The organism is Candidatus Fermentibacter sp., from assembly GCA_030373045.1.
Taxonomy (GTDB): domain Bacteria; phylum Fermentibacterota; class Fermentibacteria; order Fermentibacterales; family Fermentibacteraceae; genus Fermentibacter.
This window is the reverse complement of sequence record JAUCPW010000054.1, coordinates 1-56,854: the sequence shown is the minus strand read 5'-3', so window position 1 is coordinate 56,854 and position 56,854 is coordinate 1. Positions and strand designations below refer to the sequence as shown.

Below are 56,854 nucleotides of genomic sequence, written 5' to 3'. Positions count from 1 at the left end.
GCTTCAGCGCAGTCTCCGGACTGGTTGGCCTGTACGCCTCCTGGGAGCTCGACCTGCCAGCCGGAGCCTGCATCGTGCTCGCCAGCGCGGCGCTGTTCGGGTGCATCTCCGCCGGCCGGGCCCTTTCATCTCGTCAGAACCGCGGGAGCCTGCCGGCCGGGGCTCGTCTGTAGCATTCCGTAACCCCGGGGTACGACAGGATTGACAGCCCGCGGCGATCTTCCCCGTGCGGCGGAACGCCGCACACATCGGAAGGAGTCATGAAATGCGCGGGACAGTGCTTGCAGCGGTGATCGCGATGGCCGTTCCGTCGGTGTTCACGGGTTCCCGGGCCTTCGCACAGCCTCCATCCTCCGGGGGATGCGGAGCCGGAACCTGGGCTCCGGTGCCTGGAGGCGGCCCCGGATGCGGAGGTGCCGGCCCCGGCTCCGGTCCGGGCATGGGCGGCGTCGCGATCGAGGCGCTCATGCCCGTCCTCGGGGGGCTCGACCTCGATGACGCCCAACGCGGGAGCATCGACGCCATCCTGGAGGAGACCCGGGAGGAGATCCGCAGCCTGATGGACGAGGAGGCTCCGGTCGATCCCATGGCGGGCTTCATGGAGGTGTTCGGCTCCCCTGAAATCACGGTCGACGACCTCGAGGCGCTTGCCGAAGAAATGGCCGGGAGGCGCGAGGCTGCAAGGGAGATCGAGCTGGAAGCCATCGTGAGGATCCACGATGTGCTGACCCCCGAGCAGCTGAGCACCATCGGATCGCTGCCCGTCCACGGGGGAGGGGCGGCCCCCTGCGGGAGATCAGGCTCGCACGACCGGGGCTGAGGAACCGGAACAGGCGGACGGAGGGGCTTCCGAAGCCCCTCCCGCCGTCCAGTGGCATTTTTCCGGAACCCCGTTCATAGTATGTGCCCCGGTCGGGAGGTCCTGTCCGGTTGACCCGTCCGGATACGCTGCTGCCAAGGAGGTCTCTGGGATGACTGAACTCGACAGGGCTAGACGTGAGGCCGGACGACTCGCCGATATGAAGGGCGTGAGCTACTGCGTGATCTCGCGGGAGGAATCCGGCAAGAAGGAGTACAGGATCGCCTGCATGGAGGGATTCGGCCTCCCCAGAGGCTGGATGCTCGAGGAGGTCATCAACCCGAGGGTGGAGAGGGTGGAGATCGAGCCCCCCGAGAACATCGAGGACGACTCATTCTGACCCGGGACTTCCCCTCCGATCCCGAGATAGCCGCTGCTGCCGTTCCGCTGTCCATCAGGGAAGTCGCCCGAAGGCTCGGCCTCGCCGACGAGGATCTCGTTCTCTACGGGGACGACAAGGCCAAGGTCCGCCTCGACGCCGTGCGCAAGAGATCGAAGGGACAGGGGCGCCTGATACTCGTCTCCGCCATGACCCCGACACCCGCCGGCGAAGGCAAGACCACCACCTCGATCGGCCTGGCGCAGGGGCTGGCCAGGCTCGGCCTGAAGTCCTGCATCGCCCTGAGGGAGCCCTCGCTCGGCCCGATCTTCGGGATGAAGGGCGGGGCGACCGGGGGAGGCTACTCGCAGCTCCTGCCGGCGGAGGACATCAACCTCCACTTCACCGGCGACCTCCACGCCATCACCTCGGCGCACAACCTGCTCGCGGCGGCCATAGACAACCACATCTACTGGGGCAACCGCTCGGGCCTCGACCCGCGGACCGTGCGCTTCCACAGGGTTCTCGACATGAACGACAGGGCCCTGCGCAACATCATCATCGGGCTCGGCGGCAGGACCCAGGGCGTCCCCCGTGAATCCGGGTTCGACATCACCGCGGCCAGCGAGGTGATGGCGATCCTGGCCCTCACCGAGGGTAGGGAGGATCTCAAGGAGCGCCTCTCGAGGATCTTCGTGGGCCTCACCTACGACGGCGACCAGGTGACCGCGGGCTCCATGGGGGTGTCCGGAGCGATGGGCGTCCTGCTGAAGCACGCCATCAGGCCCAACCTCGTCCAGACCCTCGAGGGCGTGCCGGCCTTCGTCCATGCCGGACCCTTCGCAAACATCGCCCACGGATGCAATTCGATCATCGCCACCAAGATGGCTGTCGGCCTCTCGGACTGGGCCATCACCGAGGCGGGTTTCGGCTTCGACCTGGGGGCCGAGAAGTTCTTCGACATCAAGTGCAGACACGGCGGGCTCGATCCTTCCATCGTGGTCCTGGTGGCGACCTGCCGCGCCCTCAAGATGCACGGGGGCAAGAAGAAGAAGGATCTCGACCCATCCGACCCGGATGCCGTGGCGCGGGGGCTGCCCAATCTCGAGAAGCACCTCGAGAACATCGGGAAGTTCGGCCTGCCGGCGGTCGTCTGCGTGAACAGGTTCCCCTCCGACACGCCCGAGGAGCTCGAGGTGGTCACCCGCAGGTGCGGGCATCTCGGCGTCCCGGCCTCAGTCGGAGAGGGATTCCTGCGCGGCGGGGCGGGCATGACCGACCTCGCCGAGAAGGTGGTCGCATCCGCGACCGCCTCCGTTGCGCACTTCAAGCCCCTCTACGACTGGTCATGGCCCGTCGAGAAGAAGATCCAGACCGTCGCGAAGGAGATCTACGGGGCCGAGTTCGTGGACTACTCGCCCCAGGCCCGGAAGGACCTGGCGACCATACGGAAGTTCGACTACTGCTCCCTGCCGGTCTGCATCGCCAAGACGCAGAACTCCCTCTCCGACAACCCCGAGCTCCTCGGGCGGCCCAAGGACTTCGTGGTGACGGTCAGGGAGATACAGATTGCTGCCGGCGCCGGTTTCGTGATCCCCATCACGGGCGAGATCCTCAGGATGCCTGGTCTCCCGGCCGAACCCGCCGCGCTCAGGATGGACATAGACAGGATGGGTACGATCACCTGGTAGGGCAGCCTGCTACGGGATCCCCCTCCAGGGATCGGGCAGCAGGTCGCCTGGCGGGGGTTCGAGGCATGCCGCGCCCGGGCCGCTCCAGGTGAGCCCCCTGTAGCCTGCGCCGGAGTAGCTGCTTCCGGCGCGGCTGCGCCCCGACAGCCAGAAGGCCGGCCTGCCGTCCAGGGCACCCCGGACGGGCGGCTGCGGGGAATAGAGCACGGGCCTCCGCACCGCCGCGCTCCAGGCCACCAGGGGGAGCCACTCCTCGTCGGTCGCCACGACGTACCCCTCCGGGGCCTGCAGGATCGAAGCCGCCAGTTCCGCGTGCCTCAGCCTGAAGAAGTCCTGGAACATCACCCCCCGGACGGAACCGAACAACGAGAGCGCGACAGTCGCCCCGAGCATCAGCGCGCCGGCCCGCCCGGCGCAGAGGCACGTTCGCACCATGGATGCCGCGATCAGGGCGATCGGCAGCAGGAGGAACCTCGGGCCGAACTGGAACATGCCGTCGGTCGGCGACAGCAGGAGCAGTGCGGCGGCCGACCCCAGGGCCGCCTTTTCGAGCAGCCGGGGGGAGCTCCCGGTTTCGTACCGGCGGAGGAAGGGCGCGAGCACGAGCCCGGGAGCGAGCATGAAGACCGACGCCGTGCCGAGCGACTTCCGCGCGAAATAGTACAGCAGAACGAGGGCCGATGCGGCGGCGGCGATCGAAACGATAGACTTCCTCGCGAAACGCGCCGGCAGGGCCATCACGAGGAGCCATCCGACGGCTGCTGCTACGGCCGGGATGTTGGATGCCGGAACCGTCCACGAAGACAGGATCGAGAGCCTTGCAGCCAGGAATGCCCCGGCCCCCCGGAATGCCGGCAGGTTGCCCGCCACCCTGGCCGGCAGGAGGTCGGGAACCAGCATGGGCACCGCGGAAATGCAGGCGAGGGCGATCCAGCCGATCCAGGCCGCTCTGGCTCCCGGCCCCGGACCGCGCCCCGTCATGAGCGGCAGGGAAGCCCCCGCCGCGGCCGGAAGCAGTTCGGGACGCCAGGCCACCGCAAGGGCGAGCGGCAGTATCCAGAACGGGAGGGGGTCGTCCCGGTGGAGGGCCGCGATGAACATGGAAGCCCAGACAAGGGCCGGGAGCATGGCCGGGCCGTGCTCCCAGAACACGAATGCATAGGGAGCCACGCCGGAGATTGCGAAGGCGGCCATCCCCCCGGCCATGCCTCCGCCGGCCAGCACGGCCATCGGCCAGGCTGCCAGGGCCGTGCAGAGGAGTACGAACACCCTCGCGAGAGCGAGGGAGCCCGCTCCGAATGACGAAGCGGCCGCCGGGAAGCTCGCCGGGTATGACGAAACGACTCCGTCCTGCCTGACGAGAGAGAGAGGAGGAGGATACGACTCCGGCCCGGCTCCGGCTGGCATGGCTCTCGGGAGCGTAGCCCGCCCCTGCAGGCATGCCTCTGTCTGCCAGAGCCTTATCCCGTTGTCGCCCGAGAACGGAGCCTCGACCGGGATGCCGGCCCTGAGGAGGAAGGCCGCTGCCAGCAGGGCCGCGGTCGCGGCCGCAGCCGCGGCTCCTCCGGGAAGCCTCATCTACCAGGCATTCCAGTGTATTCTGGATTCATCCCATCGCTCGGGCATCGCGGGCTTTTCGCCCGGCCAGCCGAATGCCACCAGCGAGAAGGGCTCGATCCCGGACGGCAGCCCGACGAGGTTCCTGAATCCCTCGACCCGGTCCTCCCAGGGGTGGAGCGCCAGCCAGACCGCACCGAGCCCGAGCGACTCGGCCACCAGCAGGATGTTCTGCGTCGCCGCCGCACAGTCCTGTATCCACATGGAACCGTGTGACAGCGAGGTGTCGGCGCAGACGCCCATGCAGCCCGCCGCCTCGGGCACCATGGCGGCGTGCGGGTGGAATCCCGGGACGGCCTCGAGAAGCCTCCTGTCCTCGATCACCACGAACGACCACGGCTGCCTGTTGCTGGCCGAAGGGGCGTACATCGCGCCCTTGAGCATGTCGAGGACCATCTCCCTCGGTACCGGGTCCCTGCGGTACTTCCTGATGCTTCTGCGCCGCATTATCACATCGAGCATCGCGGGCCCCCCTTCGCATATCGGCCACGGGCTTTCGACCCGTATTATGAATATGTTCACTCACGGTTCATGTGTGATGCCCCTGCCCGGGCCGTGGAGCAGTTGCCGCCGGTTCGGCAGGGGTTCCGATATCCATGCCATGGGGGCGGTGATGGGCGAAAGGCGCGGGAGGGCCGGGGGTTTGGCGCTCTGGGTGCGCAGGGCCGTCGCTCTGCTGTGGAAGCTCGTCCTCACCTGCATCGGCACGGGGCTGTTCGCCCTGGCCGTGCGCGGCTTCTACAAGCCCAACTCGCTGATGTCCGGCGGCGTCACGGGGACGTCCCTCCTGATCAACCACCTCTCGGGCTTCCCCGTCGGCCTCGGGGTGCTCCTGTTCAACATCCCCATCTTCCTCCTCGGGATCCGGTACGTAGGCAGGCGGTTCGCCGCTCTCTCCGCCCTCGGCGTGGTCCTCTTCTGGCTCGTCGCCGACTTCATGCCGCTCGAACCCCTGACCCTCGATCCGATGCTCGCCGCGATCTTCGGCGGCGTGCTCGCCGGGCTGGGCACGGCTTCCGCCATAAGGGCCGGGGGGTCGCTGGGCGGGTTCGACATCCTCGCCGTCGTGGTCAACAGGAAGTTCTCGACCGGTGTGGGCGAGGTGCTGATGGTCCTGAACGGGATCCTGGTGCTCGCCGCCGGAGTCCTCGTGTCACCGGAAACGGCCATGTACACCCTGATCGCGATCTTCGCGTCGGGGCGCACCGTCGACCTCGTGCAGACCCCCCGCCCCCGAAAGGCCTTCCTCGTGATGACCCGCCACCCCGGGCGCATCCGCGAGAGGATCGTCTCGGAGATGGGGAGGGGGCTCACGGTCTGGCGGGCCGACGGAGGGTTCAACCGGGGCAACCTGACCGTGCTCCTGTGCGTAGTCACGAAAATGGAGATACGGGAGCTCTCCGAGATCGTGAAGGAGGAGGACGAGCACGCCTTCACCGTCGTACTCGAAGCCAGCGAGGTCTTCGGACGCTTCAGGCACCCCGCCGTCTTCCAGAAGTTGCAGAGGCTCCAGGCATGGAACCGCGACGAGCACTACTCACCGCCGGACTGAAGGCCGGCATCCGCCGGGTGCGGCGGGTCCACCGCGACAGGAGGATACGAGTAATGGGTTCGACCGGCCATCGGCATCCGATGCTCCTGCTCCTGATCCTTCTCCTGTCAATCGCCGGGACGACCCGCGCCGGCACCACCGGGAGCCTGTCCGGAACCGTCGAGGACTCGGACGGCAACCCCCTGGCCGGCGCCAGCGTGATCGTGGAGGGCACCGGCCTCGGCACGATGACCGACGGCGAAGGGACGTTCCACATCTATGCGCTCGATCCCGGGTACTACACCGTCACCGCCCGCATGGTCGGCATGACGGCCGTCTCGAAGGAGGGCGTCAGGATAATCACCGACCAGTCCACCGGGGCCGACTTCGTCCTGGACGTCGAGGCGGCCGGATCCACCGTGATCGAGGTGAGGGACCAGAGGAGCCTGATACTCGAGACCGTGCCCTCGACGATCTACGTCATCGACAGGGCCGAGATGGATCTGATGCCCGTCCCGGACCTGCTGGGGATCATCGACAGGCAGCCCGGCGTGGTCTCCAGCGGCGGCGTCCTCCACGTGCGCGGCGGCAGGGCGGGCGAGGTGGCCTTCCTGCTCGACGGGATCCCGGTCGTTTCCCCCGTCGACAATTCCTTCAGCTCTCTCCTCCCCGTGTCGGCGGTCGCCGAAGCATCGATAGTGACGGGAGGGGCCACCGCAGAATACGGCAATGCCATGTCGGGCGTGGTGAACATGGTCTCGCGGGAGGGCGGGGACACCTGGGAGGGGGACGTCGAGGTCCGCGGCGGCGATCTCAGGGAGTTCGGCTTCGAGTCGCCCGCCCTGAACTATTCGAGTCCATCGGAGAACGACAGCTTCAGGAAGGGCTGCTTCGACGCCGAGGTCTCGCTGGGGGGTCCCGAGCCACTTTCCAGTTATCTGCTCCCGTCGATCGGGATTGAGATACCCTGGGATCTCAGGCTTTTCGGCTCGGCCAGGCTCCTCGAGAGCGGGCGGTCCCTCGAGGACAGCAGGGGATACTGGGAGAACAACTGGCAGAATCTCGCCAGCGGGTCGCTCAAGCTGTCCGGGAAGCCCTCGGCCTCCACCAGGTTCTCGATCCTGGGCTTCTACAACTACAGGCAGTCGGGCTGGGACGAATGGGCATGGTCCCGGATGGACGAGCCGGTGTACATCGAGGGGGAGCCCTATCTCGGAGTCGATCCCGACTACTCCATCCCGGTCCGCTTCCAGGAGATCGGAGGGGCGACGGCGTCACTGACGCAGATGTTCACAGAGGACTCGTTCCTCGAGATGAGGCTGAACCAGAACCGGTTCTGCCACTGGCGCAGGATCGAGAGCCCTGACGGGGGCTGGTTCGGGGAATCGTATTCGCCGTCCGACTGGCTCACCGTGTTCTTCCCGGATCCCAGGCTCGCAGACACGCTGGGCTTCTACCACAGGGGGCTCCATCCAGAGGTATGGCTCGATTCGCGCAGCACAGTCACCAACGGCCGGATCGACTACACCGACAGGCTCTCCGATCTCGTCGAGTTCAAGGCCGGCATCGAGGGCTCCTACTACGACATCTATGACTACAGCGTGTACCTGACGGATGGAGGGGCTGCCAACGTGAGCCTCTGGAGGGCGTATCCCTCGTCGGGGGCGGCCTACGGCCAGGTGGCCCTCCGCTTCGGGGGCGGGATGGTCATGAACGTCGGGTTGAGATATGACCTGTTCATGCCCAACTGCGACAGGTTCGACCTCGCATCCAGCAGCCTTGTGGACGTCGAGGACAAGCACCTGCTCAGCCCGAGGATCGGGATATCCCACCCCGTCACCGACCGCGACGTCTTCTTCGGGACGTACGGCACCTACTTCCAGATGCCCAACATGAACGAGCTCTTCTACGGCACCGACTACAACCTGTCGAGCATCTACTCCATCGTCGGCAACCCGGACCTCGACGCAGAGAAGACATCGGCCTACGAGGCCGGTTTCAGGCACAGGATGGACGAGGAAGCCTCGATCTCCTTCTCGGCCTTCTACAAGGACATCACCGGGCTCGTGCGGACGACCGGGTACGACAGCGAAACCTACGACTACTACTTCATCTACGAGAACGACGACAGCCACGGCACGGTCTGGGGCGGCGAGGCCAAGTTCCTGGACCTGCCCGGCGGCTGGTGGTTCTGCTCCGCGGGTTACTCCTACTCCGTCGCCAGAGGCAGGTATTCCGAATCGTCCGAAGCCTGGGAGTACGGGAGCGAGGGGATCACGATCCCGTACACGAGCGACAGCTACCTCGACTGGGATCAGAGGCACTCGGCCGACGCCAGCGTCGGCTTCACGGTGCCGGAAGGCACCTGGCCCTCGATCGGCGGCTTCGACGTGTTCGGAGGGATGAGCATGATGGCCGACTGGGCTTACGGCAGCGGCTTCCCGTTCTCTCCTCCGTCCTCGGGTCCGGTGCAGACCCAGGCGAACACCGAACGCTACCCCTGGAACATGCAGACCGATCTCAGCCTGTCGAAGGCGTTCGGGATGGGTGGCACCGAGGCCGAGGTGTCCGTCACGGTCTACAACGTGTTCGACCGCAGGAACCTGATCACCATCTTCGACACCGGCCACTACCTGGAGACGGGTGAACCCGGCGGGACCATGGAGAACCCGGGGGCCTGGGCCCCGGCCAGGCATGCTTTCGCAAAGGTGGAATTCTCATGGTGAACGAGACCGGCTGGTTCCGCAGCAGCACCTTCGGCCCGGCCCTCATGCCGCTGGCACTCGTGCTCGCATCCGCAGGCTGCCACGATGTCACCGAGTATTCTTCCGAGGGCCAGGTGGGCGTCGCGGTGGTCGACCGATCGGGCATGACCGTGGAAGGCGTCATCAAGGGCTTCGAGGGAGGCAGGGCGATCTGCTCGGTGGGCGGCGACAACTTCATCGTGTCGAGCAACAGGGGCAGGCTCTACTGGGGCGACGCCGAGGAATTGACGATAGAGAACATGTACACGGTCGGGCTCCCCTTCTCGAGCGGCTACGGGAGCATAGCTCCGGGGGCGAGCTCGGTGTACGTGATCGGCGGCTATGGCAAGATCCTCCAGTTCAGCCTCTACAGCAGGACGGTCATCGACGAGTTCGAGGCGGGCCCCATGCCGGCAATGCTCTGCCGGGCCTGCTTCGCGCCGTACATCTACGTAGCGGATGGACAGGAGCCGGTGGTCAGGGAGGTGTGGATGTCCGACAACACCGTGCACGCGGAACTCGAACTGCCCATCCCCACCACGAGCCTCACGACCTGCATGCCGCTCGACACTCTCGGGCTCCCCGTGGATTCCGTGCTCATAGCCGCCTCGCGGATGGAACCCCTGGTCTACTACCTGAGGCCGTTCTCCGGGATGTCGCCTCTGCCGGAGACCCTCCTTGTGCCCGTGTCCGATGCGGATGCGCTGCAGGATTCGTCCCTGTTCTACCTGGCCCACCGCGACTTCGGAGAAGGCGGGCGGGTGACGAGGCTGTCCCTGTCGGGGGGGATGGCCCCGGGATTCGAAGAGCAGGGGGTCGAACTCGAGGGAAGCGTGAACTGCATCTGCGTCGATGAGACCTTCGGTCTGCTGTACGCCGCCTGCTACGGATCAGGAGTGACGCGGATCTACGAGATCGATGCCCTGGACGACATGCAGGTGCTCAGATCCGTCGATCTGGACGGGTATGCATGGGACATGACCCTGCAGGGGACATTCGGGCAGCGGCTGCTGGTGCTTACTACCGAATAGGGATCTCCCCGGCCCACTCGAGGGCGTGCTCGAGCACCGGGTCGACTCCCGCGGCGAAGTCTGCCTCCGTAGCCTCCACGAAGACGTCCGGCGGCACCCCGGCCTGCCTGACCCATGTCGTCGAATCCGCGCGGATGATGGTGGAATCGGGCATGGAGTAGCCCCCCAGGCCCGGTAGTTCATAGGACCAGACGACGTCTGGCCGGCGCATCGTGGTGTCGCCCATGGTGGTCGCGTTGGGGATCTCCGAAACCATGCAGGCGAACTGCTCGGACACGTGCATGTTGCCTTCTCCTATCAGCACCGCCACCGGCCCGGTGAAGCTGTCCATGCTCCTCGACACGTACCGGGGATGGAGAGGGCAGAAGTCCTCGTGCCCCGGCCCGCTGCGGCTGATCGTGAAGTATCCGACCACCGCCTCCCTGTTGAAAACGCGGCAGATCTCGCCGAGCGGCGCACCAAATGTGTCGCCCTCGCTCATCCTGGCGTCGAAGATCATCTCCTCAATTTCGGGATGGCTCGCTATCACCTCATCCAGTTCGGCGTTGTTGACATAAAGGCTGAGCAGCAGGAAATAGATGGTGTTCCCGAACATGCAGTAGCCCCACGCATCCTGGTGCATCCAGACGAAGCCCTGCGGCTCGAGGTATGTCATGAGGACCACGCTGTCGCAGTTGGGCGTGACCTCGAGGGGATGGGTGGATGAATCCCCGATCGAGATCCCCGGGTCCTCCAGTTCGGCGCACATTTCGAACAGGATGTTCTCGATGTCGGCCTGGCTCATCGCCTGTTCCGCCATGGCCCCGTACTCGGCGTGCAGGGCGTCCCAGTCGGCGTCCGACAGGTGGAAGTTGACGTAGTAGCGGTCGAAGGTGCGCCACACCAGCTCGAACTCGCTCATGAGGTCGTCTTCCGAGCCGAGGTCGACCGGGTCGAAGACATCGCACGACGCCAGCAGCATGGCCGCCGCCAGCACCGTGACGATCGTCGCGCCGGTAGGCCGCATCATCAACGGATCACCGCCAGTCTCTGTGTTTCGATCCGGTCTCCCGAGGAGCACTGCAGCAGGTAGATGCCGGGCGCGTCGGGCGTGAACACGACCTCGAAACGGCCTTCCGGTGCCTCACCCGAGAAGAGCCTGCATGCAAGCCTTCCCGAGGTGTCGTACACGTTCAGCTCGAGAGGGCCGGGGATGTCTCCGGCGGCGCTCACGCGGGCCGATCCGCGGGCAGGGTTGCATTCGACCCTGAAGAGGGGAGCCGGCCCGGATCCGCCCTCTTCGATCCCCGTCCCGCCCCATCCCGCGACGAGGGCCATCATGTACCACCAGGCGCGGCCCTTCTGCGTGCAGCTCCCGGCGGTGGTGTGACCGTATTCGTCTCCGTAGAACTGGGGGTGCTCGGAGGGTATCTGATACGACCCGTATGTGTATGTGTGCTGCTCCCACTGCTGCGACGCGGGGTCGAACCACCAGCAGTCGAGGTCCTCGAAGTCGAACAGCACCTTGTCGTTGGCGGTGCAGTAGTCGCGTATCTGCTGGTTGCGGAGCCACCTGTTGTAGCCGGACGAGCCGGTGGACTGGGCGTTCCCCGTCATGTAGACGAACGTGACGCTGGGGTACTCGCCCTCCAGGAGGGACATCGCATCCAGATAGGCCTGCACCTGATCCTCGGAGTAGCTGTCGCACTGGGTGCACCAGCTCCACATCGAGGTGGAGATCGTCGGGTTGGCGTCGAGCACCGCCCTGGTCATGTCGAGCCCGTCCTCGGTCTCCCAGTACAGGTCCGGGGTGATGTAGCCCTGGCCGATCTGGCCGTCGAAAACGCAGTAGGCGCCCGGAGTAGACGGAAGGTAGCAGTTTCCGATCGAAACGTCGTAGTAGGAGTTCCATTCCTCCACGAACTGCATCCCGTACGTGAGCTGCGATCCGTGGGAGGTGTGGGCGTAGTGGGAGTCCATCGCCCTGACTGCGTCGATCCAGGACAGGGGGACATCCTCCAGGTCCGTGCAGGAGTGGTCGACGATGGTCTGCGCCATGGCCGCGCCCGCGGCGAGCGCGAGCGACAGCGAGATCAGCAGGAGAACCTTCATCTCCGGTCCTTCCGATAGGGATCGGCATCCGGCTGCATCCACCCGGACCGTGCATCGGGCAATTTATGCAGTATCCGGTAAAAGCGCCAATCTGCCGGCGGGTCGGAGGGGGGCCCGGCGAAACGGAGGAGGGGCCCCGGCGTAGCCGGGACCCCTCGGATGCAGGATCGCCCTACTCGGGGAGCTTCTTGAGGCAGAGGAACCAGTCGAGGCACTCGTAGTCGGTGCCCGCGCCGTTCACCCTCTCGTCCGCCTTGTCCGTGGTCGGAGGGGGCGGGATGATCACCTTGTCCCCCGGGCGCCAGTCGGCCGGGGTGGCGACCTTGTACTTGTCGGAGGTCTGCATCGCGATCAGCAGCCTCTTCAGCTCGTCGAAGTTGCGGCCGTTGGAGAGCGGGTAGTAGATCAGGGCGCGGACCTTCGCCTCGGGATCGATGTAGAACACGGCCCTGACGGCCTGGGTGTCGCTGGCGGACGGCTGCACCATGCCGTACTTGTAAGCGACTTCCATCGAGAGGTCGGCTATGACGGGGAACTTCACATCCATCCCCTTCATCCCGTTCCATTCGAGCTTCTCGCGGATCGTGCGCAGCCAGGCGATATGGCTGAAATGGCTGTCGATGGAGAGGCCCAGCAGCTCGCAGTCGAGGGCCCTGAACTCGTCCTGCATCCTCGCGAAGCTCATGAACTCGGTGGTGCACACCGGCGTGAAGTCCGCGGGATGGCTGAAAAGGATGACCCACTTGCCCTTGTAGTCCTCGGGGAAGTTGACGACGCCCTTCGTGGTGACGGCCCTGAAGGCCGGGGCGGGATCGCCGATCAGGGGTATGCTGGCCTCCTCTTCGCAGCAGCACTCGTCCATGTGGTCATCGCACATCAGGTCATCCTCCTTGTCGGTTTCGGTCATGAAGTGTCACTTACCCTTTCTTCCAGGTTCATCCCCGCAAGGCGCTCCACCTCGCCCGGCCCGGGCCCGGGGCGGGTTCAGGTAACGCCGCTTTCAACGCAGCAGGATAGGCACAGCCCCCTCACGTCGAGGCGGGCGCCCCAGACCCTGCCGAGCTTCCATGCCTCGTCCGGGACCTTCAGGCTGTCGAGCTCTTCGCTCTCGAAGTCGAAAGTGCCTCCGCATCGAGCGCAGGTGAAGTGGTGATGCCTCACGAGATCGGCATCGAACCTCGCCTTCTCGCCCGACTTGTTGACCGTGCTTATGAGGCCCAGCTCGGACAGTTTCCAGAGCGTCCGGTAGACGGTGTCCAGAGAGACGGTGGGCAGGCGCCTTCGCACGCATTCATGCACTTCGGCCGCGGAAGGGTGGGAGCGTGAATCCGCCACTGCCCTGTAGACTTCGATGCGCTGCTGGGTAACCCTGCAACCCGCTGTGCCCAGCACTTCTCTGAGCCTGTCCATCAACGGATCGCGCCTTGCCATCCCCGCTCTCCCGATAGTGTACTTTATGATAATAATTCCTGATAAGGCGTATGTCAACTTTTCAACGTTGCTTCCACGTGTGGTGGAAAGAATCCCTCGAAGAAGCGTCAAAATCTCGACAGACCTGGAATCCGGGCTGTTGTGGACGAAAAAGCTGTCCCAGGTGCAGCATTATGTTGTGGGATAGGTGGAAGCCCTGGAGAAATATGCCGGAACCCCATGCTGCGCCGTGACTTATCGGTTGCACGCCACTGGAGACCCTGTCTATATTTTCCCCGATCCGGTCACTCCTGTCAAGAGATTCGGCATGGATGCCGGTCTTCTGTGCCGGAGCTGATGGGTCTGGTAGTTCCACAGACGGCACACCCCCTCGGAAAGGACAGGTATGACGGAGGAAACCACCAGGAAGGCGATGTTCCGGTGGCTTACGGGTTCCGTGATGACCTCCATCAAGCTGCTAGGCAGCAGGCAGATGAAGGTGTTCACCCGGGGCATGAGCATGGTCTTCGTGAACATGCTCAACCGGGAGGCCGGAGAGCCCCTCAGGGACGGCATGGATGTCCATGGCACCCTCGAAGGCTTCAAGAAGCTCGAGGTCAGCATGGATCAGGCCGTCGACGGCGAGGTGTCCATCACCGACAAGGGCGAGACCATCGAAGTCGTCGTCAAGACATGCTCCTATGCCGGCCTCTGCCAGGACCTCCTGCCCGCCCTGACGGGCACCGGCGAGTTCAGCGAGTCCACGATACCCTGCATGCGCTGCAGCAACTACTCCGCTGCGCTTGGTCTCTTCAACAAGACGAAGTGGCCCTACAGGCTTTCACAGTATGCACCGGGAGCCAGGTGCACGGGCGTCCTGAAGAAGCTCTAACCGGACTCTGGAGGCGGAATTGGCCTACGACAGCATAGTCAACCGCTACCTCGGGACGCTCGGTTTCGACGCCGACAGGTCCAGGCTCGCCATAGGCGGAGTCGAGGTGGCTTTCCACTGCGACAAGTTCAACACGAGGATCCTCAAGAACATCGAAGACGTCATGGGCTACGAGGACGGCGGCAGGCTCCTGCGCGAATGGGCCGAGAAGACGACCCACGAGTCCCTGGCGAAGTTCTTCAAGGGCGACTCCGAGTTCGCGGCACTCGCCCCCCGCGGGAGGGTCGAGGCCATCCTCGAGCTCTTCAAGGTGCTCGCCTACGGAGCGGTTTCGATCAAGAGCTTCGGAGACGACGGCGCCGTCTTCAGCTCCCCGTACTCCTACCTCGCCGAAGGCTGGCTGGAGAACAAGAAGGCCTGGGGCTGGACCCTCCGCCAGGGCCCTGCGTGCCACGACATGTGCGGCCATCTGGCCGCCGCGATGTGCATCGCCTTCGGCAAGCCCATCGGAGCCTTCACCGCCGTCGAGACTTCATGCCGCACGATGGACGCACCCGAGTGCGTCTTCGAGATCAAGGGGGCCTAGCCATGGCTGTAAACGCAGAAGTCATAAGGGACGGCGTTCTCGGCATGGGGCTCAGGGGCAACCCCGAGACCGGCCTCCTCCGGGGATTCGGCGTCATCCTCGCGATCAACACCGTCGACTATCTGATCGAGCGCGAGATTGCCTTCCTCAAGGCCTTCCCGACCGCCGAGCCCATGGCCGAGAAGGCCCTCGTCGATGCAGCGCAGTGGTGCGCCAACGCCACCTTCGGCGGCATGATGAAGTCCGCCGAGTGGGCCGGCCTCATAGCCCCGATGGTCAAGACGAAGGTCGACAGCCTCGAGGCTCTCCACGCGGTGCAGAACGTTCTCGGCTGGGGGAAGATCGTCGGCTACGAGCTCGACGAGGCGGCCAAGACCTACACCCTCAGGGTGAAGCACTCCTACTACTGCAAGAACTACATCGACAACCACGGCATCTCCACGAAGCCCAGGTGCTACATGTGGCAGGGTGTCGCCGCGGGCAACATGGATCTCGTCTTCGGCAGCAAGGTCAACGACTTCGAAGCGGTCGAGACCCTGTGCGAGGCCAAGGGCGACGACATCTGCGAGTTCAGGGTGAGGCAGAAGCGCGCCCTGTTCGATCTCCTGTAGCGTATCGAGGGGCGCCCGGCCGCCGGGCGCCCCCTTCCCCCTCGAAGGCACGCGGGAGGCGGGCATGATCAGGAGTCCCTTCGCTCCCTTCTTCCCTTCCCTCCCGGATTCGGGGTCCTATCTCGACAGCGCGGCCAAGACCCTCACCTGCTCGGCCGCCCTCGAGGCCCAGCAGAGCTTCTACCGCGAGTTCGACTGCAACATCGAGCGCGGCATCTATGCCAGGTCCGCGATGGCCTCCGACATGGTCGAGGGGGCGAGGACCGAAGTAGCCGTGCTCCTGGCCTCCTCTCCCGAACGCATCTCGTTCGCTCCCTCCACCACCCACGCCCTGAACTCGATCGCCCTCGGCCTGCCGTGGCGGGCCGGCATGAAGGTGGTCACCACCGTCCTCGAACACCACTCGAACTTCCTGCCCTGGCTCGCCCTGAGGAGGCGCGGTGTGGAGGTAGCGGTGCTCCGGGCGTCACCCGACGGCTTCCTCGATCCGGACGACATGCGGAAGGCCTGCGACGGCGCCTTCCTGGCGGCCTTCACGCACGCATCGAACGTGACGGGCTCCGTCCAGGACCTGGGCGCACTCGCTGCAGCGGCATCCTCCGGAGGGGCGTTCGTCGTCGTCGACGGGGCGCAGGCCCTCTCGCACTCCGAGGTCGACATCAGCGGTCTCTGCGTCGACGCCTATGCCTTCTCGGGGCACAAGTGCTTCGGCCCCACGGGCACCGGAGCCTTGTTCATCTCGCCGGAACTGCGCGAGGCGCTCGACCCGGCGATCCTGGGCGGAGGCTCCGCGTCCGACTCATCCCCCGAGGGATTCGAGGCAGTGAAGGATCCGCCCCACAGCGCTCTCGAACCGGGAACCCAGAACATCGCCGGCATCCTGGGGCTGGGAGCCGCCGCGGCATTCCGGCTCGGGATGGACCATGACCTCCGCCGGCGCCATGCGGACGAGATCACCGCGCGCTGCCTCGAAGGCCTCCGCGGGATCGAGGGGCTCGAGCTCCACGGGCCCAGCGGCATGCGGTCGCGCCTTCCCGTCTTTTCGTTCTCGGTCGAGGGGCTGTCTCCGCACATGCTTGCGATGAGGCTGGATCATGAGTACGGGCTGATGACCAGATCGGGCAACCACTGCGCCCCGACGCTCTGGCGGACCCTGTTCGGCAGGAGCCGGGGCGGGGTCAGGGCGTCATTCCACGACTACAGCTGCATGGCGGACGTCGACCTGCTGATCGCCGCCATGGGAAGGATAGCATCGGATGCCCGGAAATGACCGCATTCTGGATATGGGGGGAGGGCCCGCGGCCTTCGTGGTCCTCACGCTCTGTTCCTACGGAGACAGGGGGGACTACCAGGTGCTTCCGAGGCAGGCGGTATCCCTCGACCTGCATGCCATCCTCGACCGCCTGAAGGCGGCCGGGAGAAGGGCCGCCCTCGACGCCGGGACCAGGCTCCTTGCCGAGATAGGCGAATGCCGCCTGATGCTGTACTCCGAAGGCCGTGCGGTCATGGAGAGCGTCGTACCCGACACATCCGATGCCGCCTGGGAGATCTACTCCTGCATGCTGGCGCCCTGCGCCGATCCTTGACGCGCATGCCCCCGGAACCCTCGTCTACCGCATGTAGACGAGCCGGACGGACTGCGAGCCTCCCGAAGCGGTCCTCAGGCGGGCGAAGTAGACGCCTGCCGCAGCCTGCGAGCCGTCGGAGAGGGCCCCCGTCCAGGTGACCATGTGCGTCCCGGCATCCAGATTCCCGAGGTCGACCGACGCCACGATGCGTCCCGACATGTCGAAGAAGTCGATCGATGCGGAGGACTCGACGGCAGTGCCTACCGAGAGGTGCACCTGACCGAAGGATGGATTGCTCTCGATCCCGATGGTTGCGGTATCGATGCAGCCCCCGGGGATGCCCGTCGCAAGGCCGTACCAGAAGAACGCCCCGTTGCCCCCGAATGCACCCATGTCGTTCCTGACCGTCCCCATGGCCGGCCAGAGAGCAAATCCCGGCTCCGCCGGATCCTCGGGGTCGTAGTAGGCTGGTGCAGGATCACCGGCGTCTATGCAGGGAGAACCCGTTGCGAGATGGTAGGGGCAGTACGAACTGGCCCAGAACATCGGATCCGACTCGATGTTCCCCGCGCCCATGGACACAGGGCCGGAAGTGCCGCCGGGCTGGATGTCGCTGTACAGGACCGTCACCGGGACGCTGCCTGCGTTGACCAGGCTGGGGTACGTCTCCCACAGGATGCAGTTGCGGACCTCGACCTCGGAGTCGTCGCAGTAGATGCTCATCCCGTTTCCGACGAGCTGGCCCGAGAACGTGCAGTTGACGAATCCGGCCACGCTTTCTGTCACGTAGACGGCGCTGCCGTAACCGCTGTATCCGGCCCTGTTCTGCCAGAAGCAGCAGTTCGTGAACTCCAGACCCGACCCTGACGCGAAAACCGCGCCTCCATAGGGGGTCGCAAGGCCGTTCTTGCGGTCATCGATCCTGTTGCTCCTGAAGAAGCAGTTCTCCACATCCACCGAGATGCAGTCCTCTGCGCGGAAGGCGGCGCCTCCGGTCCAGTTGGCATCGACGATCTCGTTGTTCTCGAAGAGACAGCCGCTTATCGCGACCGAGGGGCATGAGTGGAAGTCCGTGGTCGCGGTCATTCCAACGTACCGGTCGGAGAAGGAGCATTCTTCGATCGACATGGATGTCGAGAGCGCTCTCAGGCTCCAGTTGGTCGTGAAAGTGAGACCTTCGAGATAGACGGTCTGGCCGGGCGAACAGACATAGAGCGCCGGCCCGGTGTCCCCCTCGGACTGGAGCGAGGTCGAGAGACAGCCCTCCTCGCCGATGAAGTGGAGGCTCTTCCCCGAAAGGGTGTCGCTTGCTGTGTACGCTCCGGGGGCGATCATCACCGAATCCCCCGGAGAGGCGGCGTCGATGGCGCCCTGGATGGTGGGATATACCTCCGGAACGTGCAGTTGTGAGGCGAAGCAGGCGAGGGGAGGCAGCAGGAAGATCAGCGCAGTCTTCATGGCTCTTCCTCCGTTCGTGCCGTAAATACCACCACGACTCCACGACTCGCATTCCGCGGCTCTCCGGTCGAAGCGCGCCGATCCGTCGTCTGAACTATATCATGTTCAATCAGGGGATCAGAAGTCGAACTCCTCCACGCTCCCGTCCTTCATGTGCCAGATGAAGCCCTTCGCCCCCGAGAGCCGGAATATGGAGAGGGCATCCCAGCCGTACTTCTCGACGACGGGCTTCAGGAAGGCGAACGGCCCCTCGACGATGCTCCGCTTCAGGGGCTCGTCGGCGAGCTTCTGCATGCGGCCGCGCAATCTCATCTGCATGCCTTCCTTCATCCCCCAGTAGCAGAGTTCGGTTGCGGGGTTCGCAGTGAGCTGGAGGCATACCTGCTTGTTCGATCCGGTGCAGAAGGTCAGCCCGTTGTCGTCTATGACCGGGGTCTCCATCGCACGGACCCTGGGCTCGCCGTTCTCGATCGTGGCCATGTAGCTGGTCGGATTCCTCCGGATGAATTCCAGCGCTTCGCTCCTCGTCATGGATACTTCCTCCCGTTATGCCCGGTGACCGTCGTCTCCGCGGCATCGGATGTCGGTTGAACGCCCGGGTTTGTTGCCCTAGCGGATCACTACAACCTGGGCCGACGCCGTCTCTCCCGTCCCGGTCTCCATCCTCAGGATGTAGACCCCCGGTGTCCCGATCACGAAGACGCCTTCGGAGAGGGTCGATTCCCCCACCAGCCGGCCGTCGATCGAGAAGATCGAAACCGTAGCGGGCGCCTGCAGCCCTTCGACGCGGTACTCGACTGTTCCTGTCGAGGGGTTCGGGCCGGCGACGAGCGCGACCGGCATGCCGGTTCCGCCTCCGCCGATGCCGGTGCCGAACAGGTCGCTCATCTTCACCATGTGGGAGTTCAGGACCTCGTCATCCACGGGGCTCTGGACGAACGTGGTGAGGTAGAGCTGGTCCCAGTCCCATTCCGGCGGGATCTCGTAGATGATCTGGATATCCTGGGACTCCGGAGCCGTGCCGAACGAGACCGGCATCCCGGTGGTCGAGCAGAGGTTCGCGCGCAGGCCGAAGTTGTAGTCGATCCCCTGGGAGGCGTAGGTGCCCGTGCCCGGCACGCCCGATTCGGTGAGCATGGCGTTCAGGACCGCATCGGTGTCGAGGCCGATGTCCGTCGCCAGGCCGATCGTAAGGGTGCCGCTCTCGGAGGTCGAACCGGAATCGGCCGAGACGTCTATCGAGAGGTAGCACGGGACGGCCATCCTGGTGTCGAAGTAGCCGTCCATGGTCGAGAGGGGCCAGCAGTCGTACAGGCCGTCCATCATCACCGTCGGGAAGGCGGAGATGCCGTAGTAGGAGAGCCGTGCCTGGTTGTCGGCCGGGCTGGAGGCATAGAACGGGTCGGTGGCGCTTCCGTAGTGGACCACGAAGAGGGACGCATCGCCGGGATGCTCTGCGAGGAACTGCTCGACAGTGACCGCACTGCCGGGGCAGGTGCCTCAACCGTCCCAGGTGAACTCCTCGAGGAGCACGCATCTGTCGGCGGCGGATGCGACCGATGCAAACAACGCCAGCAGCGACACGAAGACGATTCTCATTCCGGACCTCCCGTGAAACCGGAACCGGGCCTGCTGTTCGAAGCAACAATACATCTATCCCGATGGATGGCCACATTCGCGAATGATGCCGGCAGGCAGGGCACCACGGGACGGCGGATGGCTCCCGCCATGCATCTGAGGCTCCTAGAACCCCAGCACCGAGTCGACGCCGGGCAGGTCGAAGAACTGCGATGCTGCGAAGACCGCGTAGAACAGCAGCAGCCCCACAGCCTCCAGCCGGGTTATCCTGAGGTTGCTGGTGACGAAGAGCTGTATGACCACGGTCGCCAGCACGAGGAAGGGCATCGCGAACGAGAGCATCGAGGAGGAGACTGCTATCGGCGAGATGAGGCAGCATATGCCGAGTACGACCATCTGCGTGAAGATGTTGGAGGCATAGACCTCGCCTATCGTCACGTCGGCCTTGCGCTTGAGCGTGGCGGACAGGCTGATGGCAAGCTCGGGCAGGCTAGTGCCGAACGCGAACAGCACGACGCCCATAGCAAGGGCGGATATCCCCGCCGCCTCCGCGAGCCTCGTCCCGGAATCGAGTGCGAGCTTCGAACTGCCGATCACGCCGGCTATCCCGACGAGGATGAGCACGAGCGGGAGATAGACCGCCCTGAACCTGGAGATGCCCTGGATCCTCGGTTCGGCTCCCTCGCGCGCGGTCCGGAGGACGCTGATGATGTAGGGAACGTACAGAATAATCAGGATGCATCCGTCGGAGCGGCTCAGGAGGCCGTCCATCGACAGGATGAGCACGAGGGCGGAGGAGAGGATCATCCAGCTCGACTCCCTCTCCTGCACCTCCCTGTGGATGTCGATGGGATGGAAGAGGGCGCAGACCGCCGTCACGAAGGTGAGCGTCACGAAGTTCGAGCCTATGACGTTGCCCACGGAGATGTCGGAGGCGCCGCGGGCGATCGCGAAGGCCGAGACGGTCAGCTCGGGGAGGCTCGACAGCACGCTGACCCCGAGGACGGTCACGACCAGTTCCTTGACACCGAGGAACCGCGCGAGGGGCGTGATGTTGCGGATGATCACCTCGCTGCTCCCCCACAGGAGCAGCAGCCCCAGCACGAACAGCGCTGCGTCCATCAGTCCCCCCGGCCGGTGCCTGGTTTCAGATTGTTCAGATTGGCTGGCAATTCAATATGGATCAACCAGTTGACCTGTTCTACGATTTGGACCAGATGCCGATCAGGCAGCCGCAGCAATCCCTGAAGCGGGCCAGGAAACCCATCCCTCCGCCGATCCCGGTCTTCCGGGTCGCGATCTCGCCGCCGAGGGAGACGACCTGCGCCAGGATCGCCTCGATGTCCTCGACCTCGAAGTAGATCTCGACGCAGGGATCCGGCATCCGCTCGACCAGGGAGAAGCCGCCGCCGGAACCGTCGGGATACTCGAACAGGGCGTAGTCTGGCGACCACTGCTGCATCCGCCATCCGAAGAGAGCGGAGTAGAAGGCCTTGGACTTCTCGAGGTCCGTGGACTGGATGTCCATGTGCACGAGCTTGTTCACGGCAGCGCCCCCTCCGGGTTGGACCATTTCGGACCCCTCATTCTACGATCCGGCGGCTTCCGCGCAAGCCCCGCCTTGCGCCGGAATACGGGCAGATGTATCAATGTCGCTGTATTCCTTCACAGGAGGCGGCGCACGAAACTCGATTCCCTCTCTGGTTCCTTCGGCCCGGGCCCTGCACAGCCATCCGCGGATCCGCGGAACGGAGGCGACGGCCCGGCCGGCTGACCCCGGAGGGGGGGCGGTCATGTCCGGATCGAGATGGTGCCTGTGTGCGTCGGTTCTGGTTTCCTGCCTCATAGCCGTGCTGTCCTGTGGTGGAGATCCGTCCGGTCCGGATGAGATCACGCCCGACAGCGCCTGGATGGCGGTCGAGCGCCTGAGGACGGCATATGAGGAGATGGACGTCGACCTCTTCCGCGACTGCCTCGATGGCGATTTCGAGTACCAATACTACGACTTCGAGATCTCAGAGTGGCTCCACTGGGGCCTCGAGTACGAGGAGCTCTGCCACGATTCACTCCTCTGCGTCGATCATGTCGATCACATCGAGCTGATATTCGCAGGTAATACCGACCTGCCATGGTCGGGTGCCGCTGGCGATACTACCATCCGTGAGCTGACCAGGACATTCGATCTGAACGTCTACACCGGTCCCGGTATGGGATACCACGCCCAGGGGACGGTGGTGTTCGTATGCAGGCCCGACTCCACCGGTTTCTACAGGATCTGGCAATGGACGGACGAGTCCGATTTCGAGAATGCCCTCGAATCGGTGACATGGCCGGACCTGAAGCGGGCGTTTCTGTAATTTGCGGGTGGCGAGGGGATTCCGGCCGGTCGGCCTCGAGGGGCTGGCTGCACGCTCCCCGAGGTCTTCTGGGGCATGACAGGTCGACTGACTTCCAGCCAGGCGCCAAGGTCCGGTGGAATGCGGGCTGGTGATTTCCTGTAGAAGCATCAGGACATCTTTCGGAGGTGCCTCCATGTTGAGCTGTCTCGTACTGTCGGCCGCGGTCTGCGCCGTCACAGGCGCCACGGACCCTGAGCCAGCAGTCGTCCATGAGTGGGGAGTCGTAAGGTATGCCGAGGGAACCGTGCTCGCCACGGGATCTCCCGGCTGGTCGCAGTACGGTTCGGTCTGCGTCGACGCCCCCGTCATCATGTTCCACGGAGCGCCCTTCACCGGCGACGTGACGGTCTGTTCGACGGGCCGGATCACCAGCATCTATCCAGAACCCGACGTCTCCGGCGGGCCGATGCTGGGCCTGGACGGCGCCGGGCTGGGATCGATGGCGAGATGGGAGGGCCTGTCCGTCTCCCCGTCCTCCCCGGACGACTCCAGTGACGACATCCCTGTAGACCGTGACAGGGCAGCCGCGCTCGACTTCTACTGGGCGATGGACGGCTGGAGGCTCCCCGGCTCCTCGACCGTGTTTCGCGCGGGCGATTCCTTCTCGGACAGCTTCCTCTACTACGAGGTCGATCTCTCGGGTCAGGGATTCCCGGTTCCGCTGGAATCCCTGCGCCCCGAGGGCACACCCCGGGAGGAGCTGGCGGAAGAGATGCTCCTGTTCGTCAGGGATGAATACGGGACTGTCGTGCTGTCGCATGGCGGGACCGATGGGATCGTTGCCGAGGATGAGACCATCCTCGCGCCGACGGACAGCCGCGGCAGCGGAGATGCCATCGAAACGGTAGCACGATGGGCCGGCGACCACCTGACGGACGAGGAGATCCGTTCCATGTGGATCACCTGGGAGCCCTACATCCTGTACGGCGACTGGCAGGGAAGCACCCTGGCGGTCTTCCCCATCCCGGACCCGCTCGTGGAGAGGATCAGCATGATCATCGTCGCACCCGACGGTGATGTGCCTGTAACCGTCAGCCGGTTCTTCCTCGGGGTCATGCCCATGCCGGCGGCCGACTGACGCGGGCTGGTACGACCGGCAGCCTTCCTCCGGCGAGGAGCGCCGCTAGTTCCCGAACCCGCTCTTCAGCGCCCCCCAGGTGGTGCTCTCCAGGTCGCCCAGGATCGGCATGAACAGCTCGCTCACGTAATACTGGCCGTTCATCCCGGTGTAGCTCCAGAAGAAGGTGTTCCTCTCGGGCGCGAATGCCAGCCCCAGCGACTGCTGCACCTCCACGGGGCACGGTTCCTGCCCGTAGAGATAGTAGGTCGAGCCGCTGCGCCAGTAGAAGAAGAACTCGTGCTGATCCGAAGAGGTCACGACCATGGCGAACGGCTGGTCGTGGCCGCCGTCCGTGGCGACCCAGTGGGCGGCGATCCCGCTGATCGTGCCCCAGATCCCATCGAGGGCGCTGTACTCGGAGCCGGATCCGTCGCTGTCGAACGAGAACGATCCCCTGTCTGCGGCCCAGGAGTAGCCTTCCACTATGGTCGTCCAGTTGCCGGGATCGTTGGACATCCCGCGCCCGCCCAGCGCCGCGGGGTTCGGGAACGAATCCCACGCTCCAGCCCCCGGGTTGCGGTAGATGTAGGGAGACGTGTCGCAGTCGATGTAGAATCCGTCCCCCAGAAGGGCCAGGCCCACGCCCGACCTGTAGGCCGTCGGGATGGCGAGCTCGCCTATGTACGACCCGTCGTCCGGGTCGAACCTGATGATCTTGCCGTCAAGGTTGCTCCTGAACACGTAGATGTCGCCCTGCACCGACATGCCGAGGATCTGCTGCGCGTACGGCGCCTGCCAGGTATTGAGGATGGTGATCGGGATCTCGCCCGAGGCCGACGCCGTCCCGGCGGATACCGCAGCCAAGGATACGATGCCGAAAACCAATAGTCTCATGCCGCCCCCTCCCTGCAGAACCCTGCCCTTTGTGCCCTCGTATACGATAAAGGCGGCCGGACCCCTTAGCAAGACGGACGGGTCTTCGATCCGGAAGCCATGTTTACACAGGAGAGCCTGGGTGCTAGTATCGGTCAGGCGGGCTTCGGAGGGGATTGTATGATCAAGTCGGGAGCACTTGCGATGCTCGTCCTGTCCGTCGCCGGGGCCGGGACCGGGCGCTTCTCGGACTTCGCATGGTTCTTCGACTCGCTTCCCACTAACGGCTTCTTTTGCGACGGCTTCGTCTCCGACGGGCCCTTCAGGGCGAACTGCCCTGTCTCCATCTGGAGCGACAGCCCGGGCCGCGACGGCGACCCGTGGTTCTACTCGCTCACGCTCGCATCCCCCTTCTACTACTGCAGCCCGGGAGGGGGGACGAACCCTCAGACTTCGCCGCAATGCGGTGATCTCTGGATAGAGCCCTACGAGCAGATGTCCCAGGGGGCTCCGTGGTTCGTTCTCGATGCGGAGCCGCTGGATTTCGGAATTGACTGCGTGAACTGGCAGGAGATGCGCTCCGCGGCCATTACCGGCGGCATCTTCCTCACTTCGTCATCCGCGCCGAACGGCACCCGTATCCTCGTGGGCGGGGATTTCGTACTCGTGAGGAAATCCCAGGCGAGTCCGGTCCAGGAGTTCGACCTGACCGGGCTGGGCGAGCCCGTGATCTGGATCGAGAACGAGGGAACGGACAGGGTCTATTTCAAGTCATGCCCCGGCGACAGCCTTACGGTGCCCCTCTCCATCGGCATGTACGGCAGCATCTACACGATGGGCCCCCTCCGGGCGTCACAGGGGGCTGAAGGGGGCGTGCTCGGGCTCATGTCGCTGCAAGGCGACTTCGTGATCGCCCTCGATCCCGATCTCGTAGGCTCGTCCGACTGGGCCGACCCGGTCTGGCGGATCGAGACGGAGGACGACTTCGAGTTCGATGCGAGCGTCATCTGCCTCGGCGGGGAGCTCCTGGCCGAGCACTGCGGGTATCCGGATCCTCCGGCCGACCTCGTCATCGCGGGATCGATGCAGCTCGAAAGCGAGGGCATAACCTCGATCTTCACCGCCGGGTGGAATGTCTCGGTCGAGTACGACTGGCGGCTGGCAGACACGGCACCTCCCTGCTATCCCGAGTATTCGGAGACCGGGATCGGGGGCTGGGAGGAAGGCATTTCCGGGTATGCGGCCCTGTCGGCCAGGCCCGATCCGTTCTCCTCTTCTCTCGAAGTCAGGCTCGATGGATCGGAGGGGCCGGTGCGGCTCTGCGTCTTCGACATGTCGGGGAGGCTCCTGATCGATACGGTCTCGGGCGACGGGCTCTTCGACATCGACGGGGAGGGCCTGCCTGCCGGGGTGCTGCTGCTACGCGCCTCTTCATCGGCAGGGACGGCGACCGCGAGAGTCGTGCGGATCGGGTGAAGGGAAGCCTGAAGGCTGACAAACGGAGGTCCGGTATGAAAACGATGACGAGGATGCCGGTCTGCTGCCTGGCTGCGCTCCTCCTGACCTCGGAGGCCTTCCCCTACGGCTTTTTCGACAACTACGGCCAGGTCGCCGGAACGGTCCTGCCGCCACCCGCCGCCTGGGCCATGGCGCACTGCGGGACGAGAGCCCTCGCCGGAGGCGGCTCCTTCGGGATCTTCTCGAACCCGGCCGACCTGCCGGCCGGGGACGCGTTCGTCCTGGCGGCGTCCGGTTCGCTGGCGACATGGACCACATCCACGCAGTTCGACGGATTCATCACTTCGGACAGGACAGTCACCGACAGGTCGGCGGGCCCCGCAGCCCTGTCGTTGTCGGGAAACGCAGGGGCCCTGTCCTTCGGCGCCGGCGTGGCCAGGATCTCTGATTTCGAGTACTACGGCCATGTCGATGTTCAGGATACCACGATCACGGGGGTTTACTTCGTAGAGGGAGTGGAAAGGCTGGACAGCGACGGCGACCTCTGGGAGGCCGTCGCCGGAGTCGCGGGCGATCCCGCAGCCGGGATCAGGGTCGGCGCCTCCTTCGGGCTGAGGTTCGGAGACGGATCGTCGGTGGCGACGTTCTTCCCCGTCGAGGCGCTGCCTCCTCAGATCGAGGAGGCGGAGTGGAGCGAGAGCGCATTCTGCTCGCACGCAGGCATCCAGGCGAGGAAGGGGTCGGTACTGCTTGCAGCGAGCATGGACTCCGGCTCCGGCAGGTATCCCTGGCGCTTCAACTCGGGTGCGCAGGTCGAGATGGACATCATGGGAGGATCGATCCTCGGAGCCGAGTTCGGGATGTCGCGCCTCGACGGGAGATCCAGCACCGGGGCCGAGTTCTTCCTGGAGACCGCGAGCATCTATTCCGAGGCCGGAAGGACCGTCTATTCGGTCGGGATGATGAGGCCGGGAGACTACGCGAGGGCCGGCCTGTGCGGCTCCTTCGGCCAGAGGCTGCACATGGGGCGCACGGTGCTGGACATGTGTGTGTTGTGGACGAGCCGGATACTCAACGGGTCGAGGCTTCCGATACTGTTCATCACCGAGGACTCGTCGAACGCGACGTACCTCTGTCTGGCCCTGTCGACGGGGCTGTAGGCCGGTCACCGCTCCTCGATTCACGGTCCGCCCCCGGAGCTGGGATCTCCCCGAAGCAGACCACCACCTCGACGTCATCGAAGCCCCTCGATCCGAGCACGGCGAGTGCCGCCTCCGTCAGGTCGGCCGCGGCCCTGCCCTCGGCCTCGGCGATGAGCCCGTCCTCCATGGCGAGACCCTGCGCTTCGGTTCTCGCGTTCTGTTCCATGACCGCGTCATAGGCCGCCATGATCTCCGCCCGCTCCTCGGCGGGTATCAGGATGGCCCCCGGTCCGTCCGTATCGGGCTCCGGCCTGTAGGATGAGTCGTAGAGGATCACGGGAGGCTGGAGGGCGGCGTGCGGCAGGGTCAGTGTGACCGTGCAGGACGAGTCCGTCTCCGCGTACGAGATGAAGCCCTCGTCGAATGCGTCGCAGGCTATCTCGGCTCGGACCCTCACCTCGTATCTGCGCAGGATCTCGATGTCGGACCAGAGGGGGGCCTCGATCGTCTCCCTCTCCTCGACGTCATAGGTGCGCTCGAGGGAGACGTAGTCGGGAGTCGCCCGCACGAGGGATACCAGCGAGGGGAACACGACCGTGACCTCCTCCCTGCGCGGGCGGAGCGAAACATGGATAAGCAGGGCGAGAGCCGCCAGGATGCCCAGCACCCAGGCCAGGACTCGGAGGGCCCTTCCCTCATTCGAAGCGGACATGGGTCTCCTCCATGCCGAATGACGATAGGGCCTGCGACACCTGGGCAGTGGCGACCGACTCGGCCCTCTGGATGATGCCGGCCGCGAGGGCGTCCTCGCGGGCCTCCTCCCCGGCCTCGACCGCCATCTCCCCCCTCGCTTCGAGCAGTTCCTCGTCCCAGCTCCGGGGCGGGCCCTCAGTGACGATCCACGGGGTGCCTACCTCGCGGGGCACCGTGTTCACGATCTCCGGGGAGGGCAGGGTGACATCCGCTCTTCGGCCATCGATCCGGATGAAGTCCCCCGAGGCGCCGGACATGTCTATCCCGGCGGTCACGCAGACAGAGTAGTACGAGCCGATCTCGAGCTCGCAGTCGAGCTCCTCGAGGGGCAGTCTGTCCCACAGGGGATCCGTGATGGTCCGCGAAATGGTCAGATTGCACTCGTACTCCGTGAGTTCGAGCAGGTTCAGCCCCCTGACGGCCTCGACGTACTCCGGGCCCGCCTCGATACGACGGGGTTCGAGTGCCCCCGTGCGGTCCAGGACGACATATCCCAGCACGGCGATCGAGGCGGTGATCACGGCGAGAGGGACGAGCCTCCCGCGAAGGCCTGCGGCGCGATCACCCCGTCCGCCGGGTCGGTGCATGTCGCTCCCGTTCATCCGTCCTCCAGCGGCGCCTGCCCCGGGTCGGGCCGGCAATACCCTCAGAATCTGGCCATCAGGGTCAGCGACGGGAACTCCAGCAGCCACCCCTCCGAACCTTCCGGCCGTGGAGCGATCCAGCCGAGTTCCAGCAGCGCCGTGAAACCCCCCGTCCGCCATGCCAGCCCGGCGGAGGGCCATGCACATATGCCGGTTTCGTAAGGATCGTCGCCGCTTCCAGCTTCCTCGTAGATCTCGTCGAAAGCGATCACGCCCATCGAGATCCTCGGTCGGACACCCTCCGAAACCGAACCCAGCGAGAGCCTGGCTCCCGCGGTGCTCACGACCACCACGCTGCCGACATGCACGTCCAGCGTCCACACTCTTCCGAGCACCCTCTCGTAGGCGGGGCCGAAGAACTGCGGCAGCCCGGCCACTCCTCCTATCGCGTCGAGCCTCCCGGGCCGGCCGGTCTCCCCGGGGCTTTCCGTCGAGAGGCTCCGTCCGCATCCGGCCGCCAGCGCCAGAGCGATGACGGCTGCTGCTGCAGCGAATTCACTCATGGCGCTCCATCTCGCGTGACGCAGGCGTCGAGGCCCCCCGCACATGAGCAGCGTCCAGTCCACTTCCTCCTCCGTTCCCGGGCCTGCCCTTCCAGTCCCGGATCATCGGGCAGGCGGGCGGGTTCCGGCAATCTCCGCCGGGAGTAGTATCATGTCCGCGAACACGTCCCGGTATCTCTGCGGATTGTTGGACGGCCATGGCTTTCCGGTGCCGCATGACGGCGCACCGATTCTGGAATGGGTGTCAGGGTCGTCGGGCTGGCTGTCCCGCGGACTGGCGGAGATATTTGCTTCAGGCAAACAATCGCCGCAGCGGCAATACGGAGGTGCCGTGGAGGAATCACTCGAATCTCTGCTGGTCCAGCTCGGTTTGTCAGGGCTGGAAGCCGAGGCATACCTGGCCCTGCTCACCGAGCCAGGCAGCACAGGCTACAGGGTGTCACAGGTCATCGGCAAGGCCGCCCCCAACACGTACAAGGCCCTGGATTCGCTGGTGGTGAAGGGGGCTGTCCTGGCGGACGAAGGGGGAGGCAGCCGCACGTTCGTCGCCGTACCGGTCCGTGAACTGGTCGGCCAGATGAGTCACAGGCTCCGGTCCATCGGCGAGAGGGTGGAGAAGGGGCTTGCGGGCGTGCGGATGCCGGTGGAGGACGAAGGCGTCTATCGGCTGACCACCGTCCATCAGATAGTCGCCCGTGCCCGCGCGATGATCTCCGGAGCGAAACTCTCGATCGTCGTCGACGCCGACCCCGAGCCTATGGAGACAATCCTGCCGGACATCCTCGGAGCCCCCGGAAGGGGAGTGAAGGTCCTCCTGCACTCCCGCAGAGAGATGGAAGCCCCCGGCTGCGAGGTCATCGCCAGCGTCACCGAGGGCTGGTCCGGCCAGCTCCTGATCATGATGGTCGATGGCGGGCAGTTCCTCATAAGCCTCATGTCCGGCGGGATGCGCGTGGTGAACCAGGCTGCATGGAGCCGCAACCCCCTGCTGTCGGCATGTCTTTCGCGCAGCTACATGGTGAAGGCGCTCTTCTACAGGATCAGCATGATGCTCTCGGATCCGGGTGTTGGCCTCGAGGCGACACGCAGGGAGCTGATACGGCTCTGGGACGTCTGGGGCTACGACGACCCCGGCAAGAGCGCACTCTCCAGACTCCTCAGGGACAGAATCCCCCGCTGACGGGCCGATACCCGGTGATTTGGTGCTCCGGTGACGCCTTCCGTTGACCCCCTCCTGTAATTTGCATTATGCTAATAACACAAAGTATTACGGAACGGTAACAGCACGGCGGGGACGTGCGGAAGGGAGCTCTCGTGAGGACATTGATGCTGCTGGTGGCGGGCCTGGCTTTCCTGCCCCGGGTGCGGGCGGAATCGGCAGGCTTCGTGGAGCATGTGGTCGCCGAAGGCTTCTCCGGAGCCAACTCCGTCGATCCGGCCGATCTGGACGGTGACGGCGACTACGATCTCGCGGCATGCGCCTGGAACGATGGCTTGGCCTGGTTCGAGAACACCGGCGGAGGCTTCGAGAAGCACACGGTCGATGCCGGCCTCGCCGGGGCGATCTTCGTCCGGGCCTCCGATCTCGACGGAGACGGCGACGAGGATCTGGCCGCATCGTCGAACAGCCTCGGGACGGTTCGCTGGTACGAGAACGCCGGATCGGGTTCGTTCACTGCCCATGACGTGAGGACGGGCTTCACCGGCGCTCATTCCGTGATCCCGTGCGACATCGACGGCGACGGCGACACCGATCTCCTGTGCGCGGCCTTCGACATCGACACCGTGTGCTGGTTCGAGAACGGCGGCTCGGGAACGTTCACCGAGCACCAGATAGCATCCTTCGACGGGGCCTGGACCGCTGTGGCCGGCGACATGGACGGAGACGGCGACATCGACGTCTCGGGCGCCGCCAGGATGGCCGACGAGGTGCGCTGGTGGGAGAACGGAGGCAGTGAGGCCTTCACCGGGCACTCGATCGATGCCTCGTTCGACGGTGCTCACGTCCTGGTGATGGACGACCTCGACCAGGACGGCGACACCGACGTCGTGGCAACCGCAAGGGCGGCAGACCAGGTGGCCTGGTACGAGAACAGCGGTTCGGAGTCCTTCACCAAGCACATCCTGCTCGAGGACTACGACTGGCCGACTTTCGCGAGCCCTGCCGACCTCGACGGCGACGGCGACAAGGACATCGCCTGCGCGGCCTACAACGCCGACGATGTTTCATGGCTCCAGAACGGCGGATCGGAGAACTACACGAAGAACGTCCTGTCATCGACGTTCGACGGGGTGATACCGGTCGTGTCGGCCGACTTCGATGGCGACGGAGACATCGACATCCTGGCGGCCGCCTACGGTCCGGGCAGGATAGTCTGGTGGGAGAACACCGGGCCCACTTCCATCGAAGGCCCGCAGGGTGCCTGGGGCTGCCCCGTTCTCGAAGCCGGCCCGAATCCGGGTGTCGGAACTATCCAGGTTTCTTTCGAGCTGCCCGCGGGCACCTGCTGGACTCTGTTCCTGTACGACGCCTCGGGACGTCTTGCATCGGCAGGGGTGCAGGGAGTGTCCGACGGAGGCCGCTCGTGCATCAGGCTGCAGGCCCCCGGTGTCGGCACCTATCTCGTCAGGCTGGACACATCCTCCGGCTCCGCCACGGCTCCGACGGTGGTGCTCCGGCGGTAGGGTCGTCAGCCGTCGAGCGCCTCGTTGAGCTTCTCCGTCCCCGGGAGGACGAACCGGCCGCCGCGGAACACGAAGACCTCGCTGCCGTCGGGCGCCACGGCCGAGATGCTGCCCAGCGTCCTGTAGGGAAGCGTGATGTCCGTGTGCTTCGCAGTGTACGCCTCCATCGGATCGGTCTTCCTCAGGCAGGTCTTCTCGTTCTCGCGGGCGACGACCTCCTTGCCGTCCAGCGGATTGTGGACCGGGTGGTCCTCCTCCCACGAGAAGCAGGTGTCGCCGATCGCCAGGTGCGGCCCTGTCTTCTCGAGGATGAGCACTGGCAGGAGATCCATGATCCCGTGCCTGGTCGCCATCCGGTAGGCGAACGTGTTCGTGCCTATCGCGAACTCGCCGATGGGGAGCGTCTTGTGGGGATGGATCAGGTTCTCGTAGATGTACTTCCTCCCCTCTTCGGGGTCGGGGAAGTTGGCGCAGCCGTAGTCCGAGATGTAGCCGTCCCTGAACTCGATCACCAGATCCGTGTACCTGAGTCCGTCCAGGAAGGCCTCCTCGACGTGGAGGGTTCCGTTGGTGCCCGAGAGCACCGGTGACGTGAAGACCTCACCCACGGGGATGTTCACCGTCGCGACGCAGTTGACGAAGTTGGTCTGCTTCGACGGATCCTCCAGGCGGTGCAGCACGATCTCGAGGTCGGTCCTGTTGCCCGGGGCACCCTTCACCCTGACCTTCTCCCCGGAGTCGAGGGCGTCGATGAGGACCTTGTGGATCGCGAGGTACTCGTCGTTGTCCAGGGTGTTCATCTCGACTGTCTCGTCGAAGATGGCGCGGAAGTCGCCCCTTGTCTCCGGGCTCGGGAAGTCCGCCATCACGAAGCCGGTCTCGGCCCTGGGGCAGAAGCTGTCGGTCAGTTCGTTCAGCTTCATCGAGAGCTCGCGGTAGAGGGTGTTCGCCTCGGCGGAAGGCGAGATGGCGTCGGGGTTTGGTACGGGGGAGAAGGGCTCGTCGCCGAATGTATCGACGAACATGGGGCCGGAATATGCGGCGGGATTCGGTGTGGCCTCCTCGAAGCCCCTGCGCACGTCGGAGATGAACGAGTCGCGGGTCGCCTCGTCGAGGAACAGCGCCCATGCGAACCTGCCGTCGTAGTTCCATTGCTGGTTGCGCTTCCTGACCTCGATCCCGCTGAAGATCGTCCGGAGCGAGTGCCTCGTCATCTCCGCGTCGATCTTCCTGCCGATCCTCTCGAAACCGGCGGGCATGTAGAGGGATGCCGTCCGCTTCCTCGAGAGGTCCTTCCCGTCCATCTCGAATCCGAGTACGTAGGATCCAACGACGGTGCGCGCGATGAGGTCGGCCTTCTCGTGCGACAGCCCCTCGACGTGCGTCGCCATGTCCATGTCGGCCTTCGAGATCCTGACCCCGTAGCGGTAGAGGTACCGGCGGTCGCCCGGGACGGCGCCGAAGACGGTATCGCGGAAGAAAGTGAAGGCGGGGTCCATCCTCTCGAGGTTGTTCTTCAGGAACCTGGCCGCCCATCCTCTGCGGGAGGCTTCTGCAACCACCACCGGGATGCCCTCCGGGCCGTCGAGGGAGACGAGCGCGGGCAGTACGCCGAAGACGTTCGATAGCCTGTCCAGGTCATGCCTGAAGAGAGACGGGCCGCACGATTCGATCTGAGTGCGCCACATAGCGAAGGCCTGCCCGGCTTCGCGGCCGAGCTCGCGCACGGCCACGGAGGGATTCACCAGGCTCTTCGAGTAGTCCCCGCCCTCGATGACCGGGAACAACGCTGCGTTGTCCCGAGCCAGGACATCCATGGACGCGGTGTCGAAATACTCGCCGTCGAGCTTTTCCTCCATCGAGGCGAGATAGAGCATACGGGACGCAGCGTCGGAGAGGCAGCGGGCCATGGGATCGGTCCTGCCGCGGAGCCTGTCGGACGCGCTCCTGACCTGCTCGAGAAGCGCCTTCCACTCGTTGATCGTGCACCTTCCCACGTCCCGCCTCCCTGTTCGAGTCCCCCGATTATACTCCAATCGGGGTCAGGCTACTTTTGCGTTAACCTTCCGCTCCTCGAGTATGCTCATCTAGATGCTGGAGAAGAAGATAAGGCGAAACCATCAGAACCGGCAGGATCTGCGGGAGTTGAGTCGAATATCCCTATCCCAGTGTCCGATCGAGCAATGCCCCAACTGGGCTGTTTTATTCGCCGGGATAACCTGTAATCTGCAGCGTCTTGTAACAAATTGCCGGACATGGCAATAGAGGTGTTTACGCAATGGTAGTCTGACCCCATTCTGTTCTGGCGGCGGGGGAGAATTGTCACTATCGTTGCATTGGATTTCATCGCGGGAGGAAGGGGTTCCGCCGGTCCCCGGAAGGCGGGAGAGGCAGGAAGAGGTATGAAGTCCCTGTTGTGCGCCCCGCTTGCGGCGATGCTGATGACGGCAGCGGCATACGCCGACGTAATGCAGATAGATGTTCCGTTCGACCCTGAGGGGGTCAGGCTCGACGAGAACGGTCTCTACACGGCGCCCCGGCTGGAAGGTATGTCGCTCATCGAATCCGACGGACAGCCGTGTCTCCCCACTCTTCCCGTGCGGATCGCGCTGCCCGTGGGCTGCTCCGCGACGGCCATACGGGCAGTCGATGCAGTCTATGCGGTCGTACAGGGACAGTACCGCATCGCTCCAGCAGGGCCGTGCTTCCCGCTGTCCATGGCTGACGCGGTCGTGCCGTCGCTGCCTGATCCACTGATCTACTCCCGTGACGCCTTCTTCCCCTCGGATGCATGCCTGTTCAACAGCTCCGGCTCCGTCTGGGGGATCCCCATGGCGTACGCCACCATCTATCCCGTGAGGTGGAACCCCGCGACGCTCGAGTTGGAGGTCATTCAGCACATCACCCTCGAAGTCGAATACGCCCCTGATCCCTCGGCCGTACTGATCCAGAGGCGTGCCGCCTCGAGCGAGGCGGCGGCGGTGGATCTGGCCCGCCGCATCGTCGTGAATCCCGATGATGTCAGGGGTTCCGGCGCGGCGATCGTGCCCGAGAGGGATCTCGAGTACGGCCAGTACGTCATCATCGCTCCCCCGGGCTTCGATGGTCAGATTGCCGAGCTGGTCGCCTGGAAGACGGCAAAGGGGGTGCCGGCAGAGGTCTACACGACCATCTGGATCGAAGCACAGTACGATGGATACGATCTCCAGCAGAAGATCAGGGCCTTCCTTGCGGACTGCCGCGACGACGGCACCGACTGGGTCCTGCTCTTCGGCGATGACGACATCCTGCCCGCACGTGACGCCTACATGTACGCCTACGGCGAAGGGGAAAACGCCCCCAGCGACCTCTACTTCGCCGACATCAACGACACCGGGGTCGACCTGTGGGACATGAACGGCAACCACATCTGGGGCGAATCGACCGACGAGGTCGACTACCACCCCGATCTCTGGGTCGGCAGGGCCAGCGTCTCCACCACCGCCGAGGCGGAGATCTTCGTCGACAAGGTGATGACCTACGAAGCGGTCCCTTCGGCCCTCGACTACTTCGAGACGGCCCCCAGGGAGATGCGCATCGGCTACTCCACGGGCATCCTGTGGGAGGATTATTCGGGCGCGGCGAGCGCGGAGATCATCTCCGGATACATCCCTGGCATCGAGTGGGAGGAGGAGCGCTGCTACGAGGAGACCGGCAACAGCGAGGCGATAACCATCGAGATGATCAATGCCGGTCCGCATCACGTCTATCACGCGAGCCACGGCGGCCCGACCCTCATGTACACGTCCTACGGCAGCGAATACACCGTAGATGACATCATGGCCCAGACGAACATCTCGTCAGGCCACCTACCGGCGATATGGAACTCGATCGCCTGCGACATCGGCGAACTCGACGGCTACGAGTGCTGCGGCGACGCCTGGCTCGCGAGCCCCGGCGGCGGCGGATTCGGGGCCTTCAACTCGAGATACGGCTTTGGCCATTATGGCGAACCCGGCTACGGCCCGAGCGAGAGGCTCTGCGAGAGATTCTACTACGAGAACCTGGTCGCAGGGGTGATCCCGCTGGGCCAGGCCCATCTCGTGAGCATGGACCACTTCGCTCCTCCGACGGCATGGGCCGACAGCTTCGACGTCGAGGTCCTCGACTGGTGCATCAAGGAGTACAACCTGTTCGGCGATCCGGAAGTGTCGGTCTGGACGGAGGCCGCGCGCGAACTCACGGTCGGCCACCCCGCCTCTATAGCAGGTAACACGCAGATCGTCGTGACGGTATCCGACCAGAACGGGCCGGTCGAGAACGCCAGGGTCTGCATCCAGAAGGGTGAATGGAAGAACGGCGACATCTACGAGGTCGCGACGACCGATGCCTCCGGCCAGGCCTCCCTCTATGCCGGCCCCGAGTCGATCGGTGAAATCGTGGTCACCGCCACCGCCCACAACTGTATCCCATACCAGGGGATCATCACGGTCACGGCTCTCGGCATCGGAGGCGGCGAAGGCGCGGTCGGCGTCCTGGCTTTCGGCTCCATAAGCCCCTGCCCGTCCACCGGTACGGCTGCCCTCGATTTCTCGACCCCCTCGGCGGGTCCTGCGACGATCGAGGCCTTCGACCTCGCGGGAAGGGTGGTCTCGACGGTATTCTCGGGTGACCTGGACACAGGTTCCCATGAGATGACCTGGGACTTCACGAAAGATGACGGGACGCTGCTGCCCTCGGGGATCTACTGGCTGAGGCTCTCCTCGGGGGCCGGATCGGCAACTGCGCAGGCAGTGCTGCTCAGGTAGCCGCACAGCGCCGCCGACAGGCGGTTCAATCGTTGTCCGGGCGGGCCCGCGCGTGCGGGCCCGCTCTTCGATCAGTCCAGGATGTCTCCGGTCGCGAGGTCGAAGGACATCACCCCGCCGTCCGCCCCTTCGACCTCGAAGACGTACGTCCCGCTGTCCAGCCACCTGAAACCGAACCGTTCGCCGAACACCTCGTAGTGGGAGACGCTCCTGGAAACTCCGCTGCCGGCCTCGGCCAGCTCGAGGGTGGAGTACTCCCGGATCGTCTCCCCATCCCTGTAGATGCCCAGGGCGAAGTGCGATGCATCAGGGGCCGTCCCCCTCTGCCAGGGGCCGAACCTCACGACCGTGCGATCGCCCGAGCCGCCGAGGTAGATCTCCGACGAGAACCAGCCGTATCTCGAGATGAGCTCATCCTCGCCGATGTCGACGAAGTAGACCAGAGTCTCGCCGGAGGTGCCCCAGTCCTCCTCGGGGATGCTCCTTGCGTAGCAGATGCCGTGCTCCGAGGACCTGACCACGGGGCGGTTCGACGCTTCGTCGTCGGCGGCCGCAGTGCGTGCCGCCAACAGCAAGCCGAGCGCCAGGAAACCCGTCACCCTCATCCCTCGCCTCCCGTCACAGACAAGAACGCTTTTAACTCCTTTAACTTTCTCAGGAACCGGCTGCCCTCCCGAGATACAGGCCCCTTCCCGTGAGGCCCTGGGGATCGAACCGCACCCCGAGCCCTGCGAGATGGAATGCCTCCTCCATCTCCTCCCTCTCGAAGAGGGCAAGCTCGTGGTGTTCCTCCAGGTGCTCAGTCCCCTCCGGGGTCCCTATCAGGTAGTGCATGTCGAGCACGGACATCCTTCCGCGGACCATGCTCGTGTTCACCCTGGCGATCTTCAGATCCGGCTCGTCGATGTAGAGGCCGTGGGTCGTGCCGGGCCGCCAGTCGGCCGGTGTGAACCACGGCTCGATCGCCAGCACCCCGCCGGGGGCGAGATGTACGGCCATCCTGCTGACCGCCGACCTCAGACCCCCGATGGAGCTGGCGTAGCCGATGGCGCTGAACAGACAGACCACGGCGTCGAAACGCCTGCCGAGATCGAACGATGTCATGTCGCCGTGATGGAAGAGGACGCCTGGATTGCGCCTGCGGGCATCGTCCAGGAGCTCCGGGCAGATGTCCAGGCCCTCGACCGAGAATCTTCCCCGCAGGTGCTCGATATGGCGTCCCGTCCCGCAGGCGACGTCGAGGAGGGTAAGCGAACCGTCAGCAGGCCTCAGGCAGGCGAGTTCGATCAGGCGCTCGACCTCGCCGGCGTAGTCCTTCCCTTCGTAGAGCTTGTCGTAATACCATGCTGCCTTTGAATATGTCTCCAACGTCCACTCCTCCGGCCGACTCCGAAGCTTCCGTCAGGTTTCTGTAATATCCTCTCCGTATCGGCCTGCTTCCATGATCGATGCACCGATCCTGGCGGCGATTCCGAAAGGCAATCCATCCGCGCGAAACACCAGTAAAACGACCATGCGCGTAAAGACTTGAAAATCATGGCGATACGACTGTTGACACAGGAGTAGCCTGACCCCATCTCAGCACGCGGAGGGGTAGGCCGTAGAAGCCGTTCTCCTCGAGAGTGCAGATCATCGGCCCGTCGAACCACGACTGGATCACCAGGTCCTGCGGGTCGAGAAGGCCGGGTGTGCCGGCATCTTCGAGGAAAACCGACACCTGCACCCGGAAGTGCAGGATGTCTCCGGGTCTGAGGCCTTCATCGCCGATGACGACAGAGGCACCCGAGTCGTCGAGATAGAGAACTGTTCCGTCGATCTCACAGGGAGCGAACAGCCCATCCAGCACGGGCTCGAGGAAGGGCAGGATCCCCGCCGGGCCCAGGTAGCCGACATCCATCCCCATCCGCCGGGCGCCGTAGACAGCGAGTCCGGCGCAGTCGAAGCCCATCCTGTCGTCGGCCTGGTGGAATCCGCCGGGAGTGCTCATCGGCGCCATGATGAACGGCGTACCGATGGTCTCAAGGAGGTAGTCGGTGTACGTGTCGCCGGATCTCACAGCCACCTGAACAATTGAGGGGCAGACCGCGTGGATCGGCTCCCGGCTCGCGATGGTGTCGGGCATCGCAATGCCCGGGCGTGCGGCGGCGATGTAGAAGGTGCCGGCCGATGGCAGCCCGGAGTCCTCTCCTGCGATGAATCTCAGGTTCCCGGTGCCCCCCTGCAGGAATGTCGTAGAGTAGTAGAGCGTGTCGGCGCCGTGGAACCATCCCTGGCCCGTATCGTCATATGAGCCCGGGATCGCCCTTATCAGGAACCAGTCGCAGGATTCGCCCGGATCGATCCGGATGGTGTCGCCTGCTACAGCGAGGCAGCATCTGCCCGGCGCTGTGGCTCCTTCGACGAAAGCCTCCAGGGCCGGCGCGTCCAGGAGGATCCCAACCATCAGGGCCAGCAGGAGCGTCAGTCCGAATACCAGCTCTCGACCGCTTCCTGGTCGTATCCCGCGATGACTATCTCGCTCACGCACAGATCCTGGTATTCGTCACCGGGATAGATATCCAGCACCTCGATCCTGATCCGGTTCGCCGGGGCGCCGATGTCGGCCTGCGAGCAGATGCGGTCTGCACGCGACGTGAAGTTCCCGGCATCCAACGCTGTCCACTCGCGATCATCCACCGGGATGACCTCCGAGCCCGGATCCTCCAGCTCGATGATCTCGTTCATGTCGCTGCTGTAACCGTATTCCCGAAGAGGGTTGTCTTCGTCGCACTCTACGATGACTCTCAACGACCTGATCCTCGAGTTCGCAGCCAGGTTCTCCTCGCTCTTCGTGTAGCCGTTGACCAGGTAGATCTCGCCCAACAGGCACGGCTCCAGTTCTATCTCGATCCATGAACCCGCGCCACCCGAAGATCCTCCCGGGCACCATGCCGTAGTGAAGTCGAGGTCGAGGAGGTTCTCGGGGCCGTAGTCGATACCTCCCTGGGATGCGAGAACGGATGATGCGCGTATCTCCACGACATCGTCCGGCCCGATCCTGTGTTCGAGAGTGTACGCGCTGGCCTTCCAGCTATACACCTCGTAGCTGAACGTCAACGGGCCGGCGGTTTTCAGGTCCACGTCGGAACCCGACCAGGCGTAGATCCCCGGTTCGACCCATCTGCCGCCTGCGGGAACGGAGTATCTGTCCCCCGTAGCGATGACCTGCGACAGGTCGATGCTCCAGTCGAACCTGTCGACGACCCCGTCGCCCCAGTAGCCCGCCGGATCGAGCCTGTACATGATCGTCCTGGGGCTCCAGTAAGGGAGCCAGCTCTTGCTGAACGCAGCATCCAGGAAGTAGGGCTGGTACCTGTAGCTGACACGCAGGGTGCTGCTGCCCGCCTCAAGATCGACGGGTGTCGTGAACCAGCAGGTGCTGCGCTTGAACGTATAGTCGTCCAGGACGATCTCCGAGGTGTCCGTGGTGAACACTCCGGGCATCAGCTCCACATCCCCCAGGAAGATGGAGAACCTGTCGAGTTCGTCCGGGAACGCCCCTTCCGGGTCATGGAAATAATCGAGGTCGTAATCATCCGAGATGTAGTCCACCGGGAAGGCGAATTCGATGCGCCTCGCCGGGCCGGAGTTCTCGAGTATGTACTCCACGTCGACATCGACGTAATCGCCGTCCACGACGAACGCGAGGTCCTCTGACTTCAGCTCGACCCCTTCGGTCTGTTCGAACCGAATGTCGCCCGTCCCGACGATCCTTGATCCCCCGATCGGCCCGCCGTTGGCCGAGACGGCCTGGGCGACGACCAGTGCAGCAGCAGCGAACCCTCCTGTGGATCTCATCCCGTAACCCCCATCGGCTGTTGTCACTTGGCAAGATATTGCGCACCGGTCCTGACGCTGCCACCCCGGCGGACGCGGGCGTGAAGCGGTACGGAGATGCAAGCGGCTCTCCATGTCTGCATCCGTGATCGTAAACGCATCATTATCGCGATCAGATCGGCAATAGCAGCCGATAATCTGCATCAAAGGCTGGCTCAGCGCTGGGTTTCGAGGTCCGAGATTCTGAATACTCTAGCTAAATGCACCTATACCGCGCAATCGCCCGGACGATGCTCGATATTGCATCACTCAGCACGCCATACTGGTAGGTCGGATTGTGAAATGTGCCGACACGAGAACGCCTTCCCTGCATTCATCGATATGGAATATCACGAGATCGGAGTCTGTGGGGCTCCTTGCTGCAAATTGATAGGTGCATCTATCATATGCACTGGCATCTCAGCCCCGTGACTCCCTGCCGTCATCGGCGGAGATGAAGGACCGCGCGGGATGCAGGCTGGTCAGGTCAATGCGAGGGAGGTGGTTCCCATGGACATCCCTGCCGGATCATCGGGGCGGTCGTCTAGCAGCCGTGAGAACGAGACGGGAGGGTATCGATGGAATTCAAGAGCGATTCGAGGTTCTCGATCGAGAACCAGCCCGACATTCCGGATCAGGATGCTTTCAGAGTACTGAAGGCCGTCGAGTCGGAGAGGGCGAAGAGGGTGGTCGCGCTCGAGAAGTCGGTAGCGCGCATGAGGGACATCCAGGCCAAGTACCGCGCGGCGCTCGACTCCGTGATGTCGCGGGAGAAGCAGGCCGGTCTCAGGGCGTTCATGGCAGCGGAGAAGAAGAGCTTCGACGAGAAGATGTTCACCGGTGCGGAGAAGCGGCTGACGAATGACGGGATCGAGAGGCTGCTGGCCGAACGTGTCGCGAAGACCGCCCAGTTCATGAAGAGGAGCGGCATCGATGCCACGGTCCTGGGTAAGGTGAAGAAGGACTTCAGGAAGGCCTTCGACAGGGCCTTCAAGCCGGAGGTGCCTGTCTACGAAGGCAGGCCGGCCAGGGTGATGCTGCCGGGCGAGATCCCCCAGGCCGTCAGGGAGGGCAAGCTCAATCCATGGGTCGAGAAGGTGGCGCCCAGCAGTACTTGGGCATGGTGGTACGACGGGTTCACGGACGGATTCTCTTTCGATCCCACGGTCTATGCCGACAGCGCGGCCGCGTTCGTTGGGAACATCAGCTATCTGCACGACAACGACGCGGGAGACTTCGACACGGCGAACGTCGACTTCGAATCCAGGGTCGGCTGGTGGTACAAGATGCCTTCGGCGGGCATCCTCGAGGTCTACGTGCAGATGCAGCCGTCCGAATGCCTCCACTACCTCTCGCTCCACGATGAATTCGGAATCTCCGATTCCTTCTCCAGCCAGTACGACTACGCCACTTTCCGTGTCAGGGGTGGAAGCTACCGGACGTCATCCTCCTCCTGGAACAGGTGGGATGGCTTCAGGTCGGGGTCGTGGTCCTTCCGCCACCTCACCCCGGGATCGAGCTACTGGTTCCACTTCTTCTCCGCGGAGGCCTATGCCAAGGACGCATGGGTGCTGCCCGAGGCGGGTACGATGAGCCGTCACCGTACCTTCGCCAACGATGTTTCGGTCTACAGCAAGATGGACTTCCGCTTCTTCATACAGAGGATGTACGTGAGGGTGGCGCCCTAGCGGCGCGATCGCCGCAACCCGCTGCTGCCGGCGGGCTTCCTGAGCCTGCCGGCAGCTCCTGAGCCATCGGTCATTTGGGGTCAGGCTACTTTCGCGTTAACCCTCAGATGCTCTCTGATTCGCCCGAATCGGCAAAGAGCCCATCGAAAAAGCCTGTCCCGGCATTCTGCAGCATCAGGCTAAGAATGCACTGGAAAAGCCTTTGCGGAATGTCGCTTTTCTCGCCTGGATAACCTGTAAAATGCATAACCTCATAACATCAAGGAGTACAGTTAGATACAGTTGTTAACGCGAGAGTAGTCTGACCCCATCATATTACTGCCATGCAGGAGACGGAAATGATCGCGACGGATTGCGGGGTCGTGCAGGAAGGCACGCCTTCGAAACCCGACATCGCCAGGAAGGTCGGCGCGCTAGAGAAGCTCGTCGACCGGATGGTCCTGTCCGCCTACCCGAAGATCGCTCCGTATGTGGACAGGATCAGAGCCAGGCATCCCTCCGCCACCGACATCGAACTCGCCCGCATGATCGTCCGCAGGAAGGCCTTCAAGAACGGTCTCGTGGGCGCCGTGACAGGCATCGGCGGCTTCCTCACCATGCCCGTCACCGTACCGGCGGATGTGATCGCCTCCTGGCGCATCCAGATCACGATGATCCTCGCGATAGCCCACGCCTTCCGGCGCGAAACCGACCCCGAGAATCTCAAGACGGACGTCCTCATGGTCCTCGCAGGCGATTCGGCCAAGGAAGCCCTCAAGCGCGTGGGGATCGAGGTCACCCGTGCCATGACCCGAAGGGCCATCCAGAAGGAGATCTCGCAGGAGGTCATGGTGAAGGTGTGGGCCGCCCTGGGCCGCCGGGTCGCCGCCAGGGTCGGCAGGAAATCGCTGGTCAAGTCTCAGAGGTCCGCACCGCTGATCGGCGCTCCCATCGGGTTCGTCTTCGACTGGTTCGCCACCCAGGCGGTCGGCAGGACCGCGATCCGCTACTACTCGGGAGACTGATGCTCGATCGCTCGGTCGGACAGGCATCGCGTGCATCCGGGCCATCCGCGCCCGCTTACGCTCACAAGGGGGGATCATGAAGAGGATACTGCTCTTCTCCGCCGCTCTCCTCGCACTCTCCTGCGGCGACGACACAGCCGGCCCGACCGGCGGGCAGGACTGGGCCGTCTTCTCGGTCTGGGGCTCGAGGGGCTCCGCCGGGGGCCAGTTCGGCGACATCCTCCAGTTCGCCGTCGCACCGGTCTCGGGGGATGTCTACCTCGCGGATCGCGATAACGAAAGGGTGCAGTACCTCTCCGACGACGGCACATACCTCGGGGCCTGGGACTTCGACAGCGACGGACGGAGCATCGCGGTCAGCCAGAACGGGATCGTGTTCGTCGGCAGTCACGATGACTCACAGATCCTGATGTACAACCTCGCGGGCACCTTCCTCGGGGGCTGGGGCGGCTATGGAACGGGCGAGGGCCAGTTCGAGGAGCTCTCGTGGTTGAGATGTCTGCCCGGCGCTGCGGTCGGAGCAGTCGACCTGATCGCAGACCAGGTGCAGGTGTACGACGAGACCGGCTCGCTGGCGGCGGAATGGACGGTCCCCGGGCTGGAGTATGGAGAGTACCCCGGCATCGACAACATCGCCGTCAACGCTTCCGGCAACATCCTTGTCTTCTCCGCCGGGGTCTCCTCGATCTGGGAGTACACCATGGGCGGTACGCTCGTGGGCGGGCACGCCGTTGCCTCCGATGTAACCTGCATCGCCGCCGACGAAGCCGGCCGAATCTATCTGGGATGCACCGACGAGCCGCGCGTGAGGATCCTCGACTCCCAATGGGAGGAGACCGACTCCATCACGCTGACCGGTCTCGTCCCCGGCGAGGCTGAGTATCACCCGCTCCTGCTCGAGGCCGGCGACGACGGCACGATCTACATCTACTGCCAGTACGGATCCGGGGATCTCAGGATGGTGGTCCTGGCGCCCGAGTAGCCGACGAGCCGTCCGTCAGAGGAAACGAGGCGGAGATGCCGGGAATATCGCACGCCTTGGTCACAGTCGTCTTCATGAAGGCTGTTCAGGCATCATCCCCCGGCCCCCCGGCTCGATGCCGCCGGTCAGCGGCTCACGATCATGGGCCATGTAGGGCTCGACTCGGAAAAGAAGTGTCTGCCGCCTCCTCGCCATCGGTACGACTGCCACCTGGTCCGACGATACCGACTTCATCGGACTCAGGCTGATCTTGGACGGGAGCGCCTCGGCAGATCGGACCTTCCGCCGGCTTCTGCATAGCCGGCGTCCCTGCCGATGATGAGATCAGGGGCTGCAGCGGCAGAAACTCCCACACCTGGCCCGGATTGGACATCAACGGGGAGACAGGCCGGATATCAGCCGGCCTCGAGGCGAATTCCGCATACAGGAACGGTGCGGACTACCTCGATGAAGCATCGCCCGGCCTGGCTCTCGGCGTCAGATACATGTTCTGATATCCCGCTGCCCGTGATCCATCACGAGCGCTTATCCGCAGAGGCTTCCCCGGGTCGCGCGGCCGGCCATTTCGGCCTGCCTGCCAGGATATTGTTCTGCAACTGGTTGCGCGTGTTAACGCAAAAGTAGCCAGCCCCCGGTCACAGACCCCGGTCAAGACCCCGGTCAAGACCCCGTTTACCGGCTACATCCTGACCTTCACGAGCATTCTCCTGGCGCACTCATGAGATATCAATTCGCCGCTTGACATAGTTGTAAGAAGCAACTAACATACAGAAGCAGCGCCATGATACTAGGAGGTTGAGATGAAAGCGTTCATAGCTGCTTCCCTGTTTTCCGCGGTCGTCTGCGCCGGTTCCGTCAGCACCCAGGAGAGCTGGGAGGACGGTCCTGGCGTCCAGGGTCCGGTTTCGTCCTGGAGCGGATCCTTCCTGGACTCGGACGGGACAGCATGGCTCCCGGTGCCGGGACAGCTGTGTCTTGAATCGGAGCCTCTCTCATCACCTGTCAGGCACGATGTAGGCATGTCCTTTTTCGGATGCTACTCCGCGGCGGTAGGCGACGTGAATGGCGACTGCTTCAACGATCTGGCCGCCACCGCATTCGAGGGGAACGAACTGAGGCTGTGGCTCTCCGACGGGCAGGGGGGGTGGGTGACGTCTACAGTGAACAACTGCACGGCCGAAATAGGTTGCTGCTTCGCTGACATCGACTCCGACGGCACCCTGGACATTCTCACCACGACCTATTCTCCCGGCAGCGTGAGAGTGTATACGAATCTGGGGGGAGAGATCCCGGCATGGGACGAACAGATCGTCGACTCTTCACTCGACGGGATGCACGACGCGAAAGCCTTCGACATCGACCAGGACGGTGACCTCGACATCGCGGCAGCTTCCGCGGAGGACGACCAGGTCGTCTGGTGGAGAAACGACGGCGGGTCTCCGATCGTATGGGTGAAGCAGACCGTAGGAGTCCTCACATATCCTTGCAGGCTGGACGTATGCGATCTCGACGGAAACGGCAAGACCGACATAGTGGCTGCTGGTTACGAATCCGACCGGATTCAGGTCTGGTACGGATCGGGCGGTCCGTCGCCTGCCTGGACCGGACAGGTGGCCGCAGCAGGAGTGAATGGAGCGCATGGAGTGGGAGCATGCGACCTGGATAGCGATGGCGACCTCGATCTGGTCTGTGCCGGGATGGACGACAACTCACTGTTCTGGCTCCGCAACGGTGGCGGGTCGCCTGTCGCCTGGACCGTGGAGGACATAGGCACCTTCGGCGCTCCCGGCTGCTCCGAACCCGCGGACATCGACGGTGACGGTGACTATGACGTGTCATGCGGCTCGTTCGGGTCGGCGGGAGCGGCCTGGTGGGAGAACCAGGATGCCGGGACCACCTGGGTGAAGCACCAGATGATATCGGGTCTCGGCACCATTTCTCTGACAAGAGCCGGCGATGTCGACAACGACGGTGATCTCGACCTGGTCTGCTCCGGATTCTCGGGTGACAGGCTGTTCTGGGTTGAGGCCACATCTTTCCTGGGTTCGGGCTGGCTGGAGAGTTCGATCCTCGACACCGGGTGCCAGCCGCAGTACGCCTCCTTCGACTGGGAAGCGTCGTCTCCCTCAGGAACCTCGATGACCGTTCAGTTCAGGACATCCGACGATCCCTCCTCGATGGGCGGGTGGTCGGCTCCCTACACCAGCCCTTCTACAGTGAGCGGACAGGTCGACAGGTACTTCCAGTACAGGATCGCATTCACGACAGCCGACGAATCGGTCTCTCCGGTCGTCGATTCGTTCAGTTTCGGCTTCGATCCCACTGGGATCGGCCCTGAAGCCCCGGGCAGCCTGTCGATCGGGATCACATGCGGCAATCCCTGCAGAACCGGGTTTTCGGTCCACATCGAAAACCCCGAAGGCGGTCCGGTGGAGGTGCTGGTGTACGATGCCTCCGGCAGGGTGAGGGCCGGGTCGGAGCTGGAGATGGAGGGCGGCTGCAGCGCGACGATGGCTGTAGACGGCCTGGTCCCGGGGGTGTACCTCGTCGTGGCGCACAGCATGACAGGGGATTCGGCCGACGTGAGCGTGACAGTCCTCTAGTTCGAGCCGATGTTCGGGCGGAGGGGGGCCACCCCTCCGCACTGATCAATGGCTGGAGGAGAAAACTGGCAGACACCGCGGAATCCCAGCTCCTGTCACTCGGTTTCTCCGCACTCGAGGCCGACGTCTATCTGACTCTCCTGAGGGAGCCGGGAGTCACGGGCTACAGGGTCGCCCAGCTCCTGGGCAAGCCGGTCCCCAACACGTACAAGGCGCTGGACACCCTCGGGGCGAAGGGCGCCGTTGTCATAGACGACAGCGGAAGGAGCCGGAGCTTCTCGGCCGTTCCGATCCGCGAGTTCATCGACAACCTCGTGACGGGCCTCAAACAGACCTGCACGACGCTGGAGGCCAGTCTCACCGGCATCGGGGGGCTCCCGCCGGAGGAGGGCGTATACCGGCTCCAGAACGTTCCCCAGGTGTACGCCCGCGCGGCCGAAATCGTCAGATCCGCACGCAGGAACCTTCTCGTCGATGCCTACGGCATCCCGCTCGCCCGGATACAGCAAGCGGTCGAGGATGCGGCCTCCCGCGGCGTGACCTGCCTGGTTCATGCACACAGGGATGGGACGTCTGTGGATGGTTGCGAGGTCATCGAGAGCTGCAGGACGGAGATCCCGGGGGAGTGGCTGGCTGTGATGGCCGACGGCCGCGAGTACCTGATCGCTGTGATCTCCTCCGATGAGAAGCGGGTCTATCAGGCGGTCTGGAGCCGCAACCCCTTCATCGCGCCATGCGTCTACCAGGGTTATCTCAACAAGGCCATGTTCTACCGCATCACCCTGATGTTCGGAGCGGGGAAGTCCCGGGAGGAGATAGGGAAGGAGCTGAACAGGCTCTGGAAGGTGTACGGCTCGAACGACCCCGGATCGGAAGCCCTCAACGAGCTCCTGGAGCACCTCTGATACGGATGCACTCTCGCCGGCCCGAACGATCCTCCTTCAGCCAGGCGCTCCTGCCTGGCCGCTGCAGCCTCGATTCACGGTTTCAGTGATCGTGCCTCCGCTGGACGTTGCATGCCGGTGTCGTACCGGGGTCAGGCTGCTCTCGACATGGAAGTGCCGGTCCGCAGAGGCTTCTTTTGCGCGTATGCCGGTCATCCAGAAACGGACCTCCTCAACCGATCAGCCAGTTCGGTATTCTACAGCCGGTTGCGCGTGCTAACGCATAAGTAGCCTGACACCGGTCATCGGTGATGGTGCGCGCCCTCCCGATGGGCTATCTATGAGTGACACAAGAGTCACTCAGGTTACTACCTTCAGATCAGATCGGATGGATCGATGCGATCGGCCTGGGCAGTCCTGACTCTCCTTGCGGTGCTCCACGCGGACACCGGAGCCGCTGCGGGGTATCCGGGGAATGCCATCGGCCCCGCAGTCGAGCTTCACTCCACGATCGACTGCGGGATCGCCTTCGAGCACTCGCTCTCGAGATGGTTCTGCCTTGATGCCATGTTGGGTGTCGACGACGGCCTGGACTGGATCAGCGCCCGCGTCATGCTGGACAGGAGCGACGCCGCATTGCGGCTCCGCCCCTCCCTCGGCCTGTGCCTGACCGGAGGCGACAGCACCTACGAGCATCCGACCGGCGGGAGCCGGAAGTTCGTCTTCCTCTGGCCCGGCCTCGGGCTGGCCGTCCGGTTCTGGCATCTCTCAACCACCCTGGACATCGGCGTCGGCATCGGTCCCAGCGGAACCGGCCTGGAGGGAGACGGCTTCATCGGCCTGACAGGCGCGCTGATGTACATGTTCTAGCCAAGTACCGATTCGATGCCGACCCGATGCGCCCCCGCTCTGAGTGACCAGCCCTGAGCGAAAGCACGGTTCGCGGATCGATCCGTCGAAGCATTCCTCTGTTTCGAAGAAGCTCTCCGTGAAGGATGCCGTAACCCTGTGCATCCTGACGACCACGATCCCGGGAGCGGCACGGCGCAGGCCGGCGCGATCCCGGCACCTCCCCTCGAACGACGCACTCCCGCCGCCCCGCGAACCTGGCTGAGGATATAGCCCGGACGTTCCTGGCAGAAGTGTCTGCATGCACACGGATGACCTCTTTGATGAACACAGCGAGCACCCCATCTCCTGCCGGAAACAGACCGGCATGCTCGAGGTTCGCATCCGGGTTGCCGTACATGTCGCGGCTGTTCCTGTGCCGGATGAAGACGGCATTGCGCTTCCCGTTGACAAGTACGCTTGTCGTAAAGTATGCTTTACATACCGGAGGGGAGGTCGAGCATGGGGCTCTCCATGAACAGGTTGAGAGAGTTCCGCGAGAAGGCCGGGCTAACGCAGGATCGACTGGCTGGATGCGTGAAGGTCTCGCGCCAGACCATCAACTCGATCGAGGCCGGCAGGTACGTGCCCTCGCTGGAGCTCGCGCTCAGGCTGGGACGGGTTTTCGGATGCCGGGTGGAGGATCTGTTCGGCATCCCGGATATGGAGGTGGATGATGCTGGGAAGGCCTGAGTGGTTCACGTACCGTACTGCGGGCTGGGGGCTGGCCCCCAGGACCTGGCAGGGATGGGTCTACATCCTCTGCTTCATCGCGGCCCTGGGTCTGATCTCGCTGGCACCTCTCCGGGAGGGCGTCCGTGATGCCCTGACACTCACGGTCATCGGGCTGCTCGTCATCGACGCCGTCTCGATCTGGGCGGCGATGGGCAGGCATCACGACGAGCGCGAGCGCCTGCATCAGCTCATCATCGAGCGCAACTGCTCCGTGGCCGCCGTTTTCGCCGTTGTGGCGGCGATGGTGTACCAGACCTGGCGCGGCGCCCCGACGGCAGGCGATTCGATCCCGTTCGATCCCATGCTCATAGGCATCCTGGGGGTGATGGCCGTCACCAAGCTGGTTTCGAGCATCTGGCTCAGGACGAGGATGTAGGGGGGCGTACCGGGGTCAGTACCCGGGTACCCGGGGTCAGGCTACTTTCGAGAGCGACGCGCCGAGCTGGAGAGGCTATCCGGACCTGCCTCCCGGAAACCCGGAAACCGCCCGTTTCGGCCTGCCTGCCAGGATGCTGTCCGACAACCGGATGTGCGTGTTAACGTAAAAGTAGCCAGACCCCGGCTAGCGGGGCCAGCCCGGGAAGTCGGCGTACATGTAGATCGAGGGCGCATCCTTCAGCTCGCGGGCAACCAGAGAAAGCGTCGGGTCTCCGTAAGCCTCGGCTCTCATGTAGAAGCCGGTGAAGGCCTCGAGCGTCTGCGCCGCAACTGCTTCGTCGCCGCTCACCGTCGCGCACTCCCAGGCAGCACGGTACCTGTGCAGCAGGAACGTCAGCAGGAACGGTTCGATGATTGTCTCGGGGTTTTCCGACAGGTACTGCGCGGCGTACTCCGCCTCGGCCAGGGGGCCGTCGTGCATCCCCTCCCACTCGTAGAAGATCGGCGCGTCGGCGAGGTACTCCATGACCGTCAGCGCGTAGGAAGGGTCGTCCGAGAGCACAGCTGCCGTCTGCTCGAGGCCCTGGCGCTTCTCGAGAGCGATCGATTCCTCGAAGTAGAGGTGTCCGGGCATCTCGGTCAGGGGAACGAAGGCCTGCAGGCGCTGCATCGCCGCTTCTACCAGAATGAGCTCTTCGGCGCTGTACAGCGTTGCGTCCGGCACCGGCAGGGCCTCTTCGGGATTGTAGTACCTGAACATGTTGTCTATGAGGCGGGTGCCGCCTGCGGGCTCAACGGCGAGCATGGCGGCTAGAAGAACGGCATGCATTCGGATGAACCTCCCGTGAGAGTCGACGACGCCCGGCTCGTGCCCGGGCGTCATGGCCTTCTGTCGTCTATGCTTTTAGTATTGTCGATGAACGGGGTCCGGCACAATGGGAGGGCCGTGAAGCAGCAGTCCGGCTTCGATCGGGACATCGGGGGGCCAGGCTCCTGGCAGATCCTGGCTGAGGGATTCGTGGCAGGGAACGACTATGCTGCCGGAGCCTTCCACCTGCTCCAGCGCGACCTCTCGAAACGTCCCGCGAAGGATCAGCACGACTGCTGGTCGAAGCTGGCCGCCACGTTCCGCCAGATGAACCAGGAGAAGCTCGCCTTCCAGTGCTTCGTCCAGAGCCTCGTGTGCAGCCCCGTGCCGGGGTCCGACTCCTGGACGCAGATCAGACTCTCGCCCCGCATCGAGCACAGCGGAGGCTTCGTCGAGAGGTTGTCGCAGCTGCCCCGCTTCGACGGCCCTGCGAAAGACCCGGCACTGGCGAATCTCGCGGCCGACCTCCAGGTCAGGTTCGGCTTCCCGGGAGCCTGACCGCCGCAACTGTCCCAGCCCCGCATAAGTTCCGAACCCGGCGAACCTGCCTCCGGCGCCCCGGGCTTTCCATAGAAGGTGCGATGCCGTATACAATTGCGGGCATGCCGGACGGGGGAGTCCGGCACCGCCCGGAATGCGAGGGCATTGCTGTGAAGTGGCTGTTGTTCGTAGCGCCAGCTGTGCTGGCCGTGAACGCGGCTTCAGGGGAAGAGGTCTTCCTCTCCTCGCCTCCGTATGACATCACCGTCACTCTCGAATACTCCGATCCTGCCGATCCCTACGGCGACCAGGGATACATCGAGACCTACAGGAGCGTGAGCTACTTCTCCCGGGTCATCTTCGGCCCTTCGATCAGCCCGGTCTTCGCAGCCAGCTTCGCCGCCGAGGTCTCTCCCATGGGCTCGGGAGGAACCGTGCCCTCGATGCAGAAGCAGGGTGCGGGTGCGATCGAGTACTTCACCCTCCAGCCAGCCTGGGAATCGGACGACGAGGCGATAGAGGCCGAGGTGACGCACGGCCCGGAGCCCTTCACCCCCAATCTCACGATCATCAACGCCGGAATGGCAGCCGACATGGCCGATCCGGATGCGGGCGAGGACATTCCCATCGTGCCGATCGAACCCACGGTGTGGATCTGGTTCAACGAAGGGTTCTCGATCACCGATCCCGAATTGGTCTGGGAATACCCCGGCTATGCCGGCAACTCGATCGGTTCGAGCGCGGTCGTCTTCTCCGTCCCGCGCGACGATCTTGGTGAAGGTACTGACGTGTACATCGACATCCCCTACCGCCCGGAAGACGGCAACGCCACCGGCAGGTGGACGATCCACTTCGAACTGTCCGAGTAGGACCGGGAACCGGGATCAGGCTGCTCTTTCGCTGACAGCCGTATGCCGTAGCCAGTCTTCACCCGGCGGTGTGCTTTGTCGACGCCATGAGCCTTGTGATCAGATCGTTGAAGAAATCGCCGTTCCATAGCGCCAGGCTCCTTCGCCCGGCTTCGCCGAGGAAGGGCATCACGTCGCGCCTTGCGTCCTCCCAGTCGATCTCGGAAACCTTTTTCCGAAGTGCCTGTGCGAGCCATTCCGGATCGGGCAGGATCCCGGCATCTCCCTTCCACGGCCCGCTCTGGAGAAGAGCAGATTTCAACAGGACGAGGTTCGGGCCGACTCCCCTCCCGACATACCACGAGAAGTCGTAGAGGTCCCTCCCCTTGAGATGCGGCCTGCACAGGACGGCATGGCACTTGCCCGCCATGCCGCTCGGAAGGTCTACGCAGCGCAGCGCGTGGGCAACGGGAAAGCCGGCATAGGCCACGGCCGTCTTCGCCCCTTCCGGCGGATTGGTATCGACCTCGAGCTTCACCCGGATGAGCCTGCCCTTGCGATGCGCGAATCTCAGCAGAGAGGCGTCTGGCCCGGGCGTGACAACCGAGATTGCCTTGACCGGGGAGGCATCCGCGGCCCTGGGACGGATCTCGCAGGCCAGCCCGTGAGCCTGCAGGATATCGACGAGTGCTCCGGAATGCTCGCGCCAGTCGAATCCCGGTTCCGGCCGGCCGGTCGAGAAGTCCAGATCCTCGGAGAACCTGTCCAGCCCGTGCAGGATTCTCAGGAAGGTTCCGCCGTGGAAAGCCGCGTCGGAGAAGAAGCGAGTCCCGGAGAGCGCGTAGAGGGCGAGCTCCTGCATCGCTTCGCGGATGGCGGCATCCTCCTCCCCGGGCGTTCGGGGAGAGGCCGAGGCGATCCTGTCCGAAAGCGGCGTGCTCATGCCACCTCCCTCACCAGTTCGAGGAGACCGTCGAGGAAGCGTCGAACGGCTCCCGACCGGAATGCCTTCTTCATAGAGGCGACTGCGGAAGGTTCTATCGAGTAGAGATCGTCCGGATCGATCCTTAGCGAATCCACCAGGAATGAGCGCACCGGCCCCTCGATCCTGCGCGTGTACGCCAGATCCGCCAGAGCTCGCAGCGGGGACGCAACGAGCGCCCTTCCGCCACCTGTTTCCTCTGACGAAACACCCTCCATGAACCAGCCCGCCCTGGCGGGGATGCGGTAATAGCGGAACTCGCCGAGGGGATTGGTAAAGATCGACCCTCTTCCCTGGCATGCGGACAGGAGGACTGTCACCCTCTCCGGGATCAGCCCGTGGAAGGACAGAGCGCTCTCGCACGAGACGTAGCTGCCGTGGATTATCGCATTGGCCGCGACGAGGGATGACCCCGCCACCTCGCCCCCTATCCCGGGAAGCACGTACAGGCCCCTGCGGAGCCTGACGAGTTCGCCCCGTGCCAGGGCCCGGTTCACAATCCCGTACCGCCTTGCGGGTGTTCCGCCGAGGGCGGACTCGATCTCGAACTGCCGCAGCACTCTGCCTGGAGGCCCCGATCTCAGCAGATCGATCGTCATATCGAGCATACGTCACATCCTTGCAAGATACTTCCGGCAAACGGAAGTATCCTACATGAAATGACCGATGGCAACCCCCGTTGTCACATGGGGCCAGGCTGTTTTCCAGGTGACCATTCCAAATCCAGGGTGTACTAGCCACCACCCTCCAGGGATGGGAGATACGGCAACTTTCGACTGATGGATCACTGACTGCCGGGCATTCAGTTCAGACCGCTCCGAACCTCGCTTCGATATCAGTTACTTCTTTCTCTTCCTGTTCTCGTTTCAGTTGAAGATCCCTCTTCTTCATCTCATATCTCTTTCTTCTTTCATACAAGCTTCATTTTCATCACAAATCTTCAATACTCATGAAGATTATAACTTCACCTTCTTCTTGTACTATCATCTTCATCTATCTTATTGATTATTATGGAGATAGGGCTTGACACCCGGGGGTAGAATCGGGTATCAGTATAGTAGAGGCAGAAAGGAGAATGTATCAAATGCGCAACATCACGCAGAATCAGAGGAACGGCACCGCCGTTGGCGCGGCAGGCCATCCCAACCGCCTGGGCGTCCTGGCCCTTTTCTTGCTGATCCTCGCCGCGATCCTCGCTCTGCTGTTCATGTCGCCGCGCGAGGCAGCCAGGGTGGTGCGTGGGGCATGAAAGGAGCTGGTGCAGTGCAGTGATGGGAACGACACTGACCGCAGAAGACCAGTGCTGGATCCTGGTTGTGAGCCGTGGCAGCGTGGCAAGGCTTGCGGGCAGCAAGGCCCGCAGGGTCGTAGTCGAGGCCTGGGAGTTCCTGGCCGACGGCCTCTTCTACCGGATCGAGAGCACCGGTGTCGAAGAGTGGGTGCACTACACCGCGCTGATCCCCATCGAAGCAGAAACAGAGTTCACGCTCGCCGACCCGGGCGACGGTGGGGCCGAGAAGTCGATGGGCGTCTGCCTGCCGTGGTTCGCCGACAGGGTTCCGATGTACTTCGCCGAATTCGAGGAGGTGGAGTGATGGCTGCACAGAGAAACACGTTCCCGTGCGGGCACAGGGGGAAGGGCACCCGCTGCCACATCTGCGAACAGATCGAGAGGGAGAGGCGCGAGAAGGAGGAGAAGCGCTGCGTCAGAACCATGGAGAAGGAGGCCCGGAAGGTATCGCTCGAAGGCGGCCCGGAGGGCATCGAGAAGATGCCCGCCGCCGTTCAGGATGCCACGCTGAAGATCGTGCGCCTCCTCGAGGCCGGCACCCGCTGGTTCACCCTGGGGGGCAAGCGGCTGAAGGGAGAGGGCTACAACACGATCATCTCAGTGCCTCTTCCGAGCTACTACCGCCTGATCTGCCGGGAGGCCGGCGCTCGCCTCGAGATCGTCGAGGTGATGTCGCACCAGGACTACAGCTCGAAAATCGCCGCCGGCGGCTGGTCACATCGGCACGCGAGCCTCCCCGCACAGCCGTCCCTTCGCCGGCACCACGCAAAATGACTGGCCGTCAGGATATGACCGCAGATCACGGAATGCCGGTCCGTGCCTGATGAAATCGTGGGAGGGCCGCATCATAGGAACGTGCCGGCATTCCCTCAACGCCTTGAATGGCATGGTGTTCCATGGATTTGCATCCCCGGCATGAGAAATGCTCAATCCATGACACAACGGTACGACAATCGGTTCTGCCGGGATCGAAACTCGAGTCAGGGAGGGGGAGAGATGAGCGTCGTCCTGTTCGTGCTCGGGGGCCTGATGTTCGTTGCAGGGCTAATGGGAATGGGTGGTGCCGATAGCGCGATCCAGCAGTGTGTCGCAGCTACTCTTCTCGGTTGTGGCCTCCTGACAGTCGGGGTCGGCTATGTGGCAACCGTGATCCAGAGCGGCACGAAGAGGATCGTCGAAGCCTTCGAACACGGAAACCAGGCGCGATAATCGGAAGGGAGAGGGATGGTCATTCTGTACTTTCTGGCCGGATATGTCGTGACAGGCTTGTTGATGATGATGGTCGGCATCATCCTGACCTGGAGGTGGGACCTGCTCGACTGGGCAAGCGTGCGGTACTGCGCTGAAGAGGGATACATGATGCTTCTGTACTTGCCGCTGATCCTCATACTCTACTGGGGCGGCGAGATGAAGTCCTTGTGGAAAAGCGAGTGGCCTACACGCCGCGCTCCGGTTGACTAGCTGATGCGGCCTCCTGATACTCACGCAAACGCGCCCGGCGAGCCGCTGCCGGGCCCGGGAATCGGGTGGGGCATGATCCTCCTGGCAGGAACACTGAACAGGCCGCGGGCCTTCTCCCCGCCCTCCCGGCTCTCCACCTTCGATCAGCTCGGAACCGGCTCGCCCTCGACACCACCGCATCCCGCGACACCAATCGCTTCGATGAAATGGGCACTACCCGATTCAATGGGTAATGAAATGGGTAATGGATCGCTGAACATGGATCGGACGGCGACTTCCCTCGCATCGACGGATCGCCGCACACCCCGGGAGCCCCGCCATGTGGCCTGAGATCCTGGCCGCCGTCTTCGCCCTGCTGGCCGCCGCCCTCGGATTCCTCTTGTTCAGGGCCATGCGCCGCGAGGCTTCGCTCCGCGAGGAGCTGGGAGGCCTCAAGGCCCAGGACGCCGCCAACCTCCAGGCGCTTGCCGAACTCAAAGCTGGAGCCTCGGAGGCGGACACCCTCCGGACCGAGGCCGCAAGGCTCGAAACCGCTCTCGAGCACGAGCGCAGGGGCGCGGACGAGAAGATCCGCCTGCTCGAGGCCGCCGAGGAGAGGCTGAAGAAGGAGTTCGAGAACCTCGCGGGCCGCATCCTCGACGAGAAGGGCACCGCCCTGTCGGAGCAGAACCGCGAGAAGCTCTCGGCCGTCCTCCAGCCACTGAAGGAGCAGCTCGATGCCTTCAGGAAGCGCGTCGACGACGTCCACACCGAGGACTCGAAGCAGAGCCAGAGCCTCATCGAGCAGATCAGGCACCTGCAGGAGCTCAGCACCCAGGTGAGCAGGGACGCCGACAACCTGGCCAGGGCCATCAAGGGCGACGCCAAGGCGCGCGGCAACTGGGGCGAGCTGGTGGTGAGGCGCCTGCTCGAGAGCGCCGGCCTTGTCGAGGGCCGCCACTTCGAGGCGCAGAAGGTATTCACCGACGAAAACGGCGCCAGACTCGTCCCCGACTTCATCGTGAACCTGCCCGGCGACAGGGCGGTGGTGCTCGACTCGAAGGTCTCGCTCGTGGCCTACGAGCGATTCGCGTCGCAGGACGACGCCGACCAGGCCGGGAAGGACCTGAAGGAGCACATCGCCTCGGTGCGCGGCCACATTGCCGAACTCAGGGCCAAGGCCTATGAGAACCTCCTGGGCGACCGCACCCTCGACTTCGTCATGATGTGCATCCCGGTGGAGCCGGCGTTCCAGGCCGCCATGAACGCCGACCCCGAGCTGCAGTACGACGCAGCCGGAGGGAACGTGGTGGTCACCGGGCCCGTCACCCTCCTGCTCATGCTGAAGCTGGTGGCCCAGTTCTGGCGCCGCGACGACGAGGCCCGCAACACCCGCGAGATCGCCGACCGCGCCTCGGCCATCTACGACAAGGCACGCCTCCTGGCCGAATCCATCGAGAAGTCGCGCATCAAGGCCGCCGAGCTGACCCAGGCCATCGACGATTCCTTCGGCCGGCTCAGCGCAGGCCCGGGCAACCTGATCCGCCAGGTGGAGATGATGCGCCGCCTCGGCCTGAAGGTGAAGACACCAATCCCCACGGCCTTGGTGGACCGTGCGATGTCCGATTCCCTCGACGA

The 56,854-nt window shown here is 64.1% G+C and carries 59 protein-coding genes (1 of these 59 cut by a window edge); 36 read left to right on the top strand and 23 right to left on the bottom strand.

All coding sequences use genetic code 11. The features are described from left to right. The 4 genes from QUS11_09300 to QUS11_09285 form a co-directional block, all read left to right on the top strand. Positions 1-173, top strand: partial view of a metal ABC transporter permease gene (locus QUS11_09300; GenBank protein MDM7993497.1) — the end only. It extends 673 nt beyond the left edge of the window; only the last 173 of its 846 coding nucleotides appear in the window; its start codon lies off the left edge, out of view; the stop codon is at positions 171-173. Positions 174-265: 92 nt separating this feature from the next. Beyond that, on the top strand, positions 266-820 hold the full coding sequence (locus QUS11_09295; protein MDM7993496.1) for a Spy/CpxP family protein refolding chaperone: 555 nt from the start codon (positions 266-268) through the stop codon (positions 818-820). Between the two features lie 151 nt (positions 821-971). Beyond that, positions 972-1,199 carry a hypothetical protein gene (locus QUS11_09290; protein ID MDM7993495.1) on the top strand — a complete coding sequence of 76 codons (228 nt, stop codon included), beginning with the start codon at positions 972-974 and terminating at the stop codon, positions 1,197-1,199. Beyond that, a complete protein-coding gene (locus tag QUS11_09285; GenBank protein ID MDM7993494.1) occupies positions 1,196-2,869 on the top strand; it encodes a formate--tetrahydrofolate ligase in 1,674 nt (557 codons plus the stop codon). Before QUS11_09290 ends, QUS11_09285 begins: the two co-directional genes overlap by 4 nt. Positions 2,870-2,878: 9 nt before the next feature. Here the strand turns inward: QUS11_09285 and QUS11_09280 are convergent, their stop codons facing one another. Both QUS11_09280 and QUS11_09275 read right to left on the bottom strand, forming a co-directional pair. Continuing rightward, positions 2,879-4,447, bottom strand: coding sequence for a hypothetical protein (locus QUS11_09280; GenBank protein MDM7993493.1), 1,569 nt, complete (start codon positions 4,445-4,447; stop codon positions 2,879-2,881). Next, a complete protein-coding gene (locus QUS11_09275) occupies positions 4,448-4,948 on the bottom strand; it encodes a nitroreductase family protein (protein ID MDM7993492.1) in 501 nt (166 codons plus the stop codon). 181 nt (positions 4,949-5,129) lie between these two features. Between QUS11_09275 and QUS11_09270 the strand changes: the two genes are divergently transcribed. Genes QUS11_09270 through QUS11_09260 form a run of 3 tightly spaced genes read left to right on the top strand, consistent with a single transcriptional unit; the run spans position 5,130 to position 9,792 of the window. Then, positions 5,130-6,038, top strand: a complete 909-nt coding sequence (locus tag QUS11_09270; GenBank protein ID MDM7993491.1) for a YitT family protein — start codon at positions 5,130-5,132, stop codon at positions 6,036-6,038. Positions 6,039-6,091: 53 nt separating this feature from the next. Continuing rightward, positions 6,092-8,743 carry a TonB-dependent receptor gene (locus QUS11_09265; protein MDM7993490.1) on the top strand — a complete coding sequence of 884 codons (2,652 nt, stop codon included), beginning with the start codon at positions 6,092-6,094 and terminating at the stop codon, positions 8,741-8,743. Further along, positions 8,737-9,792 carry a hypothetical protein gene (locus QUS11_09260; protein MDM7993489.1) on the top strand — a complete coding sequence of 352 codons (1,056 nt, stop codon included), beginning with the start codon at positions 8,737-8,739 and terminating at the stop codon, positions 9,790-9,792. The genes QUS11_09265 and QUS11_09260 overlap by 7 nt, the downstream gene beginning before the upstream one ends. Here the strand turns inward: QUS11_09260 and QUS11_09255 are convergent. From QUS11_09255 to QUS11_09240, 4 genes are all read right to left on the bottom strand, one after another. After that, the gene (locus QUS11_09255) at positions 9,782-10,801 is read right to left on the bottom strand and encodes a S41 family peptidase (protein ID MDM7993488.1); all 1,020 of its coding nucleotides are present in this window, start codon (positions 10,799-10,801) and stop codon (positions 9,782-9,784) included. The two genes, QUS11_09260 and QUS11_09255, sit on opposite strands and share 11 nt — an antisense overlap. After that, positions 10,801-11,883: a hypothetical protein gene (locus QUS11_09250; protein MDM7993487.1), complete on the bottom strand. Its 1,083-nt coding sequence runs from the start codon at positions 11,881-11,883 to the stop codon at positions 10,801-10,803. The genes QUS11_09255 and QUS11_09250 overlap by 1 nt, the downstream gene beginning before the upstream one ends. Before the next feature lie 172 nt (positions 11,884-12,055). Then, positions 12,056-12,790 (bottom strand): peroxiredoxin, encoded by a 735-nt coding sequence (locus tag QUS11_09245; GenBank protein MDM7993486.1) that lies wholly within the window; start codon positions 12,788-12,790, stop codon positions 12,056-12,058. Between the two features lie 77 nt (positions 12,791-12,867). Then, a complete protein-coding gene (locus QUS11_09240) occupies positions 12,868-13,293 on the bottom strand; it encodes a transcriptional repressor (protein MDM7993485.1) in 426 nt (141 codons plus the stop codon). A gap of 406 nt (positions 13,294-13,699) precedes the next feature. On the opposite strand from QUS11_09240, the gene QUS11_09235 reads away from it, so the two are divergent. The 5 genes from QUS11_09235 to QUS11_09215 all read left to right on the top strand — a co-directional run bounded on the left by QUS11_09235 (position 13,700) and on the right by QUS11_09215 (position 16,968). Beyond that, on the top strand, positions 13,700-14,185 hold the full coding sequence (locus QUS11_09235) for a hypothetical protein (GenBank protein ID MDM7993484.1): 486 nt from the start codon (positions 13,700-13,702) through the stop codon (positions 14,183-14,185). 19 nt (positions 14,186-14,204) lie between these two features. Continuing rightward, a complete protein-coding gene (locus QUS11_09230) occupies positions 14,205-14,771 on the top strand; it encodes a hypothetical protein (GenBank protein MDM7993483.1) in 567 nt (188 codons plus the stop codon). 2 nt (positions 14,772-14,773) lie between these two features. Continuing rightward, positions 14,774-15,382: a 4-vinyl reductase gene (locus QUS11_09225; protein MDM7993482.1), complete on the top strand. Its 609-nt coding sequence runs from the start codon at positions 14,774-14,776 to the stop codon at positions 15,380-15,382. A 64-nt stretch (positions 15,383-15,446) separates the two neighbouring features. Next, positions 15,447-16,652, top strand: a complete 1,206-nt coding sequence (locus tag QUS11_09220) for an aminotransferase class V-fold PLP-dependent enzyme (protein ID MDM7993481.1) — start codon at positions 15,447-15,449, stop codon at positions 16,650-16,652. Next, positions 16,639-16,968, top strand: a complete 330-nt coding sequence (locus tag QUS11_09215) for a hypothetical protein (GenBank protein ID MDM7993480.1) — start codon at positions 16,639-16,641, stop codon at positions 16,966-16,968. Before QUS11_09220 ends, QUS11_09215 begins: the two co-directional genes overlap by 14 nt. 24 nt (positions 16,969-16,992) lie before the next feature. Here QUS11_09215 and QUS11_09210 read toward each other — a convergent pair whose 3' ends face one another. From QUS11_09210 to QUS11_09190, 5 genes are all read right to left on the bottom strand, one after another. Then, the gene (locus QUS11_09210; GenBank protein MDM7993479.1) at positions 16,993-18,408 is read right to left on the bottom strand and encodes a FlgD immunoglobulin-like domain containing protein; all 1,416 of its coding nucleotides are present in this window, start codon (positions 18,406-18,408) and stop codon (positions 16,993-16,995) included. Positions 18,409-18,525: 117 nt separating this feature from the next. Then, complete coding sequence (locus tag QUS11_09205) at positions 18,526-18,939, bottom strand: pyridoxamine 5'-phosphate oxidase family protein (GenBank protein ID MDM7993478.1); 414 nt, start codon at positions 18,937-18,939, stop codon at positions 18,526-18,528. Positions 18,940-19,017: 78 nt separating this feature from the next. Beyond that, positions 19,018-19,836, bottom strand: a complete 819-nt coding sequence (locus QUS11_09200) for a T9SS type A sorting domain-containing protein (protein ID MDM7993477.1) — start codon at positions 19,834-19,836, stop codon at positions 19,018-19,020. Between the two features lie 315 nt (positions 19,837-20,151). Next, positions 20,152-21,108: a calcium/sodium antiporter gene (locus tag QUS11_09195; GenBank protein MDM7993476.1), complete on the bottom strand. Its 957-nt coding sequence runs from the start codon at positions 21,106-21,108 to the stop codon at positions 20,152-20,154. Positions 21,109-21,187: 79 nt separating this feature from the next. Next, positions 21,188-21,532, bottom strand: a complete 345-nt coding sequence (locus QUS11_09190; GenBank protein MDM7993475.1) for a VOC family protein — start codon at positions 21,530-21,532, stop codon at positions 21,188-21,190. 247 nt (positions 21,533-21,779) lie between these two features. On the opposite strand from QUS11_09190, the gene QUS11_09185 reads away from it, so the two are divergent. Both QUS11_09185 and QUS11_09180 read left to right on the top strand, forming a co-directional pair. Next, on the top strand, positions 21,780-22,343 hold the full coding sequence (locus QUS11_09185; protein ID MDM7993474.1) for a hypothetical protein: 564 nt from the start codon (positions 21,780-21,782) through the stop codon (positions 22,341-22,343). Positions 22,344-22,521: 178 nt separating this feature from the next. Beyond that, positions 22,522-23,463: a hypothetical protein gene (locus QUS11_09180; GenBank protein MDM7993473.1), complete on the top strand. Its 942-nt coding sequence runs from the start codon at positions 22,522-22,524 to the stop codon at positions 23,461-23,463. Positions 23,464-23,508: 45 nt separating this feature from the next. On the opposite strand, the gene QUS11_09175 is transcribed toward QUS11_09180, so the two are convergent. Next, on the bottom strand, positions 23,509-24,339 hold the full coding sequence (locus QUS11_09175) for a hypothetical protein (GenBank protein ID MDM7993472.1): 831 nt from the start codon (positions 24,337-24,339) through the stop codon (positions 23,509-23,511). Between the two features lie 159 nt (positions 24,340-24,498). On the opposite strand from QUS11_09175, the gene QUS11_09170 reads away from it, so the two are divergent. Together QUS11_09170 and QUS11_09165 are read left to right on the top strand one after the other, a co-directional pair. Then, positions 24,499-25,794 (top strand): T9SS type A sorting domain-containing protein, encoded by a 1,296-nt coding sequence (locus QUS11_09170; GenBank protein ID MDM7993471.1) that lies wholly within the window; start codon positions 24,499-24,501, stop codon positions 25,792-25,794. A gap of 35 nt (positions 25,795-25,829) precedes the next feature. Beyond that, complete coding sequence (locus QUS11_09165; protein MDM7993470.1) at positions 25,830-26,936, top strand: hypothetical protein; 1,107 nt, start codon at positions 25,830-25,832, stop codon at positions 26,934-26,936. On the opposite strand, the gene QUS11_09160 is transcribed toward QUS11_09165, so the two are convergent. Genes QUS11_09160 through QUS11_09150 form a run of 3 tightly spaced genes read right to left on the bottom strand, consistent with a single transcriptional unit; the run spans position 26,878 to position 28,818 of the window. Beyond that, positions 26,878-27,630, bottom strand: a complete 753-nt coding sequence (locus tag QUS11_09160; protein ID MDM7993469.1) for a DUF4230 domain-containing protein — start codon at positions 27,628-27,630, stop codon at positions 26,878-26,880. The genes QUS11_09165 and QUS11_09160 overlap by 59 nt on opposite strands. Continuing rightward, complete coding sequence (locus QUS11_09155) at positions 27,614-28,273, bottom strand: DUF4230 domain-containing protein (protein ID MDM7993468.1); 660 nt, start codon at positions 28,271-28,273, stop codon at positions 27,614-27,616. The genes QUS11_09160 and QUS11_09155 overlap by 17 nt, the downstream gene beginning before the upstream one ends. Before the next feature lie 44 nt (positions 28,274-28,317). Next, positions 28,318-28,818 carry a hypothetical protein gene (locus QUS11_09150; GenBank protein MDM7993467.1) on the bottom strand — a complete coding sequence of 167 codons (501 nt, stop codon included), beginning with the start codon at positions 28,816-28,818 and terminating at the stop codon, positions 28,318-28,320. 331 nt (positions 28,819-29,149) lie between these two features. On the opposite strand from QUS11_09150, the gene QUS11_09145 reads away from it, so the two are divergent. Next, a complete protein-coding gene (locus QUS11_09145) occupies positions 29,150-29,998 on the top strand; it encodes a helix-turn-helix domain-containing protein (protein MDM7993466.1) in 849 nt (282 codons plus the stop codon). Between the two features lie 134 nt (positions 29,999-30,132). Then, positions 30,133-31,503, top strand: coding sequence for a T9SS type A sorting domain-containing protein (locus tag QUS11_09140; protein MDM7993465.1), 1,371 nt, complete (start codon positions 30,133-30,135; stop codon positions 31,501-31,503). Positions 31,504-31,508: 5 nt separating this feature from the next. On the opposite strand, the gene QUS11_09135 is transcribed toward QUS11_09140, so the two are convergent. Beyond that, a complete protein-coding gene (locus QUS11_09135; GenBank protein MDM7993464.1) occupies positions 31,509-33,500 on the bottom strand; it encodes an aminopeptidase in 1,992 nt (663 codons plus the stop codon). A gap of 405 nt (positions 33,501-33,905) precedes the next feature. On the opposite strand from QUS11_09135, the gene QUS11_09130 reads away from it, so the two are divergent. Then, entirely contained in the window at positions 33,906-36,290 is a 2,385-nt protein-coding gene (locus QUS11_09130) for a C25 family cysteine peptidase (GenBank protein ID MDM7993463.1), read from the top strand. 71 nt (positions 36,291-36,361) lie between these two features. Here QUS11_09130 and QUS11_09125 read toward each other — a convergent pair whose 3' ends face one another. The 4 genes from QUS11_09125 to QUS11_09110 all read right to left on the bottom strand — a co-directional run bounded on the left by QUS11_09125 (position 36,362) and on the right by QUS11_09110 (position 40,127). Further along, positions 36,362-36,895, bottom strand: a complete 534-nt coding sequence (locus QUS11_09125) for a hypothetical protein (GenBank protein ID MDM7993462.1) — start codon at positions 36,893-36,895, stop codon at positions 36,362-36,364. Positions 36,896-36,944: 49 nt separating this feature from the next. After that, positions 36,945-37,658, bottom strand: a complete 714-nt coding sequence (locus QUS11_09120; protein MDM7993461.1) for a class I SAM-dependent methyltransferase — start codon at positions 37,656-37,658, stop codon at positions 36,945-36,947. A 166-nt stretch (positions 37,659-37,824) separates the two neighbouring features. Beyond that, entirely contained in the window at positions 37,825-38,733 is a 909-nt protein-coding gene (locus tag QUS11_09115) for a hypothetical protein (protein MDM7993460.1), read from the bottom strand. Positions 38,734-38,750: 17 nt separating this feature from the next. Next, a complete protein-coding gene (locus tag QUS11_09110) occupies positions 38,751-40,127 on the bottom strand; it encodes a hypothetical protein (GenBank protein ID MDM7993459.1) in 1,377 nt (458 codons plus the stop codon). A 596-nt stretch (positions 40,128-40,723) separates the two neighbouring features. Between QUS11_09110 and QUS11_09105 the strand changes: the two genes are divergently transcribed. From QUS11_09105 to QUS11_09065, 9 genes are all read left to right on the top strand, one after another. Then, a complete protein-coding gene (locus tag QUS11_09105) occupies positions 40,724-41,833 on the top strand; it encodes a hypothetical protein (GenBank protein MDM7993458.1) in 1,110 nt (369 codons plus the stop codon). Between the two features lie 338 nt (positions 41,834-42,171). Next, complete coding sequence (locus QUS11_09100) at positions 42,172-42,837, top strand: EcsC family protein (GenBank protein ID MDM7993457.1); 666 nt, start codon at positions 42,172-42,174, stop codon at positions 42,835-42,837. 76 nt (positions 42,838-42,913) lie between these two features. Continuing rightward, positions 42,914-43,819: a hypothetical protein gene (locus QUS11_09095; GenBank protein ID MDM7993456.1), complete on the top strand. Its 906-nt coding sequence runs from the start codon at positions 42,914-42,916 to the stop codon at positions 43,817-43,819. Between the two features lie 365 nt (positions 43,820-44,184). Continuing rightward, complete coding sequence (locus QUS11_09090) at positions 44,185-44,313, top strand: hypothetical protein (GenBank protein MDM7993455.1); 129 nt, start codon at positions 44,185-44,187, stop codon at positions 44,311-44,313. A 306-nt stretch (positions 44,314-44,619) separates the two neighbouring features. Next, positions 44,620-46,422, top strand: coding sequence for a VCBS repeat-containing protein (locus QUS11_09085; protein MDM7993454.1), 1,803 nt, complete (start codon positions 44,620-44,622; stop codon positions 46,420-46,422). A 314-nt stretch (positions 46,423-46,736) separates the two neighbouring features. Beyond that, a complete protein-coding gene (locus tag QUS11_09080; GenBank protein MDM7993453.1) occupies positions 46,737-47,327 on the top strand; it encodes a TrmB family transcriptional regulator sugar-binding domain-containing protein in 591 nt (196 codons plus the stop codon). 375 nt (positions 47,328-47,702) lie between these two features. Beyond that, positions 47,703-48,176 carry a hypothetical protein gene (locus QUS11_09075; GenBank protein ID MDM7993452.1) on the top strand — a complete coding sequence of 158 codons (474 nt, stop codon included), beginning with the start codon at positions 47,703-47,705 and terminating at the stop codon, positions 48,174-48,176. 450 nt (positions 48,177-48,626) lie between these two features. Further along, positions 48,627-48,887, top strand: a complete 261-nt coding sequence (locus QUS11_09070) for a helix-turn-helix transcriptional regulator (GenBank protein ID MDM7993451.1) — start codon at positions 48,627-48,629, stop codon at positions 48,885-48,887. Continuing rightward, positions 48,871-49,305, top strand: a complete 435-nt coding sequence (locus QUS11_09065) for a hypothetical protein (GenBank protein ID MDM7993450.1) — start codon at positions 48,871-48,873, stop codon at positions 49,303-49,305. Before QUS11_09070 ends, QUS11_09065 begins: the two co-directional genes overlap by 17 nt. A gap of 186 nt (positions 49,306-49,491) precedes the next feature. Here QUS11_09065 and QUS11_09060 read toward each other — a convergent pair whose 3' ends face one another. Then, on the bottom strand, positions 49,492-50,136 hold the full coding sequence (locus tag QUS11_09060; protein MDM7993449.1) for a hypothetical protein: 645 nt from the start codon (positions 50,134-50,136) through the stop codon (positions 49,492-49,494). A gap of 117 nt (positions 50,137-50,253) precedes the next feature. On the opposite strand from QUS11_09060, the gene QUS11_09055 reads away from it, so the two are divergent. Further along, positions 50,254-50,673: a hypothetical protein gene (locus tag QUS11_09055; GenBank protein ID MDM7993448.1), complete on the top strand. Its 420-nt coding sequence runs from the start codon at positions 50,254-50,256 to the stop codon at positions 50,671-50,673. 152 nt (positions 50,674-50,825) lie between these two features. Beyond that, a complete protein-coding gene (locus tag QUS11_09050) occupies positions 50,826-51,524 on the top strand; it encodes a hypothetical protein (GenBank protein ID MDM7993447.1) in 699 nt (232 codons plus the stop codon). 58 nt (positions 51,525-51,582) lie between these two features. Here the strand turns inward: QUS11_09050 and QUS11_09045 are convergent, their stop codons facing one another. Together QUS11_09045 and QUS11_09040 are read right to left on the bottom strand one after the other, a co-directional pair. Next, complete coding sequence (locus QUS11_09045) at positions 51,583-52,446, bottom strand: nucleotidyl transferase AbiEii/AbiGii toxin family protein (GenBank protein MDM7993446.1); 864 nt, start codon at positions 52,444-52,446, stop codon at positions 51,583-51,585. Continuing rightward, the gene (locus QUS11_09040) at positions 52,443-53,093 is read right to left on the bottom strand and encodes a hypothetical protein (protein ID MDM7993445.1); all 651 of its coding nucleotides are present in this window, start codon (positions 53,091-53,093) and stop codon (positions 52,443-52,445) included. The genes QUS11_09045 and QUS11_09040 overlap by 4 nt, the downstream gene beginning before the upstream one ends. Positions 53,094-53,569: 476 nt before the next feature. On the opposite strand from QUS11_09040, the gene QUS11_09035 reads away from it, so the two are divergent. The 6 genes from QUS11_09035 to rmuC all read left to right on the top strand — a co-directional run. Then, positions 53,570-53,734, top strand: a complete 165-nt coding sequence (locus tag QUS11_09035) for a hypothetical protein (GenBank protein ID MDM7993444.1) — start codon at positions 53,570-53,572, stop codon at positions 53,732-53,734. 22 nt (positions 53,735-53,756) lie between these two features. Beyond that, the gene (locus QUS11_09030; protein ID MDM7993443.1) at positions 53,757-54,080 is read left to right on the top strand and encodes a hypothetical protein; all 324 of its coding nucleotides are present in this window, start codon (positions 53,757-53,759) and stop codon (positions 54,078-54,080) included. Beyond that, the gene (locus QUS11_09025) at positions 54,080-54,550 is read left to right on the top strand and encodes a hypothetical protein (protein ID MDM7993442.1); all 471 of its coding nucleotides are present in this window, start codon (positions 54,080-54,082) and stop codon (positions 54,548-54,550) included. Before QUS11_09030 ends, QUS11_09025 begins: the two co-directional genes overlap by 1 nt. Positions 54,551-54,772: 222 nt before the next feature. Next, positions 54,773-54,985, top strand: coding sequence for a hypothetical protein (locus QUS11_09020; protein ID MDM7993441.1), 213 nt, complete (start codon positions 54,773-54,775; stop codon positions 54,983-54,985). A gap of 15 nt (positions 54,986-55,000) precedes the next feature. After that, positions 55,001-55,237, top strand: coding sequence for a hypothetical protein (locus tag QUS11_09015; GenBank protein MDM7993440.1), 237 nt, complete (start codon positions 55,001-55,003; stop codon positions 55,235-55,237). Between the two features lie 319 nt (positions 55,238-55,556). Further along, on the top strand, positions 55,557-56,854 hold a 1,298-nt coding region (rmuC, locus tag QUS11_09010), incomplete at its 3' end, for a DNA recombination protein RmuC (protein MDM7993439.1).

Coding starts and splice junctions, on each gene's coding strand:
- QUS11_09040 (MDM7993445.1), bottom strand. CDS start 53,093: ATGCTCGATATGACGATCGATCTGCTGAGATCGGGGCCTCCAGGCAGA.
- QUS11_09020 (MDM7993441.1), top strand. CDS start 54,773: ATGAGCGTCGTCCTGTTCGTGCTCGGGGGCCTGATGTTCGTTGCAGGG.
- QUS11_09110 (MDM7993459.1), bottom strand. CDS start 40,127: ATGAGATCCACAGGAGGGTTCGCTGCTGCTGCACTGGTCGTCGCCCAG.
- QUS11_09125 (MDM7993462.1), bottom strand. CDS start 36,895: ATGAGGGTGACGGGTTTCCTGGCGCTCGGCTTGCTGTTGGCGGCACGC.
- QUS11_09215 (MDM7993480.1), top strand. CDS start 16,639: ATGCCCGGAAATGACCGCATTCTGGATATGGGGGGAGGGCCCGCGGCC.
- QUS11_09160 (MDM7993469.1), bottom strand. CDS start 27,630: ATGTCCGCTTCGAATGAGGGAAGGGCCCTCCGAGTCCTGGCCTGGGTG.
- QUS11_09260 (MDM7993489.1), top strand. CDS start 8,737: ATGGTGAACGAGACCGGCTGGTTCCGCAGCAGCACCTTCGGCCCGGCC.
- QUS11_09085 (MDM7993454.1), top strand. CDS start 44,620: ATGAAAGCGTTCATAGCTGCTTCCCTGTTTTCCGCGGTCGTCTGCGCC.
- QUS11_09290 (MDM7993495.1), top strand. CDS start 972: ATGACTGAACTCGACAGGGCTAGACGTGAGGCCGGACGACTCGCCGAT.
- QUS11_09065 (MDM7993450.1), top strand. CDS start 48,871: ATGCTGGGAAGGCCTGAGTGGTTCACGTACCGTACTGCGGGCTGGGGG.
- QUS11_09035 (MDM7993444.1), top strand. CDS start 53,570: ATGCGCAACATCACGCAGAATCAGAGGAACGGCACCGCCGTTGGCGCG.
- QUS11_09045 (MDM7993446.1), bottom strand. CDS start 52,446: ATGAGCACGCCGCTTTCGGACAGGATCGCCTCGGCCTCTCCCCGAACG.
- QUS11_09030 (MDM7993443.1), top strand. CDS start 53,757: ATGGGAACGACACTGACCGCAGAAGACCAGTGCTGGATCCTGGTTGTG.
- QUS11_09105 (MDM7993458.1), top strand. CDS start 40,724: ATGGAATTCAAGAGCGATTCGAGGTTCTCGATCGAGAACCAGCCCGAC.
- QUS11_09195 (MDM7993476.1), bottom strand. CDS start 21,108: ATGGACGCAGCGCTGTTCGTGCTGGGGCTGCTGCTCCTGTGGGGGAGC.
- QUS11_09240 (MDM7993485.1), bottom strand. CDS start 13,293: ATGGACAGGCTCAGAGAAGTGCTGGGCACAGCGGGTTGCAGGGTTACC.
- QUS11_09245 (MDM7993486.1), bottom strand. CDS start 12,790: ATGACCGAAACCGACAAGGAGGATGACCTGATGTGCGATGACCACATG.
- QUS11_09280 (MDM7993493.1), bottom strand. CDS start 4,447: ATGAGGCTTCCCGGAGGAGCCGCGGCTGCGGCCGCGACCGCGGCCCTG.
- QUS11_09250 (MDM7993487.1), bottom strand. CDS start 11,883: ATGAAGGTTCTCCTGCTGATCTCGCTGTCGCTCGCGCTCGCCGCGGGC.
- QUS11_09150 (MDM7993467.1), bottom strand. CDS start 28,818: ATGAGTGAATTCGCTGCAGCAGCAGCCGTCATCGCTCTGGCGCTGGCG.
- QUS11_09255 (MDM7993488.1), bottom strand. CDS start 10,801: ATGATGCGGCCTACCGGCGCGACGATCGTCACGGTGCTGGCGGCGGCC.
- QUS11_09075 (MDM7993452.1), top strand. CDS start 47,703: ATGCGATCGGCCTGGGCAGTCCTGACTCTCCTTGCGGTGCTCCACGCG.
- QUS11_09115 (MDM7993460.1), bottom strand. CDS start 38,733: ATGGTTGGGATCCTCCTGGACGCGCCGGCCCTGGAGGCTTTCGTCGAA.
- QUS11_09170 (MDM7993471.1), top strand. CDS start 24,499: ATGATCAAGTCGGGAGCACTTGCGATGCTCGTCCTGTCCGTCGCCGGG.
- QUS11_09275 (MDM7993492.1), bottom strand. CDS start 4,948: ATGCTCGATGTGATAATGCGGCGCAGAAGCATCAGGAAGTACCGCAGG.
- QUS11_09220 (MDM7993481.1), top strand. CDS start 15,447: ATGATCAGGAGTCCCTTCGCTCCCTTCTTCCCTTCCCTCCCGGATTCG.
- QUS11_09205 (MDM7993478.1), bottom strand. CDS start 18,939: ATGACGAGGAGCGAAGCGCTGGAATTCATCCGGAGGAATCCGACCAGC.
- QUS11_09175 (MDM7993472.1), bottom strand. CDS start 24,339: ATGAGACTATTGGTTTTCGGCATCGTATCCTTGGCTGCGGTATCCGCC.
- QUS11_09235 (MDM7993484.1), top strand. CDS start 13,700: ATGACGGAGGAAACCACCAGGAAGGCGATGTTCCGGTGGCTTACGGGT.
- QUS11_09060 (MDM7993449.1), bottom strand. CDS start 50,136: ATGCATGCCGTTCTTCTAGCCGCCATGCTCGCCGTTGAGCCCGCAGGC.
- QUS11_09100 (MDM7993457.1), top strand. CDS start 42,172: ATGATCGCGACGGATTGCGGGGTCGTGCAGGAAGGCACGCCTTCGAAA.
- QUS11_09265 (MDM7993490.1), top strand. CDS start 6,092: ATGGGTTCGACCGGCCATCGGCATCCGATGCTCCTGCTCCTGATCCTT.
- QUS11_09210 (MDM7993479.1), bottom strand. CDS start 18,408: ATGAAGACTGCGCTGATCTTCCTGCTGCCTCCCCTCGCCTGCTTCGCC.
- QUS11_09225 (MDM7993482.1), top strand. CDS start 14,774: ATGGCTGTAAACGCAGAAGTCATAAGGGACGGCGTTCTCGGCATGGGG.
- QUS11_09015 (MDM7993440.1), top strand. CDS start 55,001: ATGGTCATTCTGTACTTTCTGGCCGGATATGTCGTGACAGGCTTGTTG.
- QUS11_09130 (MDM7993463.1), top strand. CDS start 33,906: ATGAAGTCCCTGTTGTGCGCCCCGCTTGCGGCGATGCTGATGACGGCA.
- QUS11_09095 (MDM7993456.1), top strand. CDS start 42,914: ATGAAGAGGATACTGCTCTTCTCCGCCGCTCTCCTCGCACTCTCCTGC.
- QUS11_09070 (MDM7993451.1), top strand. CDS start 48,627: ATGCTTTACATACCGGAGGGGAGGTCGAGCATGGGGCTCTCCATGAAC.
- QUS11_09155 (MDM7993468.1), bottom strand. CDS start 28,273: ATGAACGGGAGCGACATGCACCGACCCGGCGGACGGGGTGATCGCGCC.
- QUS11_09185 (MDM7993474.1), top strand. CDS start 21,780: ATGTCCGGATCGAGATGGTGCCTGTGTGCGTCGGTTCTGGTTTCCTGC.
- QUS11_09165 (MDM7993470.1), top strand. CDS start 25,830: ATGAAAACGATGACGAGGATGCCGGTCTGCTGCCTGGCTGCGCTCCTC.
- QUS11_09025 (MDM7993442.1), top strand. CDS start 54,080: ATGGCTGCACAGAGAAACACGTTCCCGTGCGGGCACAGGGGGAAGGGC.
- QUS11_09295 (MDM7993496.1), top strand. CDS start 266: ATGCGCGGGACAGTGCTTGCAGCGGTGATCGCGATGGCCGTTCCGTCG.